The organism is Sorangium sp. So ce296, from assembly GCF_051529605.1.
Taxonomy (GTDB): domain Bacteria; phylum Myxococcota_A; class Polyangia; order Polyangiales; family Polyangiaceae; genus Sorangium; species Sorangium cellulosum_D.
In genome coordinates, this window is sequence record NZ_CP150325.1 from 5,993,101 (window position 1) to 6,050,771 (window position 57,671).

Here is a 57,671-nt window from a genome sequence, read left to right on the forward strand (position 1 = left end):
GGCGCCGGAGCTCGATTTCGATTACCTGGAGTGCATCACCGGGGTCGACTACCCCGATCTCAAGAAGATCGTGGTCGTCTATCACATCTATTCGTACGCGAAGAAGCACCGGGTCGTCCTCAAGGCGTTCCTCGACCGAGAGAGCCCGGCGATGCCGACGCTCGTCGACGTGTGGTCGGCCGCGAACTGGCAGGAGCGCGAGTGCTTCGACCTGCTCGGCGTGCGCTTCGAGGGGCACCCGGACCTCCGGCGCCTGCTCCTGCCCGACGACTGGGAGGGGCACCCGCTCCGCAAGGACTGGCAGGAGAAGGCCGAGTACCACGGCATCCCGACGCAGCGGCCGAACCCCGTCGAGCTCTTCAAGATCAAGCTGCCGAAGAAGGAGTCGGAGGCGACATGAGCCAGGTCATCTTCAGCGTCGACCGCGGGGGCGCCGGCCCGGGGAGCGACCTCGACGACGAGATGACCCTCAACATGGGGCCTCACCACCCGTCGACCCACGGGGTGCTCCGCTTCGTCATCTCGACGGACGGCGAGATCATCCGCAAGGCGGTGCCGGACGTCGGCTACCTGCACCGGAGCATCGAGAAGATCGGCGAGCGCTGCACCTACAGCGGCTTCATGCCGTATACCGACCGCGTCGATTACGTCGCCGCGATGTTCGCCAACGAGGCCTGGGCGAGCGCCTGCGAGAAGCTGATGGGCATCGAGGTGCCGAAGCGGGCGCAGTACCTGCGCGTCATCTCCTGCGAGCTCAACCGGATCGGCAGCCACATGATCGCGCTCGGCGCGATGGCCATGGACGTCGGCGCGGTCACCCCCTTCCCGTGGGCGCTGCGCGAGCGCGAGCACGTCAACGATTTCATCGAGGAGCTGTGCGGCGCGCGGCTCACCTTCAACTACCACCGCATCGGCGGCGTCTCGTTCGACATGCCGACGGGGTGGGCCGACAAGGTGAGGCGGTGGCTCGACCGCTTCGAGCCGATCATGGTCGAGTTCGACCGGCTCATCAGCCTGAACGACATCTTCATCAAGCGGCTCGCCAACGTCGCCGTGGTGACGGCCGAGGAGGCGAAGGACTGGGGGCTCGTCGGCCCCAACCTGCGCGCGTCCGGCGTGCGATGGGATCTCCGCAAGGAAGACGGCTACTCGGTGTACCCGGAGCTCGAGTTCGACGTGCCGGTGGGCCGCGGGCGCTACGGGACGGTGGGGGACTGCTGGGACCGGTTCTACGTGCGGGTCGAGGAGTGCCGCGAGTCGGCGAAGATCCTCCGCCAGGCGCTCGACAGGATCGACGAGCACCCGGAGGACGACATCCTGGGCAAGCTGCCCAAGAAGATGAGGCCCGACGGCGAGGCCTACGCGCGCATCGAGAGCGCCCGCGGCGACATGGGGTGTTACGTGATCGGGCGGGGCGCGGAGGAGGCGTACCGGGCGCGGTTCCGGACCGGGAGCTTCACCGCCATGGCGATGATCGAGGCCAAGAGCCCGGGGCTATTCTTGGCCGATCTCGTGGCGCTCATCGCCAGCTTCGACGTCGTGGCGCCCGAGATCGACCGGTAGCGGGCGAGCGGGGAGCCTCAGGGCTCCTCGCCGCCGGTGTCCGAGCCGAACAGCTCCGGACACTTCTCGTCGACGGCCTCGCACTCCGGAGGCAGCTTGAGGGACTCGAGGTCCGACTCGCACGTGAGCGCCTTGATCATCTCGAACTGGCTGTCCGTGCAGGCCTTGAACTCGGCGACCGTGGCGGCGCACCCCGCGAAGTCCTCCGCGGTGCACGACTCCTCTTCCGCAGGCTCGTCGGGCTCGGCGATGCACTGTTCCTTGGCGGCCTCGCAGTCGAGGCCGGAATCGGGCGTGGCGGCGGCGATCAGGCCGACGAGCTCGCACGCGTCCTCCTTCGTGACCTCCGCGGCCGACGCGGCGACCGCGTCGCACACCGCCTGCGCCTCCTCGTCCGTCAGGTCGCCGAGCTGCTTGTCGTCGAGGTCGCCCCCGGTCTCGCCGCCGTTGCCGCCGGTGCCGTCCGTGCCGCCGTTGCCGCCGTCGCCGCCGGTGCCGCTGGTGCTGCTGGTGCCGCCGGGGCCCGACGTGCCCTCCTCGCCATCATCGCCGCACGCAACGAGCGCGAGCCCCACCATCAGCATCCCAAGAACCTTCATCCGTGTCATCGAGCGCTCCATCATCGAGAATGTTCACCTGAGAGTCCGCGCGGCGCTGGAGGACGGCTCCGTCGAAGGAAGCGAACGGGCTGAATCGTCGACCCGGCAGGCGCGCGGCGCGTGAACATACTACGACCCCGATCGAATTTTCCTTCCCCGTCGGAAAAAAAAGACAGCGCCCTCCGGCGCCGGCATCGCCGCGCGCGGCCGAGGCGCTGTCCGTCTCCGCGCCGCGCGTCCCGGCGTCCGTCACGTCGCGCGCGCGCGTCTCCGCGGGCGTGAGGGAGCCCCCGGCGGCGCCGCCGGTTCCAAGCTGCGACCCGCGTCCCGCTGCGCGACCACGCGCTTCGGCGCCACGCGGCGGAAGGCCCCCACGAGCAGCTCCTCCAGGAGCGCCGGGTCGACGCGACGGAGCTCCACCCGCGTCCAGCCCTGGTGTCCCCACGGCGTCACCGAGAAGACGTCGGGCTGCGCCCGCACCAGGCTGTCCTGCTCCTCCAGCGACAGCTTCAGGACCGCCTGCTCCTGCGCCACCCAGTGGGTCGCGAAGATCTTCCCCCGCACGCGGAACGACGGCTTGCCGAAGTGATCCTGCTCCTCGGCCTCGGGCAGGGACAGCGCGAGCGTTCGAAGTTCGTCGGAAGAGACCACGGCGATGCACCTCGGCAAGGGGGGATGGGTCGCGCTCGTGAAGGTACCTCAGGCCCGCGCCGCCTCGAAGATCCGGTAGAAGCTCGGCGTCTCGCGCACGCCCTTCACGGAGAGCCCGGCGGCCTCGAGCAGCGCGCGGTACTCGGCCTCGGTGCGCTCGCGCCCGCCCGTGTTCACGAGCATGTTGATGTCGCTGAACGTGAGGACCCACTCGAGCGCCGCGTTCCCGCGCTGGGCGGGGGCGGGCGGCTCCACGACGAGCAGGCGCGCCGCGCCGTCCATCGCCTCGCGGCACTTGCCCAGGATCGTCAGGCTCCGGGCGTCGTCCCAGTCGTGGATCACGCTCTTGAGCACGTAGACGTCGGCGGCCGGCGGCGCCGCGTCGAAGCAGCTCCCCGCGACGAAGGAGGCGCGGGCGGCCACGCCGCGCGACGCGAACAGCTGGAGCGCTCCCTCGCGCGCGTGCTCGAGATCGAAGACGACCCCCTCCACGACGGGGTGGGCCTCCAGGATGGCGCAGAGCAGCGCGCCGTAGCCGCCGCCCACGTCGACCACCCGGCGCGCGCCGCGCAGATCCGCGGCCCCGACGATGCCGGGCGCGACCCCGCGGGTGAGCTCCACCATCGCCTGGTGGAAGATCGCGGCGGCGGCCGGGTCGCGCCCCATCTCGTCGAAGTGCTCGGTCCCGGACGGCGCCGCCGCGCCTCCGTCGCCCCACGCCATCCGGCCGGTGCGGACGCAGTCGGTCAAGCGGCCCCAGGCCGTCCACACGCCCGCCCCGCCCATGAGCCGGGACCACGCGCGCCGCGAGCTCGGGGAGCTCGTCTCGAGGCATCGCCCCATCTCGGTGAGCTCGAAGCGGTCCCCGCGGGGGGCGAGCAGCTCGAGCGTGACGAGGGCCCGGAGCAGGCGCTCCGTCGCGTCGGGGTGCGTGCCGAGCCGCGCCGCGACCGCGCCGCTCGGGAGCGGCCCGTCGGCGAGGACGTCGGCGACGCCGAGCTCCGCGGCCGCGTGGATGACCTGCGGCACCCAGAGGCTCATGATCATCTGGTTGAGGCGGACGGCAGGGGGCAGATTCGTGGGAGACGCGCTCGACATGGTGTTCGCTCCTTCGGGGCCTACCTTGGGGAGCGCGACGCCGGGGGTATTGTAAAGATTTTACCTTGCCCCCTGCCGGGTCGCCGACCGCGAATTTGCCGTGCCGAACCGTCGCGAGCCATCGCCGTCGCCGGGAGCTCGGGGGGTGACGACGGATCGCACATCTCCGAAGCCATGGATATGCGTGCGCAGGACGGATCCCGGCCGGTAAGCCCTGCACCTCGGCGGCGGCGTTCCTCGATGTACAGACTCGCCATGATCTGGACGGTAAGGAAATAGTCTGAACAAGGCCGCTCCGCTCGTCCGCCTGGCTCCTTCCTGATACGCTATCCTCGTGTTTCCTGCGCCTCTACCGATCGACGTCTTCATCTCGCATGCAGCCGCGAACGAGAAGCAGAAGGACGTGCTCAGAAAGCACCTGTCGGCCCTGAAGCGCGAAGGGAAAGTCCGCACCTGGCATACCGGGCGCGTCGGGGTCGGCAGCGATCGGGAGGCCGAGCTCGCGGCTCGCCTCGACGCGGCTCACCTCATCGTCCTTCTCGTCAGCGTTGATTACCTCGCCGCCGACGCGCAGTGGCGAGAGATGGAACGGGCGCTCGGGCGCCACAACGCCGGGCGGGCGCGGGTCATCCCCATCCTCCTCGACGCGTGCGACTGGGAGGGGACGCCGTTCTCCGCCCTGGCGCCGCTGCCCCCCAACCGTGTGCCCGTGATGTCGTGGAAGCGCGAGAGCGAGGCGTGGACCTCCGTGACGCTCGCGATCCGGGCCGCCATCGCCGACTGCGCGCACAGGAGCGCTGCGCCGACCCTCATGGACACGAGCGAGCCGGCTCACGCGGCACGCACGGAGAGGACACTCGACACGTCCCCCGGCGCTGCGACCCTGCCCGCAGCTGGGAAAGGCAGCGCCCCGCCCGCACGACAGCGAGGCAGCTCCAGGGCCTCTACGGCGGCTCGCGCGCTGATTGCCATCCTCGCGCTCGGCCCGGTCGCGGCGATCGCGCTCTTCATCGCGCGATTCACCACGGCAGGTCAGCCGGCAGGCGCGGCGGCGGCGGACGCGGGGCCGGCAGACGCGGGACCGACGGCGCGACCGCAGATCCCGCCGCCGAGGACCGTGACCGTCGGCGAGCCGGAGCCGCGGCCGCCGCGCAGGCCCTAGCGACACGGCGTGCGCGGCGAGGGATCACGGGCTCATGCCGGAGAGCTCGATCAGCGTGGCGCGGGCCTTGGTCGGGGTCGTCCCGGTGAACTGCTTCACGTCCCGCGCGAGGTGCGCCTGGTCGTAGTAGCCGAACCGCTGCGCGAGCTCCGCCCACGTCCCCGAGGCGCCCGCCTTGAGGTGCTGCACCAGGCGCTCGAAGCGCACGAGGCGGGCGAGGAGCTTGGGGGGGACGCCGACGTGCTCGCGGAACAGGTCGATCACGTGCTTCTGGCTGTAGCCGAGCTCGCGCGCGAGCGCCCGCATGTCGACCGCGCCCCCGCGCTCCTCGATCCGCCGGAGCGCCCACGGCACCACGCCGAGCGCGTGCCGCGCCTCGTCGACGCGCTCGCCGAGCGCGCGCTCGATCAGGTCGAAGCGCGCGTCCCAGGTGGGGAGCTCCTCGAGGCGCTCGGCCAGGTGGGCGTGCTTTTTCGGCAGGAGATCGCGCGCGGAGATCACGCGCCCGGTGAGCTCCGCCATCGGTACGCCGAAGAGGAGCCGCGCCCCGATGGGGGTGAGGTTCACCTGGATCCCGCGCTGGAGGCCGTCGTGCTCGGTGACCGTGAAGCTGTCGTCGAGCCCCGCGACGAAGCCGCCCGGGTACGACGCGTGGCGGCGATCGCTCCCGGCGTCGAACACGCGCAGCGGCGGCCCGAACTCGATGATGACGACCACCTGCGGCATCGGGAACTCGGCCCGCCGCAGCGGCCCAGGCGCCTCCTCCGTGTAACCGCAGTAGTCGCGGAGGTAGGGGCGGAGGCGCGGCGCCGGGGGCCGGGTCGCCATCTCCCAGCGGCTCTCACCGGACGTGCCGCGCGCGATCCGCGCGCGCTGAGCCAGCGCTTGCATCGAGGGGCAAGGCTACCCCTCGGCGCGGGCGCGATCCAGCCGCGGCGCCCGGGCGCCTCAGTGGACCGTCTTACAGCACCTGAACCCGAGGTGGTAATTCACGTGCCAGGCGTTCTCCATCGGCTCCACGTGCCAGCGCGGGCTGAAGGAGCAGTGATCGGGATACGTCTCCTGCCCCTTCGGCCGGGGGGCGTCGTGCGCGCGGGCGACCTCGACGTAGAACCAGGCGCTCCCCTTGAGCTGGCTGTACAGCTTGCCGTCGTCCCGGTCGCGGCGGGTCATGATCTCGGCCACGTTGCCGTGCTGATCGAAGACCCCGAACCGCGAGCGGCACGCCGGGTAGGCGCCCGCCGGCTCGGTGTCGGTCGCGCACGTCTCGTAGGCCGAGCGCGCCGTGTCGGCGTCGCAGGGCTTGCCGTCGATGTCGCGGTGCCGCGTCTGCGTGTGGCAGACGGCGAGGTCGAGCTCGTCGCCGTAGGCGTACGTCCGCGGCGCGCCGCCCTCCGGGTCGCCGCGGCACGCGAGGCTCCACTCGTCCTCGGTGCAGAGGCGCTTGCCCTGGAGGCTGCACACCGACGCCGCCTGCGTCGGGCCCGCCCACACCATCGGCAGCTCGCACGGCTTGTTGGGGAACTCGAAGATGTCGATGCAGAACTCGGCCGGCCTCGCCTTCCCCCGCACGGTCTTGAAGACGGGCACCATGTTCTCGTGGCCGCCGCAGCGGGCGCGCTGCTCCTCCGTCTGGAGGACCACGCCGCGCAGCCCCTCGAGGCACTGCTCCTTCGAGCGCGTGTGCCGCGCGAGCGCCCTGTTGCCCTGGTTGATGCGCGACGGCCCGCCGCCGCCGAAGTTCTTCTCCAGGAAGAGCTCGGGGTTCCTGAACTTGCGCTCCCGCGGCGTGAGCTCCTTCAGCGAGAAGAGCCGCACCAGGTCCTCGCGCGCCTCGTAGTGGATCGCCATCGGATCCCCGGCCGGCGGCGGCGCCTCGCCCCCGGCCGGCGGCGGCGCGCCGGCAGACCCAGCCGCCGGCGGCGGGGCCGCGTCGCCCGGGCCGGAGGCCGCCGCGGGCGCCGCGGGGCTGGCCGCCGGCGCGGCGGCGTCGCCGGGGCCGCGATCGGGCTCGCCGCGGGAGCAGGCGGCCGCGGCCGCGGTGAGCGCCGCGAGCGCGACGCGCGAAGGTCGGGAGGGCCGTGACACGTGGAGCGAGGTCAGAGGGTCGCCGCGATGATCTCGGAGAGGCTCGCCTCGTCGACGATGCCGGTCAGGTAGGCGGCGACGTTCCCCTGCCGGTCGATCACCACGAGGCTCGGCAGCTTGTCCACCCCGTACCGGACCGACGCCTCCTTGGCGTCGTCGATGAGGATCGGGTACGAGAGGCCCTTCTTGAGGGCGTATTGGCTGGCCACGTGGGGCGGATCGTCCACGTTGACGCCGAGCACCACGAGCCCCTTCTTCTCGTACCGGCGCGCGATCCGGTCGAGGATCGGCGCCTGGACCGCGCAGGGGCCGCACCAGGTGGCCCAGAAGTCGAGGATCACCGGCTGGCCCTTGAGCTCGGCGAGCTGCATGCGCGCGCCGGGCTCGCCGTTGGCCGCGACCGGCAGCGTCACGTCCGGGGCCACCGCGCCGACCATGCCCCCGACCCCAGGCGCGAGCCGCGGCAGGATCGCAAGGCCGAAGAGCGCGCTCAGGGCGATGAGCACCGCGACTGCAGGGTAGAGAATCTTACCGGAATTGGACTCGGGTTCGGCCATACGGGGCCCTGGGCTTCATAGCAAATCTTTGGGCCTACGTCCGAGCGGCTCTGGTACGGTCCGGCGCCTCGACCGGCCAGGCGCTGCGCCGCCTGGCCCGGGGTCGGGGGCGCAGCGCGGCTCGCCGCGCGACGCCGCCGCCGCCGCCGGTGGGGGTCGGGGGCGCAGCGCGGTTCGCCGCGCGCTGCCACCGCCGTCCGGGTCACGTCGTCGCCCGCGCGCTGGAGGAACCATGCTGGATCGTCCGAATCTTTCACGAGAAAATCCCGCGGGGCCCCGCGGGCGGCGCCCGCCGCCCGGGCTCCCCCCGGCCAAGCGGGCGGCCAAGTGGCCCCCCGATGACAACGACCTGCCCGGAGCCCCGCCGGCGCCCGCCGGCGGCGGCTTCGCGGACGACGGCAACTTCAAGCGCGGCCGGTTCAGCCCGGTGTCGATCGTGGTCGGCCTCCTCCTCGCGCTCGGCGCCGCGGGCGCCATCTGGTTCGGCGTCAAGCAGGACAGCCAGAAGATGACGGTCGACGCCATCTCGAAGGAGAAGAAGAACATCTTCGTCCTGCCGAAGAAGGACCAGCTGCCCCTCTGGCGGAAGTGGGCCGCCTCGAACGCCGAGCCGTCGCTCCAGCAGGAGGCGCTCATGCAGCTCGCGTGGGCCGGCGACCCCGAGGGCGTCACGCACGCGACGACCGCGCTCTCGCTCCAGGACCACCGCGTGAAGGGCGTCGCCGCGCAGGTGCTCGCCTACTACGGCTCGCCCAAGGCCGACGGCGCCAAGCCCGCGCTGCTCGAGGCGCTCAAGGTCGCGGACGAGAGCGACCGGCCCCAGATCGTCTGGGCCCTCGTCGAGCTCAAGGAGCCGGCCGCGTTCAAGGACGCGATGGACCAGTACCGCAAGGGGTTCCTCTCGAAGGTCGAGCGGCTCGGCGGCGGCATCGCCTTCGATCCCGAGAAGCTCGCCGGCCTCGTGTCGCTCGACGAGCTCGCGAAGCTCGCGACCGACGAGAGCGCGTCGGTGCGGCAGCTCGTCGCGACGGTCCTGTCGCGCAACGCCGAGCCCAAGTGGACGAGCGCGCTGATCACGCTCGTGAAGGACAAGGACGTCGAGGTCGCGCGCGAGGCCGCGAACGGCCTCGGGCGCATCGGCGACGAGACGGCGCGCGCCCCGCTCCTCGAGGCGCTCTCGAACGCCGACAAGGACAGCCGCCAGCGCTTCCTCGAGGCGCTGCGCGACGGCATCGGCGGCGAGGGGCTCGTCCTCGCCCTCGACAGCGTGAAGTCGGACCCCGAGGAGACGACCTGGTTCCAGACGAAGCAGATCATGGAGATGCTGCGCGAGCTCGCCGATCCGCGCGCGGCCGACCCGCTCGTGAAGTGGATCGAGGCGAAGAAGCCGCCGCTGCACTGGCAGGGCGAGGCGGGGACGCGGCTCGCCGAGGTCGGCGACATCCGCGGCGCCAAGTACATCGGCGAGCGGATGCTGGCCGACCCGCTCAAGCTCTACAAGCTCGAGAAGTTCTGGGAGGCGGACGAGGGCGGGCACCTGTCGCGCACCGACCTGCCGCGCGTCGTCGGCGCCCGCATGCTCGCCGACCTCGCCACGATCCACGCGGACAAGGCCGCCGAGCTCAAGGCCGCGGCCGAGTCGCCGGTCATCCTGTGGCTCAAGGATCGCCCGCAGCCGCACGCGAACGGCCTGCGCTTCCTCGCCACGATCCGCTCCGAGAAGATCCTGAAGGACATGCGCGACTGGGCCTTCCCGACGGACCCGCTCCCGAAGGAGGGGCAGCAGCCGCCGTTCCCGGCGGCGTTCGAGACCGCGCAGAGCGCGCTCCGGTACATCGGGCGCATGAAGGACGAGCCCTCCTTCCCGCGGCTGCTCGAGCAGTTCAAGCGGAAGAAGGACCCGAAGATGGACATCACCCAGGACGGGCTCCAGGGCGCGGGGCTCGCGATGATGGGCATGGCGCTCCGCGCGGTCGCCTACGGCGCGGCGCAGGGGCTCGCCGAGTGGGGCGACCCGCGCGCGGTGGAGCCGCTGACGAAGCTCATCGAGGACGAGACGTGGCACGAGGAGGCCCGCCAGGCCGCGTGCGAGGCGCTCGCCTGGTGCGCCGACGACAAGACGATGGTCGAGGTGGCGAAGAAGGCGAAGGATTTCGCGAGCAAGAAGGAGCCGCGCAAGCAGCTCATCGGCGCCTGTTACGCGTCCGCGCTCGCGCTCCGGCCGGTGCCCAGCGCCGCCGGCGAGCTCGTCCCGCTGCTCACGGCCGACGTCGAGCCCGGGGTGCGCATGGCCGTCGCGCGCGCCATCGGCATCGGCGGCTTCGACGAGGCGGCGCAGAACCAGCTCTTCGAGAAGCTCAAGGACGTCGAGGTCCGGAACGCGGCGGCGCTCGCGCTCATCCTCGGCGGCACGAGCGACACCGCGGCGCGGACGGTCGCGATGTACGCCGACTTCGACAAGGGCGCGCTCGACGACCTCAAGGACCACTACTACCGCGCGTTCGGCTACTGGTCGGACGAGGACTTCAAGCGCGGCAACCTGTACCGGTACGTCGCGAACGCCGAGGCGGTCACGCGGGTGAAGGTCGCGGACGCGCCGCAGGAGTGGGCGCGGCAGCGGCTCCAGGCCCAGTTCGACAACCTGAAGTACGACAACGGCCCGCACTCCGAGACGCGCGTCGTCCTGCGCTACCGGCTCTACCAGGCAGCCAAGAGCGGCGACGGCGAGCAGAAGAAGGGCGCGATCGACACGCTCAAGTTCATGAAGGAGAAGGGCGCGCTCATGGCGCTGCGGCACGAGCCGGGCGACACCGGCGCGCTCGCGAAGCGCGCCTTCCACGAGCTCATGAACCCGAAGGCCACCGTGGCCGAGGACCTGAGCGCGCTCGCCCCGGCCAAGGGCGGGGGCGCCGACGTGCAGTAGCGGCGCGCGCCTGCGCGATCGGGCGAGGGGCCCGGGAGCTCTCGAGGGAGGCCGTCCTCCCCCGGGGATCCCGGGCTTCCTGTTTTTGTCGAGGCTGCGCGGACGAGCCCGCGCCCGGCGCGTCGGGGGGCCTGGCGACGGGCGGCGGGCGCGTGTCGGGCTGGACAAAGCGCGCGTTTCGGAAGAGTGTTCGCGCCGAGGTGCACTGTGGCTACCTGGCGTGATGAGCTCAACGAGGCCGTGAAATCGAAGGCGGAGCGCGAGTCGGAAGAGCTCGCGCGGCACAAGAAGCGGGTCGCCGAGGCGCTCGCGGCCGCGGAGTCGGCCGTGTCGCAGGGGGCCGAGTCGCTGAAGTTCGCGCACGAGAGGCTGCAGGACAAGGGGCAGCCGGTCGTGCTCTCGCAGGAGCAGGACAAGCACCGGCTCGCGCTCGGCGAGTTCAGCCTGGCGCTGGAGCTCCTGCGGGAGTCGGCGATCGTCCGGGTGACCTTCGGCGACGGCAAGCCGCGCGAGTTCGACTTCGCGAAGGACAGGCACATCGCGCCCGCCGACGTGGAGGAGTACATCGGGCGCCGCGCGCTCGAGCTGGTCCGCGCGGCGCAGAAGGCCGCGCCGTGGTGACCGCCGGGCGCGCCGGGGCGCGCGCGCCCCGCGCGGCGGGGCTCCGCCCGGGGCTCGTCGCGGGGCTGCTCGCCGCGCTCGGGGCGTGCGCGCCTCCGGCCGCGCCGCCCCGCGAGGCGGCCGCGCCGCCGGCCTCGGCGCCGGCCGCCGCCGCGGCGCCCGCCGCGCCGGCCTCGATCGATCTCGACCCCGCCGCGGAGGCGCGGATCAAGGCGGACGTCGCGTACCTCGCGTCGCCCGAGCTCGCGGGGCGCGCCACCGGCGAGCCGGGCGCCGAGCTCGCGGCCGACTTCATCGCGCGCCGCTTCGCTGAGCTCAAGCTCGCGCCGCTGGGCGGGCAGGGGGGCGACGCGAAGGCGTACCGGCAGGCGTTCGAGGCGCGGGTCGGCGCCGACGTGGCGCCGGCGGCGCTCGTGGTGCAGCGCGCGGGCCGGAAGCAGAGCGTCGAGGCCGGCAAGCTGGTCACGGCCGACGGGAGCGCGAGCGGCGCGGCCTCGGGGGCCGCGGTGCTCGTGGGCCACGGCGTGACCGCGGCGGCGCTCTCCTGGGACGACTACGGCGGCCGCGACATCGAGGGGAAGATCGCGGTCGTGCTCGACGGCGTGCCCACGCTGGGCGGCGGCGCGGAGGCGGCGCCGCAGGCGGGGGCGGCGAAGGCAGACCCGCATGGCGGCGCGGCGAAGGGAGACCCGCACGGCGGCGCGGCGAAGGCAGACCCGCACGGCGGCGCGGCCGCAGGCCCGCATGGCGGCGCCGCGAAGGCAGACCCGCATGGCGGCGCGGCGGCAGGCCCGCATGGCGGCGCGGCGCACGCAGATCCCCACGGCGGCGCGGCGCACGCGGACCCGCACGGCGCAGCGCACGCGGATCCGCATCACGCGCCGGCGTCGCGGCCGGCCGACGCGCTCCGCGACTTCGGCAGCGTCCGCTACAAGCTCCGCACCGCCCGCGAGCACAAGGCCGCCGGCGTGATCCTCGTCGCGGCGGGCGACGAGCTCCCGCGCGTGTCGGACGACGCGGCGAGCATGGGCATCCCGGCCGTGGTGATCACGCGCTCCGCGGCCCGGGCGCTGTTCCCGACGGCGGGGCTTCCGCCGCCCGCGAAGCCCGAGGCCGCGAAGCAGGCCGCCGCGAAGCCCGCGGCCGCGAAGCAGGCGCCGGCGAAGGCCCCTGGGCCGAAGCCGCTCGACGGCGTCACCGTCGAGATCACGACCAAGGTCACCCCGCGGATGGCGCCGGCGTCCAACGTGATCGGCCTGCTCCCGGCGCGGGACGGCTCCCCGCACGCCGGCGAGTACGTCGTCGTCGGGGCGCACTTCGATCACCTCGGCCACGGCGGCAACTCGTACTCGCGCGCGCCCGGCGTGCACGCGGTGCACCCGGGCGCCGACGACAACGCCTCCGGGACCGCGATGCTCCTGGAGGTCGCGCGGCGGTTCGCCTCGCTCCCCGCGCGGCCGGACCGCAACCTGCTGTTCATCGCGTTCGGCGCCGAGGAGCTCGGCACCCTCGGCTCGCGCCACTTCGTCGATCACCCGCCGGCGCCGCTCGCGGGGACGAAGTCCGTCGTGGCGATGATCAACGCGGACATGGTCGGCCGGATGCGGGAGGACAAGCTCCTCGTCGACGGCCTCGGCACCTCGCCCGACTGGAAGCCGATCGTGGACGACGCCGCCCGCGGGCTCGGCCTCGCGCTCCAGTTCGGCGTCGAGGGGTTCGGCGCGAGCGATCACACGTCGTTCACCGCGTCGCGCGTCCCGGTCGCCTTCCTGTTCACGGGCGTCCACGAGGACTACCACCGGCCGAGCGACACGGCGGACAAGATCAACGCCGCGGGCGTCTCGCGCTGCGCGGTGCTCGCGGCGCGGATGGCGCTCGCCCTCGCGCAGCGCGACGCGCGGATGGCGTTCACCGACCCGCCGGCCGACCCTCACCGCAGCATGCGCCGCGGCTTCCGCGCGTCGCTCGGCACGATGCCGGACTACGCGTACCAGGGGCCCGGCGTGAAGCTCACGGGCGTGCGGCCCGACGCGCCGGCCACGCGCGCCGGGATGCAGGCGGGGGACGTGATCGTGCGCATCGGCGCCCACGCGATCACCAACATCCACGACTTCATGTTCGCGCTCGGCGAGCTCGAGCCGGGCCGCGAGGTCGTGATCGAGGTGGAGCGCGGCGGCACCCGGGTGCCGCTCAAGGTCATCCCCGCCCCCGGCCGATGAGCCGGCGCCGCCGCTGCATCGCGCCGCCGGCCGCTCCGCGCCGGCGGCGCAGGGCCCTCTGCCGGCGCTGCGCGGGGGGCCTCGTCCTGCTGTGCGGCCTCGCGGCGGCGCTCCTCGGCTGCGATCGCCGCGAGCCCGCGGCGACCGACGCCGCGGCCCCCGCTGCGCCCGCGAGCGCCGGTGCAACGGCGGACGCCGAGCCAGCGCCACCCGACGGCGCCGCGGCGGAGCTGCCCGACGCCGCGGGGCTGCCCGACGCCGCCGCGGCCCTCGACGGCGCGACCGCGTCGCCGTCGCCCGACGGCGGCGTGTCGGACGCCGGGCTGCCCGGCAGCTCCGCGGGGTGTCCGGACGACATGGTCCTCGTCGACGGCGACTACTGCCCCCTTGTCGAGCAGATCTGCCTGAAGCACCACAAGGAGTACGAGAAGGACCAGGCGCGGCGGGAGAGCCCGTACGGCGGCGTGGAGGGCTCGACCAGCGTCAGCGAGCGCTGCCTCGAGTACAGGCAGCCGACCGCGTGCCTCTCGAAGAAGCGCGCGCCGATGCGTTACTGCGTCGACCGGTACGAGTGGCCCAACAGGAAGGGCGAGCTCCCTGCGCTGCTCGTCTCGTGGCGCGAGGCCGTCAAGGCGTGCGAGGGCGTCGGCAAGCGCCTCTGCACCGAGGACGAGTTCAACTTCGCCTGCGAGGGCGAGGAGATGCTCCCGTACACGTACGGGTTCGTGCGGGACGCGACGAAGTGCAACATCGACCGGCCGTTCCGCCAGCGCGAGCTGACGCTCTACCGCTACGAGCGGTGCATGCGGCACCCCGAGTGCAAGGCGGAGCTCGAGCGGCTCGATCAGCGCGTCCCGGCCGGCTCGATGCCGGCGTGCGTGTCGCCGTTCGGCGTCTACGACCTCAACGGCAACATCAACGAGTGGGTCGTGCGGCCGGGCCGCAAGTCCCCGGATCGGAGCGGGCTCAAGGGCGGCTGGTGGGGCCCGATGCGCGGCCGATGCCGCCCGACGGTGGGGTTCCACAAGGAAGAGGATTACGGCTACGAGCAGGGGTTTCGTTGCTGCAAGGACGCTGCGCCGCGGTGAGCGCACGGTGGCGCCGTCATTTTGGCGGGCGCGTGGCCGCCGACCGGGGGTACGCTCGCCTCCAGCGGGCCCGCGACGCGGCGCTCGCCGGCGAAGGGCCTGCGGTTGCTCCTCCGGGGGCCGGGGCTCAGATCTCAGCGGCGGGTCGGCACCGGCCCGCTGCTCACGCGGGGAAAGCCCCGCATCTGCGGGAGACCTTGATGAAGCGATCCATGTGGTTCACCAGCGTGCGCTCGGCCGCGGCGGTCGTCCTTGCTCTCGGAGGCCTCGGGCTCCTGTCCTCCGCGTGCCGGGGCAGCGAGGCCGAGGATCCCTCGAGCCAGCAGTACAACGCCTACAACCAGCAGCCTGGGTACCAGCAGCCCGGGCAGTACCAGCAGCCTGGGTACCAGCAGCCTGGGCAGTACCAGCAGCCGGGGCAGTACCAGCAGCCTGGGTATCAGCAGCCGGGGCAGTACCAGCAGCCGGGGACGACCGCTCCGGCGACGACGGCGCAGCCGAGCCCGCTCGCGCTCCCGTGTACGAACGACATGGTCTGCGGCACGCACAAGTGCAACACGGCGGTGGGCAAGTGCGCCTTCCCGTGCGCCGCGAACACCGACTGCGCGGCGGGCTTCTCGTGCATGGGCGCCGGCTCGGCGACGGCGATCTGCGTGCCCGGCGGGCAGTAGGGGGCGCGTGGTCCTGCGCTGATCTGCGCCTTTCTTTGGTCGCGTGCCCTGGTTTTGTGAGGGTGGCGCCTTCTCCGGCGCCGCCAAGGCGATCGGCGCGTGCCGGGGCAGCCGATCATGGCCTGGGGGTTGGTTCGTCCAGTCCTCGGGGGCAGCTGAGCTGCCTGCCGCGACCGGATCCGGTCTGCCGGGATAGTCGAGCTTGAGCTGAGGGACCGGATCCGGTCCCGGCGGGATAGCTGAGCATGGCCCGGGGAACCGGATCCGGTTTCTCAGGGGCAGCTGAGCATGGCCCGGGGAACCGGATCCGGTTTCTCAGGGGCAGCTGAGCATGGCCCGGGGAACCGGATCCGGTTTCTCAGGGGCAGCTGAGCATGGCCCGGGGAACCGGATCCGGTCGCCCGGGGCAGCTGAGCATGCCCGAGGAACCGGATCCGGTTTCTCAGGGGCAGCCGAGCATGGCCTGGGGACCGGATCCGGTCTCAGCGGGGCAGCTGCGCTGCCTGCCTCCCGGCCCGCAGCACCGCGCGGAGCCGGGTGGCGTCATCCCGCAAGCGATTGCGCACTTCCGCAATGGAGCACGTCCCGGGCGACGCCGCCTCGCCGCCTTCGAGGCGGTGTCGGCTGCCTCACGCCGCGCGGCGTGGTCGCCACGCATTCTGGCCCCGCCCTTGCCATAGGCGCGCGTCACGCGGCCGACGGCCCGTTCGGGGCGGCCCGGGGACGACGAGGCGAGACGCTCGACCGCGGAGCGGACGGGGTGCGGCGCGGGTGTGCCTCACGCCGCCGGACGCCAGCGAGAAACCTTAAGAACAGGCATATCTCATGAGCATTCACAGGAGACGGCGCACACGTGCGCCTTCGGCCACGCACGATTTCGCGACGTCGCGCCGTGCCACGGCCCGGCGAAAGCATCACTTTTCGCTCGCGGGGGTATGCCTCGCCGCTTGCGTGCTCGCCGTTGCGGCGTGCTCGGACTCGCCGCGCGAGCCAAGGCTCTCTCCCGGGCCAAGGCTCTCCCTCTTGAATGGAGACCTCGACATCGAAGGGCCCGTCCACCCCGAGGACGACCTGCTCGGCACGATCTGCCCGGGCTACGACGCCACAGAGCTCCCTGTCGACCTGCCGCGCTCCGAGACGGTCGCAGCAGGCGCGATCGGCGGGACCTTCTCGGCCTCGAGCACTGGCGAGGCGACGTACACGATGCCGCTCGCCGTTCCTCCGGGTCGCGCCGGCATGCAGCCGGAGCTCGCGGTGAGCTACGACAGCTCGGGCGGAGAGGGCGTGCTCGGCATGGGGTTCTCCGTGACGGGGCTGTCCGCGGTGACGCGATGCCCGCGCACGATCGCGCAGGACGGCGAGATCCGGGCCATTCATTACGATCAAGACGATGCGCTCTGCCTCGACGGGAAGCGTTTGGTCGAGGTGGGTAGGGCGGGGGATCTCGTGGAGTACCGCACGTTCCCCGATACCTTCACCAAGGTGATCGCCAGCTATGAAGGCTGGGATTGGGAAAAGGGCCCGATGTACCTGCGCGCGTACACGAGGTCAGGGCGGATCATCGAGTACGGGAACGAGCCGAGCGGCCGGGTCATGGCCAAACTCGGTGTCGTCCGCGCGTGGTGGGTGACGCGCGTGAGCGACCGCTACGGAAACACGATGGACACGCGGTACAAGAGCGCGGAGCACCCGACGGAGAAGTACACCGTCGAGCACGCGCCGCTGCGGATCGATTACACCGGTCATCCATCGTCCCCGGCGACGCGCGCCGTCGAGTTCGTGTACGGCGAGCCGCAGTGGGGGGGCCGCGTGCTCTACTCGCGTGGGATGGAGCTCCGGAGCTCGTGGCGCCTCGACGAGATCCGGATGCTCGGGCCGGGCGACGCGCTCGTCCGGAATTACCGCTTCTTGTTCGACGACGCGCCCGCGACAGGGCGGCGGCTGCTCCAGCAGGTCGAGGAGTGCGCGTCGGACGGCGTGTGCAAGCCGCCGACGCGCTTCGGGTGGCACCACGGCACGAAGGGGTTCACCTGGCTGGCGACGCCGCTCGACGTCCCCACCTCCGATCGCGGCAGCAGCATGCTGATGGACGCGACGGGTGACGGGCTCGACGACATCGTGATGTCCGACGACGAGCTCGCGATGTACGAGGACGTCGAGGTGCCGTTGACCACCTGGTTCCTCGCTCCGAACCGGCTGTCGGAGGGGGTCTCGACCGCCTTCAACGTGGACAGGCTGGTGGCCGAGGTCACTCACCTGGATCCGGACACGCCCTTCCAGCCCGAGGTCGGCACGCCGATCGACTACAATCAAGATGGGCTCACCGACATCTTCATGCACGACCTGCAGGGTCGATGGCCGAACTGGCACGTCCTCCTCGCGGAGCGCGAGGGCAACTTCACGCGCCTCGACACCGAGGTCGCTCGCATGTACCCGCTGGCGTCGCCGTGGACGCCGGGCAGCACGCGTTCGGCGCGCGCCGCAACTCCTGCATCTCGTACGACGAAGAGCGCATCTTCCCGTACGCGCGCTCGAACGCGGAGGGGCACGTCACGCGGATGAAGTTCGATCCCGGCCTCGGCGTCAGGACGGCGCTGGTCGATCCGAACCACCTCGTCACGCGCTGGGCGATCGACGGCTTCGGGCGGGTCACGAAGGAGATCCGGCCGGGCGAGGAGGACGAGGTGATCACCACGTTCACGCGAACGAAGGACGGCGGCGCGTCCGGCACCGAGTGGAACGTGAAGGTGCGAACGCAGGAGACCGGCGGTCGCGATGACACTGTCGAGCTCGACAGCCTCGGGCGTCCGGTCCGGTGGTGGACGCATCGCCCCGACGTGGGCGCCGGCGCCGACGAGCGCGTCATGCAGGAGATCGTCTTCGATGCGCTGGGCGAGCGCGTGGCGCGGCGATCGCTGCCCGCCGGCGAGGACGCGCCGCGCGATGCGCTGCGCTACGACGACTATGCCTACGACGGCATGGGCCGCATCAAGACGCACCGGACGCCGTGGGGCACCACGACGAGGTACACGTACCTGAGCACGACTGTCGAGGTGAACGGTCCACGCGGCGTGACGACCACGATCAAGAACGACGCGCTCGGCCGGCCGGTGTCGATCACCGACGCGATGCTGGGGGAGACGCTTTATAGCTACGGACCGTTCGGCGGGCTGTGGACGGTGACCGATCCGGGCGGCGCGGTGACGACGACCGAGCGCGATGCTTACGGCCGCGTGCGAAAGCTCACGGATCCCGACCGCGGCGAGACGATCACGCACTACAGCGGGTTCGGGCTGCCGACGTACGCGAAGGACGCGCTGGGGCGGGAGCGCTGGTTCGAGTACGATCGCCTGGGCCGCATGACGGCGCGCATCGACAAGGAGGAGGGCAGCGATAGCACCTACCGCACCACGTGGACGTGGGACCTCGGGGCGACGGGGAAGGGCAAGATCGCCGAGGTCGAGAGCCCCGAGCATCACAAGACGACCTACTCCTATGACCCGCTCGGGCGGCTCGAGACGAAGCGGCTGACGTTCGAGGGCGAGACGTTCACGACGACCTTCGGCTATACGCCCTCGAACCAGCTCAACCTCATCTCGTACCCCGCGGGCGACGGCGGGGAGCCGTTCTCGGTCCTCTACGAGCTCGATCCGCACGGCCACGTCCTCGAGGCGCGGAACGCCGAGACCGGCGATCCGTACTGGGCGCTGAAGGAGACGGACCGGGCCGGGCGGATCCGGACCGAGGAGTTTGGCAACGGCGTCGTCACCGAGCGCTCGTACCACGCGACGAAGAACCGCCTGGAGAGCCTGCGCACGACGAAGGGCGCCGTGGAGCTCCAGAACCTGGCGTACACGTACGACGACAGGCTCAACCTCGAGACCAGGAAGGACCTACGCCAGACGAAGACGGAGTACTTCTTCTACGACAAGCTCGATCGCCTGAGGTGCTCGCAGTTCCGCGATCTGCCCCGCTGCCTGTTCGTGGACACGTACGCGCCGAATGGCAACATCGACTCCAAGGTGGGCATCGGCACGTACGAGTACGACCCCGACCAGCCGCACGCGGTGGTCCAGGCGGGGGACAGGTTCTACGGCTATGACGCCGTCGGCAACCAGATCTCGAGGCCCGGCGCGACGGTCTCGTACACGCCGTTCGACAAGCCGGAGACGTTCACGCTCGACGGTGGCGCGACGATCGAGCTCGACTACGACGGCGATCAGAACCGCATCCGGAAGACGACGCCGGACGAGGTGACCCTCTACGTGGGCGACCTGTACGAGCGGGTCACCCGGCTCGCTCCGGGCGCTGGCGAGCCGAGCGTCGAGCACCGGTACTCCGTGCTGGTGAACGGGCGGCAGGTGGCGCTCGTGACGCGCGCCGCGGGGGCGCCGGGCACGACGCTGTACCTGCATCGCGACAACCTGGGCTCGATCGACGTGATCACGGACACCACCGGCGGCGTGCACGAGCGGCGCAGCTACCAGGCGTGGGGCAAGCGCCGCTGGCCGAGCTGGGAGAGCGGGGCTCCGGGCTGGTTCGGCAGCTCCCCTGTCCGGCAGGGGTTCACGGGGCACGAGGGCGACGGCGAGCTCGGGCTCATCAACATGCGGGGACGGATGTACGATCCCGTGATCGGGCGCTTCTTGACGCCGGATCCGCTCGTTGCGAATCCGCTGTCCGGGCAGAGCCTCAATCCGTACAGCTACGTCCTCAACAACCCGCTGGCGTACGTGGATCCGAGCGGTTTTCGAGCAGAGCCGGAGGCGCCGCCCGTCCATGCGGTCCGCTGGGAGGTGGACGTGGCGCGGAATACCGTCCATCTCTTCGGTCCGAAGAGCGCGAGCCAGCGAGAGAAAGAGCCGCGCGAGAAAAGAGCGCGCGAGGAAGAGCCGCGCGGGGCCGCGGAGGTCGGCGTCGTCGCGCCTCCCGTCGACGTGAACGTGTACGGAACGAGCTCGGGGTACGTGCCCGAACCGGCGGCATCCACGCCGGATCAAAGCACGGTCGGCAGCGCGGTGGGCGAGGGCCTGCTCGGCGTCGGGGAAGGCCTCGGCGAGCTCACCGTCGAGCTCGGACGGTCGCTGGTGCTCAGCGCGCTGACGTTCGGCGGCTACGGCGCCTACGAGTTCGGGACTGCGATGTGGGACGGGTACAAGGAGGACGGCGTGGTCGGGGCGCTGAACGCCGTGAACCCCCTGTACCACGCGCTGAGGGCGGGAACGGACACGGTCCTCGCCGCCGTGGAAGGCGACTACCGCGCCGCGGGCGCGGCGGGGACGAAGGCGGTCGTGCTCACCCTGGGCGCGGCGGTCGGGCTCGGCGAGGGGCTCACGGCGGTGAGCGGAAGAGCCTTGGCGACGAGGGCGGCAGCGGGAGAAGGTTGGCTCGTCAGCAAGGGGGTCTTCAGGAACAGACACGGGCAGCTGACGAACGGCCGTTACATTCTTGACGAGCCGGGGATGGCTCCTCATACGGCAGGCAGCCTTGCCGACGGCAGGAGCCAGTTCTTATACGGAGTGAACGAGAAGCAACTCGTCCTTGATGCTGCGGCTTACGCCGACGAGGCAAACCTGTGGACGGCAGGCAATGGAAGAAAGGCAAGAGTTGTTTTCGACGACTTCATCGGCGTGCATTATAAAACAGGCCAGAGAACCAACGTCCTGAACATCTACCGCACCGACACGGGTTTCGTTCACGGTGCGCCGGGGAGTCCTTTGTGAAACAGGATCTCAGTGATGTATTCCGGCACAGCCGCGCGCCGTCGACGACTTGGACGCACGAGAAGGTCCAGGATGTCCTTCAGGCGTTGGCGGCACACTCTCCAGGCTCCTGGGTGGACTGGGAGCCTTTCGACGAGCAGTGGGGGCGGGTGCTCGACGCTGACAATCAGGTCTTGGGATTTGTTTGTGCGCGTGTCCCGATAGGCGCAGCCCGGGACGACGTCCCGCTATCGGAGCTGCCGAGCGCCGTGGCGTGGATTCGATTCAAGTCCGCGGACGATCATGATTACCGAATTGTTCCGGAACTTCTTGAGGAGGTTTTCGGACGTGAAATCTCGCGAAACGTCAACTACGAAGACCTGTCGATGAACGATCTGTGGTGGGCAACCGTGTCCTGACCGGAATGGGTCTCATCCACGATGCGCGGGGGCGTCCTCGATGAAGCAGGATCTCAGCGATGTCTTTCGGCACGGGCTCGCGGTATCGGCGGCATGATCGCACGAGAAGGTCCACGATGCCCTTCAGGCGTTGGCGGCGCACTCTCCAGTCTGCAGCTTGGATTGGGAGCCTGGCGACGAGGATTGGGGTTGGGCCCTCGTCGCCGACATGGAAATCGTGGGATTTGTCTGTGCGCGTATCCCGATAGGTGTAGTGCGGGACGACGTTCCGCGTTCGGAGCTGCCGAGCGACGTCACGTGGATTCGTTTCAAGTCCACGAGAGAGCGCAACTATCAGGTTGCGCCAGAGCTTCTCGAGAAGGTGTTTGGGCGCGAGGTCTCGGGGAGCATCGACTACGGGGCCCTGTCGCTGGACGAGCTGTGGTGGGCGACGGTGATCTGACATCCACCGCACCAAGTCCGACAGTATCCACGGTGCGTCGGGGAGTCCCTCATGAAGATCGTCGCTGTCCCCCGTCTGAGCCGAGCGCCGACCGGCGATCGCGCGCCCCGGCCTCGTCAGGGCCTAATGGCCAGCAGCGCCGGCGTCTGACCAGGCGCCGCGGCGGCGATCGCGTCGATCAGCGCGCGCGGCTCGGCGGGCCCCGTGGCGCCCGTCTTGCGGAGCGCCTCGACCCGGCTGAGCGTCCACACGAGCGCGGCCGCCGCCGGCGTGGGCAAGCGGCTCAGCGCCGCGATCGGCGCCGGCGTGAGGGTGTTTCCGAGCTCGCGCACCACGCGGAGCCCCTCCTCCAGGGCGCGCGCCACGTCCATCGCTTCGGTCCAGGACACGCCCGCCTGGCGCGCGTGCGCGGTGACGACGGCGACCATCACCGGCGCGACGAGCGCCGCATGCGTGCGCAGCCAGCTCTCCATGTCGGGCTCCACGACGGCGGGGATGCCCGCGTCCGTGAAGACCTTCGCCCAGGCCGCGTCCGTCACCGGGGTGACCATGCCTCGGGTGACGATCCTCGACGTCAGCTTGCCGTCATCGAGGGTCGCCAGGATCGCGGGGAACCCGAAGGCGACGCGCGCCGCGCCCACGGCGTCGCGGAGGCGGCCGAGCGGCTCGAAGGTGTTGAACATGAACATCACCGTCTTCGCCGCGCTCGCGGACAGCGCGGGGAGCACCTCGTCCACCTGATGCGCGAGCACCGTCACGAGCACGAGGTCCCACGCCGTCGCCTCGTCGAGCGCGGCGCTCACGCCGACCGCGGCGCGCTCCCCCGCGGCGGTCACGATGGCCTCGTCCCGCCGCAGCTGCGCGAGCCGCGCCCCACGAGCGACCACCGTCACCTCGTGCCCCGCCCGTGCGAGCTGGAACGCGAACGTGCTTCCGATCCTACCAGCGCCCACAATGGCAATCTTCATGATCCACCTCAGAAGTAAGTGCCGAGGCTCTCCCTCGTGAAATTCGACAGCTCGGCGGTGCGCCCCGCCTCGATCTTCTCCACCCAGGCGGGGTCGCTCAGCAAGGAGCGCCCGACGGCGACCAGATCGAAATCCCCGCGCTCGAGGCGGCGCACGAGCTCACCGAGCCCCCGGGGCACGGAGGCTTCGCCCGCAAGATTCCCGAAGAGATCGCCCGACAGACCCACGGAGCCCACCGTGATGGTGGGCTTGCCGGTGATCTTCTTCGCCCACCCCGCGGTGTTCAGGTCGGAGCCGGCGAACTCGGGCTCCCAGTAACGCCGCTGGGACATGTGGAAGATATCGACGCCGGCGTCCGCGAGCGGCGAGAGCCATTGCTCCATCTCCTGCGGTGTCTTCGCCATCTTGTGATCGTAGGCGCCGACCTTCCACTGCGAGAGGCGGAGGATCACCACCATCTCCGGCCCGACGGCCTCGCGAACGGCCTTGAGGACCTCCACGGCGAAGCGCGTCCTCTCGCCGAGGGTCTTTCCGCCGTACTCGTCGGTGCGCTGGTTCGTCGCCTCGTAGAAGAACTGATCGATGAGGTACCCGTGGGCGCCGTGCAGCTCGACGGCGTCGAAGCCGAGGCGCTTCGCGTCCCCCGCCGCCCTGCCGAACGCCCGCACGGTGGCCTGCACGTCCTCGCGGGACATGTTCGCCGGACCCTCCAGATCCGCGGGCTGCTCGTAGCCGTTCGGATCTCGCGTCGTGAGCCCGACGTGCCACAGCTGGGGAGCCATCTTCCCCCCTTCGCTGTGCACGGCGTCGATGACCTTCTTCCAGCCGTCCAGCGCCCGATCCCCGTAGAAGTGCGGGACGTCGCGCAGGTGGAGCTTGCCCGGCCGCTCCACGACCGTCCCCTCCGACAGGATCAGCCCGACGCCGCCGGCCGCGCGCCGCGCGTAGTACGCGACGTTCGGCTCGCCGGGCGCGTTCCCCGGCGATTTCTGGCGCGTCATGGGCGCCATGACGAGCCGGTTCTTGAGCGTCAGCCCCTTCAGCTGAAATGGCTTGAAGAGCGCGCTGACGTCCTCGTGCTTGTTCGGATCCCGATCCGTCATCTCTCCGTCCTTCCTCCGGTCCCCCGCCCCCGCCGCCGCGCGCCTGGAGCTGCGCCCCGGCACCTCGGCGGCGGCCGCGCCTGCGATCGCGACGCTCCTCGGCGCCGCGGCCGGCGTGCTTCGGGTAACAAACCAACTGGATGGTTGAAAACCTAGGGAGCGGCTCCGGCCCTGTCAACGGGGGGGCGACGTCGCCGCTGCGCGCGCCGCTCGCTTGCCGCTACACTGCCCTCGTGAACGGCGGTCCCGCGCCCTTGCACCGCGCCCCGGCGTGGGCACCCTGAAGGATCGACTCATGCCCTACGATTCGGCGGCGACAAAGAAGAGGCTCCTCGACGCCGCGCTCGACGAGTTCGCCGAGCGAGGCCTGGCCGGCGCGCGCGTGGACCGCATCGCCGACAAGGCGTCGGCGAACAAGCAGGCCATCTACGCTTACTTCGGCTCGAAGGAGGACCTGTTCCGCAGCGTGCTCGAGGAGCGGTGCAAGAGCGTGTTCGACGCCGTGCCCTTCGACCCGACGGACCTCCCGGCCTTCGTCGCCGGCGTCTTCGACCACCTGGTCGAGAACCCGAAGAGCGTGCGGATGATGATGTGGAGGCAGCTGGAGCTCCCCGACGAGGCGGAGCACGAGGCGGCGGCCGCCAAGGTGTGCGCGCTCGGCGCGGCCCACGAGCTCGGGGTGGCCTCGAAGCAGTGCGCCGAGGACCTGTTCGTCCTCCTCCTCGGGCTGCCGATGGCGTGGTTCACGTTCGCCTCGAGCCAGCCGGCGGCGCGGGGAGCGGCGGCGCAGCAGCGGCTGCTCGCCTTCAGGCGCTCGATGGTCGCGGCGGCGGAGGCGATCGTGAAGACGATGGCGGAGAAGAAGCGGTAGCCCGCTGCGGGCCGGGGGGGAGGCTCAGGCGGTGACGCCCGGCTGGATGCCGTTCATCGCCATCATCTTCTGCCGCTCGGCCTCCTTGTTGAGGCCGCGGTAGCGCTCGTCGAGCTTCGCGATGTCGAGCTTCAGGATCCGGCCGTACAGCTCGAGGGCGATGCCGACGATCGACGGGTGGCACGCGGACTTCACCCGCTCATCGTAATAGGGATACGCCGCCACGTGGAAGCGGCGCAGGTTGTAGAACGGGATGCCCGGGAACTTGTGGTGCTCGTTGTGGTACGTGACGTTGTTCCAGAGGAAATTGGTGAAGTGCGCGCTGGTCCCGTACGTGCGCGAGCTGTACGCGTCCTCCCCCGGGAGCATCTCGTAGTGCTCGATCATCGAGGTCACGCTGGCGAGGATCGCGCCGAAGATGAACGGCAGGGCATAGAAGAAGAAGAACACCTGCCGCGGCATGACCCAGAAGAAGAAGGCCATGAGCCCCCAGAAGCCGAGGATCTCCAGGTTCATCTTGACGCGCTGGAGCGCCGACAGCCGCTTCACGTAGCGCGCCATGCAGCCGAGGAAGTACAGCGGGTAGGCGAACGTGTAGACCGCGAGGAGCAGGAGCTTCGCGAGGACGGGGTTCCGCGTGTAGTCCGTGACGACGAAGTTGTCGACGTCAGGGTACGTGTTCGCGATCTTGTGATGATGAAGGTGGTAGTTCGTGTACAGCGTCACGCTCATCCCGGTCGGCGCCCAGCAGACCAGGGCGATGAGGTACGAGACGAGCTTCGATCGCGAGCAGCTGCCGTGGACGGCGTCGTGCGCGACCGCGCCGAGGCCGCGGACGAGGTTGGCAATCGCGAACGAGACGACGATCCCGATCGGGATGGCGAGCGGGTGGTGCTGCGTCGCGTACAGCACCCACGTGAGCGCGGCCCAGATGCCGAAATGAAGCGGAATCTTGAGCAGGTAAATCGGGTTGCGCTTGTAGGCAGCCTGCAGCAGCTCCCGCGGTACCGTGTCCATGCCGGCCATACTGATCTCCGTGTTTCTCGCGCGTGCGCGGCCCGGAACTTCGCAAAAAACAGGCGAGAAAACAAGAGCACGCCCGCTTTTTACCCCCGCTCGCCCCCGCGGCGCGAATGCCGTTACGCAGGACGCCGGGAACCGGGGGTCGCGCCGCTTGAGGGGCGCGCCCACTGCCGCTAAGACGCGGCGATGGGGACTCGCATCGAAAAGGACAGCTTCGGGCCGATCGAGGTGCAGGCCGACCGCTACTGGGGGGCGCAGACGCAGCGATCCCTGGAGAACTTCCGGATCGGCGGCGAGCGCTTCCCGCGGGAGATGATCGCCGCGCTCGCCACGGTCAAGAAGGCCGCGGCGCTCGTCAACCGCGACCTCGGGCTCCTGCCAGCGGACAAATGCGGGCTCATCGTCGCGGCGGCCGACGAGGTGATCGCGGGCAAGCTCGACGACCACTTCCCGCTCGTCGTCTGGCAGACGGGCAGCGGCACCCAGACCAACATGAACGTGAACGAGGTCATCGGGAACCGAGCGATCGAGCTCAGCGGCGGCGTCCTGGGCTCGAAGTCGCCGATCCACCCGAACGACGACGTGAACCGGTCGCAGAGCTCGAACGACGTGTTCCCGACGGCCATGCACGTCGTCGCCGCGCTCCAGATCGAGCGCCGCCTGCTCCCGGAGGTCCGGCGGCTCCGCGACACCCTGGCGCAGAAGAGCGCGGCGTTCGCGGACATCGTCAAGATCGGCCGCACGCACCTCCAGGACGCGACGCCGCTGACGCTCGGGCAGGAGTTCTCCGGCTACGTCGCGCAGCTCGACGCCGGCGTCGCCGCGATCGAGCGGGCGGCGCCGCCGCTCTACGAGCTCGCGCTCGGGGGCACGGCGGTCGGGACGGGGCTGAACGCCCACCCGGAGTTCCCGGCGCGCGTCGCGGCGAAGATCGCCGAGCTCACCGGGGCGCCGTTCGTCACCGCGCCGAACAAGTTCCAGGCGCTCGCGTCGCACGACGCGCTGGTGGCGGCGCACGGCGCGCTGAAGACGCTCGCCTGCAGCCTGATCAAGATCGCGAACGACGTCCGCTGGCTCGCGAGCGGGCCGCGGTGCGGCATCGGCGAGATCACCCTCCCCGAGAACGAGCCGGGCAGCTCGATCATGCCGGGCAAGGTGAACCCGACCCAGGCCGAGGCGATGACGATGCTCTGCGCGCAGGTGCTCGGCAACGACGTCGCGGTCGGCGTCGGCGGGGCGAGCGGCAACTTCGAGCTCAACGTGTACAAGCCGCTCATCATCCACAACGTGCTGCAGTCGATCCGGCTGCTCGCCGACGGCTGCGCGTCGTTCGACGAGCACTGCGCGCGCGGAATCGCGCCGAACCGCGAGCGGATCGCCCGCAACGTCCGCGAGAGCCTGATGCTGGTGACCGCGTTGAACCCGCACGTGGGCTACGACAACGCCGCGAAGATCGCCAAGAAGGCGCACGCGGACGGGACCACGCTGCGCGAGGCGGCGCTCGCGCTCGGGCTCCTCGACGCGCGGACGTTCGACGAGGTCGTGAGGCCGGAGCGCATGATCGGTCCGTCCGCGGACAAGGAGTGATCGCGGCGCGGGGCGATCGCTCGCGGCGGAAGAGCGCGCGCGCCTCGCGCCGACGCGCCGCCCGCGCGTTGACACCTCGTCGCGTCCTGCGATAGACGAACAGCGCCTGCCAGCGGCGCCCGCTGCAGCTTCGCAGCGATTCCCACCCTCGCCGCCGGCCGACAGGGGATGCCGATGACAGCTTGCGCATGGACGCGCCGCGGCGCGGCTCCTCGGTGGTGCAGGGCGACGCGGCGCTCGGGCGCCGCCTTCGTGGCCGCGGCGGCGCTCTGGTGTGCGCCGGCGGGCGCGCAGCCCAGCCGGCCGCTGCCGGTCCAGCCTCCGGCCGCCGACCCGCTCCCCGTGCCCCTGCCCGCGGCGCCGCCCGCCGCCGCGCCGCCCGCCGGCGCCACCTCCGTCGTGCCCCCCGGCGAGCCCGCGCCCGCCCCGCCGTCGGCCGCCCCCGCGACGCCGCCCGCCGCCACGCCGCCCGCCGCCGCGCCGCCCGCCGCCGCGGCGCTGCCGCCCGCCGGCGCCGCCTTGCCGCCCGCCGGCGACGCCTTGCCGCCCCCCGCGGGCGCGGCGCTGCCGCCCGCGGGCGCCGCGGCCGCCACGCCGGGCGCGGCGGCCGCGCCGTCGCCCGCCGGCTCCGACGCCGCGCCGCCGTCCGAGGGCGCCGCGGGGCCGCCGTTCCAGCTCAGCATCGGCCGGCTCCTGCTCTCGCCGCTCGTGCTCGTGCAGGCGCAGGCCGTGCCGTACGTCGGCGACGACGCCTACCTCCAGGCGGGCGACGTCGCCGAAGGGCAGGGGTTCCGCGTCCGGCGCGCCCGCGTCGGCTTCGCGGGCACGCTCGCCGGGTACGTGCCGTTCGCGGTCTCGGGCGAGCTCGCCGCGGGCGCGGACGGCGCGCCGCGGCTCTCCGAGGCGTGGATCGGCTACGCCCACTTCCCGTTCGCGCACCTCTATTTCGGCGCGCACGACGTGCCGTTCAGCCGCTCGGCGATGACGGGCGCCGGCGAGGGCGCGCTCCTCGAGCGGCCGTTCGCCGTGCGCGCCATGGCGCCCTTCCGCCAGGTCGGCCTCCACGTCGAGGGGCACTTCCGGGACAGGACGTTCAGCTACTTCGCCGGCATCTTCAACGGCTTCCAGCGCTCGGATCAGCTCTTCGCCGGCTACGTCGAGAACGCCGCGATCGCCGGCAACCGCTTCGACCACGTCGCCTACGTCGCGCGCCTCGCCACCGAGCCGCTCGGCCCCCTCCCGCGCTCGCTGCAGGACCTCGCCGTCTCGCGCCCCCGCCTCGGCGCGGGCGCGAGCTACTTCTTCAGCGACGGCGGGACGCGCGACATCCACGGCATCGGCGCCGACGTCCTGTTCCAGGCGGCCGGCGCGCACGCGCTCGCCGAGCTCCTCTGGAACCAGAGCGACCCCGAGCGCGCCCCGACGCAGCCGCTCGGCCAGCTCGCCCCGGTCACCTCGCTCGGCCTCGTCGGCGAGGTGGGCTATCTCGTGAAGCGCATCAAGCTCGGCGTGACCGCGCGCTTCGAGTGGCTCGATCCCAACCTCGATCTCGACGACGAGACCGACAGCTGGGCGCTCACCGCCGGCGCGAGCTACCACTTCATCGACAACGTGCTCAAGGCGCAGGCCGACTTCACCCACCGGCAGGAGATCCACGGCGTCGCGCTCGACAACGACGCCGTGGCGCTAGGGCTCCAGCTCAACCTGTAGCGGCCCGCCATGCGAACCCGCCGCTCCGTCCCCGTTCTGCTCGCGCCGCGCTCCGCCGTCGGCCTCGCCGGCCTGATCGGCCTGGTCGGCCTGGTCGGTTGCGACGCGCCGAACCTCCTGCGCGCCAAGCCGATCGAGAACCGGTTCGAGCTCGTCGGCGGGCCGGTGGCGATGGCCGATGTCGGCGATTTCCTTCTGGAAAACGACGAGATCCGGGTCGCGATCCTCGGGGCGCGCCACTCGCCGGGGCCGGGCGTCTACGGCGGCTCGCTGGTCGATGCCGACCTGCGCCGCCCCGATCCGCGCTTCGCGAGCGCGTCGGGGCGCGATCGCTTCGCCGAGTCGTTCCCGGTGGCCAACCTGCTCGTGCCGGATCCGGGCGCCACAGAGGTCTTCGTGGCGAAGGACGGCTCCGACGGGCAGGAGGCGATCGTCCGCGTCGAGGGCGACGGCGGGTTCCTCTTCCACGCGCTCGGCGTGCTGAAGACCCAGGAGGACCTGCTCGGCCTCCTGTTCGACGGCCTGAAGCCGGAGATGCGCTTCCGCACCGACTACATCCTCCGCCCGGGCGAGCGGTTCGTCACGATCCGCACGACGCTGCTGCTGCCGGACAGGGCGGTGGGGTGCCCGAGCGTCGGCGCCTGCGCGCTCGAGTGCGAGGACGGCCTCGCGGCGGGCGAGGACGGCTGCCCCACGTGCGCCTGCGGCGAGCCGCTCTCGCTCGACAACTACGCGGGGCCGTCGGACATCTTCCGGGGCATCCTCGGCGACGTCCGCGGCGAGGATCCCGAGCGGAAGGGCGGCATCGTCGCCGGCGATTTCGTCTTCTTCGGCAACCAGAACGACATCTTCGGCCCCGGCATCGGGTTCGACGAGGAGAAGGCGGTGTTCGACGCCCTCTTCTCCGGCCGGGACACGTTCCAGCGGCCGCTCAGCTTCGACTTCGTGGCCGCGGCGGGCGGCGACGTCAGCTACGGCTACTTCACCAAGGCGCGCCCGGGCGACCCGCCCTCCACGGTCAACGTCCCCGTGTTCACGAGCGCGGCCACCGCCTTCCTGAGCGCCGGCAAGAGCTGCCTCGCCGCGGGCGACGACGACGAGGCGTGCGACCACAAGCGGTCGTTCACCTACGAGCGCTACTTCGCCGTGGGCGAGGGCGACATCGCGAGCGTCGCCGAGGTGGTGTACGGCGCCCGCGGCGCGCCGACGGGCGCTGTCGAGGGCGCGGTCCTCTGGCGGTCGACCGGCGAGCCCGTGCCGAACGCGCGCGTCCACGTCTTCCGCGACCCCGACCCGGCCGCGCGCTTCGAGAGCGTCGACGCGCTCGTCGAGGCGAGCCTCGCGCGCTCGGGCGACGTGGGGCTCGTCAGCTCCATCGACGCCGACCTCGGGCTCGATCCGGTGGAGGACGGCGATTTCCGCGCGCGGCTCGAGCCCGGCGGCTACCTGCTCGTCGCGGAGAGCCCGGGCGGCGCGGCGGTGTCCGCGCCGATCCGCGTGGCGCTCGGCGCCGGGGCCACGGTGTCGGTCGCGGCGGAGCTGCCGAGCCCCGCGCGGGTCGCGTACCGGGTCGTCGACGAGGGCGGCCGGCTCTCGCCGGCCAAGCTGACGTTCGTCGCGCTCGACGCCGCGGGGCGGCCGCGCGAGGGCGACGGGACGCGGCGGGTCTACCTCGGCCACGGCCGGCTCGGCAGCGGCGTCCGGCAGATCGAGCGCTCGGCGACGGGCGAGGGCTCGGTCGAGATCGAGCCGGGCCGCTACCGCGTGCTCGTCACGCGCGGGCCCGAGTTCGGCCGGTTCGAGGTCCCCGATCTCGAGGTGCGCGCCGGGGAGATGCGGCGGATCGAGGCGGTCGTGCCGCGCGAGGTCGACTCGACGGGCTGGATGTCGATCGACATGCACCTGCACCAGCGCCCGAGCTTCGACAGCGGCATGCCGCTCGAGGAGCGGGTGACCTCGGCGGTCGTCGAGGGGCTCGAGGTCGCGGTGGCGACCGATCACGACGTGCACACCGATCTCGAGCCGGCGGTGCGGCAGCTGGGGCTCGAGCCGCTCTTGAAGACGGCGGTCGGCGCCGAGGTATCGACGCTCGAGCTCGGCCATTTCATCGGCTTCCCGCTCCGCTACGACGAGCTCGCGGTGCCGGATCACGGCGTCTTCGACTGGGTCTGCCGCCCGGGCAGCGACGTGATCGACGGCGTCCGCGGCGCGGCGGCGGACGGCGAGGACGCGCTCGTGATCGTGGCGCACCCGCGCGACGGGTTCATCGGGTACATCGACCAGCTCGGCGTGGACCCGTTCACGCTGGACCGGACGATCCCCACGCTCGAGGCGAGCAACCCGCTGTTCCAGGCGGGCAGCTGCGATTTCGACGCGATGGAGGTCTTCAACGCGAAGCGGTTCGACCTGCTCCGGACGCCGACCGTGCAGGAGGTGGTCGATTTCAACCGCTGCCTGTCCCGGATCGACGCCGCGCGGGACGAGGCGTCGCTCGGCGCGGCGTGCGGCGGGATCCCCGTGGAGCTGCCGGCGTGCCTGCCCGGCGAGCGGTACGCGGTGTGCCAGCAGCGCGCCCGCTCGGCGCTCGCCTGGCAGGTCACGAAGCGGATCCTGACGAGGACGCCCGAGGAGCAGGACGCGATCTGGCGGTTCGACCGGACCGCGGCCGAGGGGGAGGCGCTCTGCCTGGTCGGCGAGGGGGGCGCGGTCCCGGAGGAGGACGCGGATCGGCCGTGCACGTTCCATGCGGGCCAGGTCGACGATCTGTTCCGCTACCTCGACCACGGCTTCTCGCCGACGCAGCTCGGGAGCAGCGACAGCCACGGCGCGTCGCCGGAGCCGGGGTTTCCGCGCACCTATTTCCGCTCGCCGACCGACCAGCCCGCGGCGATCGATCTGGGCGGGGTCACCGGCGCGCTGCGCGCGGGCAGCGCGTTCGCGACGTACGGTCCGTTCGTCCGCGCGGGCGTGGGCGGCGCGACGTACGGCGGGGTGGCGCGGATCGAGGGCGACACGGTGCCGCTCGATCTGCGGATCGAGACGGCGAGCTGGTTCGGCGTGGATCGCGTCGAGGTGTACGTGAGCGGCCGGCTGGTCCGGGTGCTCGAGCCCTCGGCGGGGCCGTCGGCGATCGTGGACGTCGACGAGCGGCTCGAGCTGCCGGCGCCGGCGTCGGACGGCTGGGTGGTGGTGGTGGCGATGGGGTTGCGCGACGAGAACCTCCTCACGCCGGTCGCGCTGCCGGTCGCGTTCGGAGAGCTCCAGCTGCCGCGGGTGGCGAGCCTCGCGTTCACGCAGGTCGAGGCGCTCTCGCGGTTCTTCACGGCGTCTCCGCCGGTCCCCGACTGGTACCCGGTGGCGCCGTACGCGGTCACGAACCCCATCTTCCTGGACCGCGACGGCAACGGCGTTTACGACGCCCCGCTCGGCCCGCCTCCGTTCTGCGCGAGGCCCTGCGATCCGAGCGTGATCGACCCATCGCAGTGCCCGAAAGGGCAGGAGTGCCTGCTGGAGGAGCGGGTGTGCGGGATCTTCGTGCTGGGCCGCTGCGAGGACAAGCAGGCGTCGCAGCGTGACTAGCGTCCGGGCGGGGGCGCCCGTCCGCGCGCTCCGCATCGGGCGGGGGGGCGATGCGGAGCGCGCCGCACGCTCAGTGGACCTGTCCGGTGCCGGACGGCGCGAGCGCGTGGGCCACGGCGCTCTGCAGCGTCGAGCGGGTGACGATGCCGCGGAGATCGATCCCGCCCTGCACGAGCGCGCGGGCGATCTCCGGCTGCATCCCCGTCAAGATCGCCCGCGCGCCGAGCAGACGCAGCGCCGAGGCGGTGCGGATCAGCGTGTCGGCGACCCCGGCGTCGACGTGCTTCAGGCCGGTGATGTCGATGATGACGACGGACGGGTTGTGGCGCTGGACGCCGGCGAGGGTCGCCTCCAGCACCTGGGCGGCGCGCGCCGCGTCCATCGTCCCGATGAGCGGCATGACCAGGACGCGATCGGTGATGGGGATGATGGGCGTCGCCATCTCCGAGAGGCGCAGGCGCTGCACCTCGATGATCTCCTCCTGGAGGGCCGCCCGGGCCCGCTCGGCGCGCTCGCGCTCGAGGAGCTCTTCGAGCAGCCGCTCATTGGCCTGGTTCAGCTCGTCCGCCTTCTGTGACAGGCGTTCGTTGACCGAGGAGAGCTCCTCGGTGCGCCGCTGCACCTCGCTCTCGAGCCGGTCGCTCATGGCGCGATGTCCCTCGGAGATCTCCTGCAGGCGGCTGTAGAGCAGCGCGTTCTCGAGCGCCGCTGCGATCTGCGCGCCCAGCAGGCGGAGCAGCTCGGTTTGCTCCGGCGTGAAGGCGCCGCTCGCGAGCGCGTTCTCCACGTACAGCACGCCCGTGAGCCGGTTCTGGTGGATGAGCGGAAGGCCCATCACCGATTTCGGCCGACGCGCGGCGAGGTAAGGATCCGCCGCGAAGCGAGGGGTCGCGGCGGTGTCGTCGAGGATGACGAGCTCTCGCGTGCGCGCCACGTAGTGTACGACGCTGACCGGAAGATCCGAGGACTCCTCGAGCGGACGCCGGAGCTCCACCTCGATCGATTCAGGGTCGATCGTGATGGCCGCCTCGATGACCAGCCGGTCCTCGCGCGCGAGCACCAGGAAGCCGCGCTGGCCGCCGGCGCTCGAGAGGACGGCGCGCATCACGCGATCGAGCGCCTTGCCGAGCACGAGCTCGCTGGAGATCGCGTGCGTCGCCTGCAGCACCGCCGCGACGTCGACGAGCTTGTTGAGGAGCGGGTGGTTCACCGAAATGGTGCTCGATCTGGAGATGGCCTGATCGCGCTCCGCGGGCGCTCTGTCCGCGGGGAGCGCGTCGAGCCCGTGCTGCCGGATCAGCGCCGCGGTCTTTCGCTCGGCCCCCCACTGCCGGTAGGCGTGCATCGCCGCGTTCAGGTAGAGCGCCGCGATGCGCCGCCGGCCCTTGCGGGCGTAGTACAGCCCGGCCAGCTCCGACGCGAGCGCCTCGTACTGGATGAACTCGCTCTGACGGGCGGCGTCGATGGCGTCGTCGTAGAGCTCCATCGCCTCGGCGTCGCGGCCGGAGGCGCGCGCCATCTCGCCGAGCACCAGGAGGTGCTTCGCGCGGAAGTTGTCAGGGCACTGGGTCGCCCAGAGCTCGAGCTTCTTGAGCGACGCGGAGAGCGCCTCGGCGTGCCGCTCGCGCTCACGCGGGTCGCGCTCGCCGAGCGCGACGAGCGTGAGCGCGAGATAGAAGTGGTATGTCGCCTCGATCGGCATCGCCATGACGGCCCCGAGGACCGGGCGCGCCGCCTCCGCGGCAGCGAGCGCCGCATCGGGCCGGCCGTGGGAATAGAGCAGGATGAGCCGGATGATATGATAAAAGGCGATACCGCACCCGAAGCTCGCCCGGGTGAGGGCGGCCAGGTACTCCTCCTCGGGGAAGCCCTCCTCGCTCAGCGAGACGTCGTCCGCGGTGAGCCCCTTCAGATTGCGCAGGAATTGCTGCTCCAGCCGGATGGTCTCGAGGACGGCGCGGTTGCCTGTCTTTCGCGCGAACGAAGCGAAGCGCTCGGCGACGCGATGGACCTCCTCCAGCGGGTCGCCCTTCTCGTACACCTGCCAGACGGTCTCGAAGGCCAGGTAGCTCGCGTACACCAGGTCGCCGGCCTCGAGGCAGGCGAGGAACGCCCTCTCCAGGATGGGCAGGTCGTTCCGGATGTGCTGGACCCAGACGTTGATGTGATCGCCGTGGAGGTGCAGCAGCGTACCGCGCAGCGAGACGTCCCCGAGCTTCTCGTTCAGCCGGATCGACATCTCCGAGAAGCGGAATCCCGAGGGGATATCGCCGAACGCCGAGACCAGCATCAGCCCGTACACGCTGTACGCGAAGCACGACGCCTCGGTGTTGCCGTGCCGCAGCGACAGGTTGAGCATCTTCAGCGCGATGAGCGGGAACACGCCCGGCCGCCCGATGTACGCGCAGGGGGCGCAGTCGGCGAGCAGGTTGATGGTCGCGCGGATGTGCTCATCGGCGAGCAGCGGCGCGTGTAGGATGTCCTCGATGCTCCTGCCCGCCATGCTCTCGGGGATCTGCGCGATCTCGGCCGAGACGGCGGCGCCGATCTCCTCGCTCGCCCCGGGGATCTCGACGCCGAACAGGCGCAGCGCCTCCTGTCCCACCGTGACGCCCTCGTCGTAGCGGCCGGCCACCTGATAGAGCTTCATCCGCAGGCTCTGCACCCGCGCCCGATCGAGGTTGGACCGCGCCGTGTCGAGCAGGCGCTGGAACAGCGCCTCTGCCTCGGCGAAGCGGCCGCACAGGTACTCGCACTCGGCGGCCTCCAGCGTGAGCGCCCAGCGCAGCGCGCGATCCCCGGAGGCGTCGTCGTCTCCGATCGCGCTCCGTCCGGCGCTGAGGTACTCCGCCGCGGCCCCATAGGCGGTCGCGCTCTTGGCCTTCCTCCCGGCGCGCAGGTTCAGGCGCCCGAGCAGCTCGCGCTCGCCGGGATCGGAGACGAGGGGGGCGCCGTAGTTCAGGTGGTTCACGATATCGAAGAGCTGCTCTTCCGGCGCCTCGCCGCGCTGACTGGCCAGCATCAGGCGGCCGACGCGCAGGTGGGCAGCGCGCTTGTGCTCGTCCGCGATGAAGGCATACGCCGCCTGCTGGACGCGATCGTGCAAGAACTGGTAGGAGACGGCCAGCGACGCCTCGCTCGCGGGCTCGCCCTGCGATGGCTCTCCCGGCTGGACGAGCCGGTAGTCTGCGTCGATGGGGAGCAGGACCCCTTCCTGCATGGCCTCCCACAGGTCCTGCGCCACCTGCGCGGCGGTCTGCTCGGAGATCGTCGCGAGCGTGCGCAGGTCGAACCTGTGCCCGATGCACGCCGCGAGCTTCAGGGCGCGCTGGGTGGGCGGCGAGAGCCTCTGCAGCTTCGCGATCATGAAATCGACGACGTTGTCCGTCACGGCGCGCGACTCGATGGCCGCGAGGCTCCAGGTCCATCTGCCGGTCTCCGGCTCGCAGCGGAGGAGCCCGTCGTCGCTCAACATCCGCAGAAATTGCCCGATGAAGAACGGGTTGCCCTGCGTCTTCCCGTGAATGAGCTCGGCGAGCTGCGCGACGTCCTGCGCCGCGCGGCCCAGGGCGTCCGAGACGAGCGCCGTCACGTCCTCCGGCGAGAGCGGCGCGAGCGGGATGTCCGTCACCGCCGCGTCCGCAGCGCGGACGGCGTCGAGGGTGATGATGAGCGGGTGCGCCGGGCTCACCTCGTTATCGCGGTACGCCCCGACGACCAGGAGGTGGCTCGTGTCGGGGTCGGTGAGCAGGAGACGCAGCAGCCGGAGCGACGCCGGATCCGCCCATTGCAGGTCGTCGAGGAACAGGACCAGCGGGTGTGACGGGGCGGCGAGCACGCCGAGGAGGCTCCGGAAAACCATGTCGAAGCGGTTCTGCGACTCGGAGGGGCCGAGCGCCGCGACCGGGGGCGCGTCGCCGATGATGAGCGCGAGCTCGGGGATGAGCTCGGTCAGGACCCCGGCGCTCGCGCCGAGCGCCGCGCCGAGCTCTGCTCTCCAGCGGGACAGCGCCTCTGTCCGCTCGGAGAGGATCTGCTGCACGAGGCCCCTGAACGCCTGGACGATCGAGGCGCAGGGCACGCCGCGGTTCAGCTGGTCGAATTTCCCGTGCGCGAAGTGCCCCCCGACCCTGGCGATCGCTTTGTAGGTCTCGTGGACCAGCGCGCTCTTGCCGACGCCGGAGTATCCGGCGACGAGCACGAGCTCCGCCGCGCCGCCCCGGACCCGCTCGAAGGCGGCGAGGAGCCGGTGCCGCTCCGCGTCCCGGCCGTAGATTTTCTGCGGGACGCGCAGCTCGTAGCTGCGATCGCTCCGCCCGATCGAGAAGGGATGGACCCGGCCCGTCTGCTCGAGGGAGCGCAGGCACTCCGCGAGGTCGGCCTTGACGCCGTACGCGCTCTGGTACCGGTCCTCGGGGGTCTTGGCGAGGAGCTTCATGACGATCTCGGACACCGGCTGAGGCACGTCCCCGCGGCGCTCGTGCGGCGGCACGGGCGGCCGCGCGATGTGGCTGTAGAGGAGGTCCATGGGATCGGCGTCCGAGAACGGCAGCGCGCCGGTCAGCATCTCGTACAGGGTGACGCCGAACGAGTAGAGATCCGCGCGGTAGTCGATGCCCCTGTTCATGCGTCCGGTCTGCTCGGGCGATATGTACGCGAGCGTCCCTTGCAGGGTGGAGACCGAGGTCGGCTGCTGGAATTCCTGCTGGAGCCGCGACGCGGCGCCGAAATCGATGAGCGTGGCGCGGCGTAGGTCCGAGCCGATGATGATATTCCTGGGATTGATGTCCTTGTGCGTGATGTGACAGCGGTGCACCGCGCCGAGGGCGTCGGCGATGGCGACCGAGAGCGCCAGCGCCGTGCGCAGATCCAGCCGGCGATCGTGGAGGAGCGCCCTCAGGGTCGTGCCCTCGACCGCCTCCGTGACGAGGGCGAGGCCGCCGCGGGTCCTCTCGAGCGAGCACACCCGCACCACGGCGTCGAGGTCCAGATCGCGGAGCAGACCGAACTCGTGCCGCAACAGGGCGAGATCGCGGACGCTCGGGTGCTCGCCCTTCAGCGTCTTGATGACGACCGGCCGCTGATCCGCGGTGCGGCGGCCGCGGTACACATGGGTCTTGCTGCCTTCGTGGATCAGCTGCTCGACAACAACTCCTGGCAAATCGATCGACGCTGTGGTGCCCATATGTGCATGTGCTCGAGTTCGTGATGGCCCTGACACTCTGTTTTGTCTGGTCGATCGCGAGCCGAGAGCATGAATATAGAACAATCTTCGTCGGGATCGCGCGAAGAACGCACGTGATGAAGACTCGACGTGTGCCGGGTCACGCTCTCGCGTCCGGCGCATTTTGTGCGCAGGGCAGGTCCTCTTCTTGCGCCGTTGCGCCGTTGCACCGTTGCGCCGTTGCGCCGTTGCGTTAAAATCTCTCCTCTCTCTCGCTCGCTCCACCGGGAGGCGCGAGGCGGCGCAACGCCTGATCGAGCCCGTCCAGGCCTGAAAGGTCGAGCCCGAACTCCCCCTCGAGCACCTCGCGCAGCGCGCCCGCGCTCGCGAGCGTGCGCTGCTCGACGCCTCCGTCGCGGCGCCGGTACGTGAGCTCGCGATCGAACAGCGTGACGCGCCCTTCGGCGGTCGGCCGCGCCACGACCAGGCTCCGCACGAAGAGCGACGCGGGGTTCGTCGAGACCCACCAGTTGAACAGGTCGTAGTCGGCGGGGAGCTGCTCGGTGAGATCGAACCAGTACAGCGCGCGCCAGGCCTCACCCGACTTCACCTCGAGCGCCTGACCGCCGTCCTCTCCGCGCAACCGGAAGGTCTCGAGCGGCGTCTCCTGCTCGACGTCGTGCACCAGCCTGAGCGGCGCGACCGGCGCGAGCGCCCCGAACCCGACGTCGGCGAGGTACGTCCCCTCCGCCAGCTCGACGCGGAGCAGCATGTGGCTGCGCGGCCTGGTCTCGCCCTCGGGCACGTTCCACCGCACGCGCGCCGCGAGCCCGCGCACCTCGAACCCGAGCGCGCGCAGCGCGTGCGCGAGCAGCCCGTTCTGCTCGTAGCAGTACCCGCCGCGGCGGCCGCGCACGAGCTTGCGCTCGAGCGCCGCGGGGGAGAGGTCGACGCGCCGCCCCGACCACGGGTCGAGGTTCTCGAACGGGATCGCGCGCGGATGCAGGGCGTGGACGGCGCGCAGCGTATCGAGCGTCGGCGCGCGGGGGCCGTCGTAGCCGATGCGCGCGAGGTAGGCGTCGAGCAGGGAAGGATCGTTCATGCGATCATCCTGCTACGTGGACGATCTGGCCGGTAGAGGCCTCCATTTGAACGTATCGTCCACCACGTGGTACGATTGTCCGGCCGATGGACGAATGGGACGACCTCGCGCTGTTCGTGCGCATCGCGGAGCACGGCGGGCTGTCGGCGGCGGGGCGCGCGCTCGGCGTGCCCAAGTCCAGCCTGAGCCGGCGCCTCCAGCTCCTCGAGGAGCGGCTCGGGGTGCGGCTCGTCCAGCGCACCTCGCGCAAGTTCATCATCACCGACGTGGGCGAAGAGGTGCTCGAGCACGCGCGCGCGATGCGCGTCGCGGCGGACGCCGTCGAGAGCGTGGCGCGCCGTCGCGTCGCGGAGCCCAGCGGGATGATCCGGCTCACCTGCTCGATCGGCATGAGCAAGCACCTCGTCGCGCCGCTCCTGCCGCGCTTCATGGTGCGTCACCCGAAGGTGGACGTGTTCCTTCACGCGACGAATCGCCTCGTGGATCTGGTCGAGGAGCGCTTCGACCTCGCGCTCCGCGGCTATGGCGGCCCGCTGCCCGACACCGGGCTCGTGCAGCGGCTGCTCTCGCCGACGCCGTGGGTGCTCATGGCCGCGCCGCGCTACCTCGACGCGCGCGGCGCGCCCGCGACGCCGGACGAGCTCCGCGCGCATCCCGGGCTGCTGCTCGGCGGGCCGAGCTCACGCGCTGTCTGGCGGTTGCGCTCCCGCGAGGCGACCGAGGAGATCCCGTTCGTGCCGCGCCTGCGCACCGACGACTCCGTGACGCTCCTCGGCGCGGCCGTGGCGGGCCTCGGCATCGCCGCGCTGCCCGAGTACTCGTGCCGTGACGAGCGCGCGCGCGGGGAGCTGCGGCGCGTGCTGCCCGAGTGGCAGGTCGGCGATCACCGCGTGACGATGCTGATGCCCTCGCGCCGCGGCGAGCTCCCGGCGGTGCGCGCGCTCGCGGACTTCTTCGCGGTCGAGGTCCCGCGGCTCGTGCGGCGCGGAACCCCCCGCGACGGCGCGAGCGCCGAGCCCGCCCGCCGGCGAGCCCGGGCCCGAGCGCCCTCGGACGCGAGAGGAGAGGGCGGATGACGCCGCAGCTCCCCGGGCTCGCCCCGATCGCCGCGGCGGCGCCGCTGCCTCGGCCCGGGGCTGCCTACCAGGCGCTGCTCACCGCGTGAGCAATGCCGCTTTGCAAGGTGCCCTTCGTCACGAGGCCGCTCAGATCGATGCCCAGGTGAACGAGCGTCTGGGCCACTTCGGCGCGAATCCCGGTGAGCACCACCTGCGCCCCGAGGAGCCGAACCGACCTCGCCGCCCGGAGGACGGCGTCCGCCGTGTGGCTATCGACCTCGCGGACGCCCGTGATGTCGATGATGGCCACGCTCGCGCCGGTCCTCTCGACCCCTTGCAGCAGCGCGTCGATCACCCGCTGCGCGCGCTCGTGATCGATGCCGCCGATGAGCGGCATGACCATGACCTTGTCCGTGATCGGAATGCACGGCGCGGACAGCTCGTCCAGCCGCGCCGCCTGCATGCGGATGATCTCTTCCCTGAGCCGCGCCGCCGCTTCCGCCTCTGCTGCTTGCCTGCGGGAGGTGACGTCCACGGTCACGCCGCGCACGCCCACGACCGCGCCGGCCTCGTCCTTGATAGGGACCATGCCGATCTCCACGTGGATGGTGCGCCCGTCCTTGGTGATCCATCGAACGGAGCAGACGCCCCCGCCGGCAGCCAGCATCGCGCCGGTCTCGGCCAGGGCCCGCGGCTTGTCGTCGGGGTGGGTGATGGTCAGCCAGAACTCGCTGGTCGAATACCAGTCGGCCGCGCTGTATCCGGTCAGCACCTTGACGTAGTCGCTGACGAATTGAGCGCTCGGCGTCGCAGCGCCGTCGCCGAACCGCGTCTCCCACACGAGCGCCGGCACGTTCGCCAGGATGCTGTCGAGCCTCTGGCTCAGCGCTTGCGCCTGCTCGAGGACGCGGGTCTTCTCGGCGTCCAGCGCCGCGAGCTCGGCGAGCCGGACCTCGAGCTGGCCCGCCTGCTTCTCGATGATCTCCTCGCGCTGCGTGACGAACCATAGCCCGATTTGAAACGTGGCATGGGACAGCAGCTCCTCCAGCGCGCGCGTCGCGGACGGCGGGATGTCGCGTTCGTTGTCCAACCTCGCGAAGAGCGCCTTGCGCAGCGACGTGATCAACAGGCGCAGATCGTGCCAGCCGACCTGCACGGGCTGAGGGACATCGAGGAGCTCCGTCACGGCCCTCCGGGTCTGCTCGGTCGCGCCGCGCTCGACGTCGGCCGCGAGGGCGGCCAGGAGCCTGGCGACGAGCCGCCGTGCGGCCGGGGCACCCATGCTGGCGAACGCCCCCCCGCGCCGCTTCACGAGCTGATCACAGAGCTCCGCCGAGAGCTCGTCGGACGCCCGTTCGATGTGCTCGCTCACCGATGTCGTCATCAGGTTGGCCATTTCACCATGTGATGTGAAACGTGCACAACGGCGCGCCTCTGTCCATGCAGCCGTCCGTGCCGTGCTCGAGCAGCGCTCTCTGGCCGAATTTCTTGAAGCACCCTTGGACGACGCCGCGGCACGCCGCACATGGAAACAACGGGGTTGCGTAGTGGATGATCGCGCTGTGCTCGTCCTCGAAGGTGGTGGCGATGTACCCGATGCCGGGTCCTCGGACGTTCATGCGGTATGCCGTGTCGAGGCTGGCCAAAGCGTCCTTCGGGCCCTTGATCTCCGGAGGGAGCCTCGCCGATTCCATGATCTTCATCCCGACCGCATGGAGGACCACGTCGCCGACCTGCTCGCCGACGGCCATGAAGATGGATCGAGCCGTCTCCAGCGGGTACCAAGCATCCTCGTCGATTCCATCCAGGCCATGAGCCTTGAGGATCCGGTCGATGAGCGTTTGTGACCGCTCGAGGCCGCGGATGAAGGAGTGCAGCGCAGCACCAGAGTATTGCCCATCGAGCTCCGACACGGATCACCTCCCAAGACACGTGGATGGTGCTGCAATCCTGCAGCGATGACAAGCCGATTCGGGGTCGTCGTCGCGCCCAGCCGGTCGGCGGGCACACGAGGCGCCGAGGGACGCGTGCAGCCCAGAGGCTGTAGAGCGACGACAACCTCTTCTACGGGCAGGATTGTCGCGCGGGTTACTCTTCAGGGGTGCTGTGACGATGGGCGGAGGGCCGCCGCTCTCGGCAGCAGCGAGGCGGCCTCTTCGTCGTGGCACGACTTCCAACCAGGCTCGTCAGCGAACGGCGGCTCCGGAGCTCAGCGCCGGCGAGCTGGAAAGGGCGACCGGCTTTTGCCCTCTCGTCCGTGCCTCTGGGGTTCAAGCTCTTCCGTCACCGGGCCAGCGCCGCTGGGCGGCGCGGGGCTAGGGGGGCTGCACGACCGCGAGGACCCCTCTCGGCTGCGACCCGAGGTCCAGCGTCGGGTCGACGAGATCGCGGTACGGCCCTCCGTTCAGCGACGCGACGACCCTGGCCGTGACGATCGGCCTCACCCCGAAGTCCTCCCGCCAGCGGTCGGCCACGTGGTGCGCGAAGTCGACGATCATGTCGGGCCGCGTGCTCATCTCCCCGAGCTGGCGATCGGTGAGCCACGCCTCGAGGTCGAGCGACTCGCGCACGCCGGTCCTCGGATCCAGCACGCGGATGTCGAGCTCGCTCACGTTCTTGTCGCGCAGCTTCATCCGCCACGAGAACCGGTGTCCGGCCTCGTTCCAGGCGACGTCGCCCGGATAGGCCCAGTGGCGGAGCGGCACCGCCAGGTGGACCAGGAGGTACCCGTGGAGCAGCGCGAGCGGCAGGCCGCGCCGCCGCCCCGCCGCGGGCGAGGGGACCTCGGCGCCGTCGCCCGGGCGGTCCGCGCGCCGGAACCGGAAGAGGAGCGGCAGGCGCCGCCTCGGCCACGAGGGATCGGCGAAGAGCGCGAGCGAGGCGATCATCGCGTAGGGGAAGATCCCGATCTTGAAGAGGAGCGCGTTGGAGAGGTTGAAGACCACGGCGAGCGCCGCGCCGATCGGGAAGGTTCGTCGAGAGAAGAGCAGAAAGCCCATCGAGAGGTCGATGAGCAGCCCTGCCCACGAGAGCGCGAGCCCCGCGGCCGGCGCGGCGAGGAGCGGCCCGACGAGGGGCGCGCCGCGGCGCTCGGCGAGCCACATCGTGAGCGGCTGCCCCGCTAGCCAGTCGCCGTTCAGCTTCGCGACGCCGCCGTAGAAGTAGACGATCGCGATCTGGGCCTTGAGGGCGAACAGGTAGAGGCGCGGCGCCGTCTCGGCGGGCGCGCCGGCCGGCGAGGCGCGGCGCGCGCGGAGGCGATCGAGCGAGAGGGCGCGGTGCGCCGGGGCGACGGCGAGCAGCAGGCCGAGGAGGCAGAGGAGATAGAGGTGGTTGAGGTACTGGGCCTTGTCGAGGAGGAAGACATACGTGAGCGCGGCGCAGAGGAGCGCGGCGCTCACCCGGTAAAAGAGCCCGGCGGCGCAGAGGAGCGAGAGGACGAAGACGGCGGCGAAGTGCCAGTACATCCCCGTCCCGCCCCAGGGGCGGATGAAGGGGACGAAGCTGAAGTAGAAGCCGGGCTCGATGTAATAGCGGTAGATCCGATCGTGGAGGACGTACCGGACGACCTCCCACGCGATCAGGCCGCCATAGGCGACGCGGAAGACGGCGAGCGAGGCGGCGTCGACCTCGGTTGAGAGGTAGGCCGCCCAGCGCCGCGCGAGGGCCCTAGTGGCGGTGGTGGGGGTGGTGGTGGTGCTTGTGCTTGTGCTTGTGCTTGCCGTGCACGTGGATGTGGACCGGTCGCCCGTCGTCATCGTCGTCGTCGTCGTCATCGTGGACCACCACCACGCCCGGGGCCGCATTGACCTTCACGCCCACGTTCCACGTCGTCGCCACGATCACGTTCAGGGCCGGCGCGGCCGGGCCGACCACGACGTGCACGCCGGGGCGGTAGCCGACGAGCACCACGTCGGCGTGGGTCGGGTGCGCCACGACGACGGTGAGCTTCACGGGGTTCACCTTGGCGGCGACGGTGCCGACGACGTAGAGGCCGCCCGGGCCGGGGGTCAGCACGACGACCTCGGAGCTCGAGCCCACGAAGCCGAGCTTGATCTTGCGGTCGCCGACAGGGATGGGCTTGAGGTTCGCGTCGAGGACGTACACCCGCACCTGACCGGAGGCCTTGTCCGCGACCACCTCGATCGTGTCGTCGCCGACCACCTGGATGATCCCGCCGTTCGGGCCCGTCTTGCCCGCGGGGATGGGCCTCTTCTCGGCCTTTCGCGCGCCCTCGACGATGACCCTCGTGCCCCCTGCGGGCACGTGGAGCGTGCCAATCCACGGCTTCCCGGCGACGACGATGTCGTACCTCACCGGAGTGAGGTCGGCCTCGAGCTTGGGCCCGGCCGCGACGAGGAGCCCTGTCTTCGCGTCGAGCGCGAGCGGGATCTTCTCCTCGCCGCTCGGCCCTTTCCAGGTGAGCGTGCCGCTCACGTCCTTGTCGATGGGCTTGCCGTCGGGCCCCTTCACGATCGCGCGCACGGCGCCGTCGGGCGCGATCTCCCAGCCGACCGAGCCGCCGTCGTGCTCCTCGGTGAGCGGCTCTTCGAGCGCGACCGGGGCCGCCTCGACCGACTCCTCGGTTACGCTGGCCTCGGCGGTGCTCTTGCAGCCGGCCGCGAGGGAGCTGCCGGCGATCAGGGCGGTCAGGGCGACCGCGGAAACGACGCGCGTGGCGTACATCAAAGCCTCCAAGCGGAGGAGGTTATCGCAAAGAGCGCTGCCGCGTCTCCGTGAACGCTCTCACGCCGCGGCGATCAGGGGGCAGGGGCGACGACATCGGAGGCGCGGTGACCACCTCTCCCGCGCTCCTCGGTCGCGCGGGACTCTGCGGTGAGATCGTGCGCGTCGGAGGGGCCTTTGGCGGTGGTGGCCCAATTGCCCCCGGAGTGATTCCCATGAAGGCGGGAAGGCAGGAAGATCATTGATCTTTTCTTCCCGCCTTCCCGCCTTCATGTTCGAATCTGGCCACCACCCCTTTGGCGGTGCGACACACGGAATCACGATCGCTGTGGACGCTCGTGGCGGTTCGCCCGTCGCGATCGCGAGGGGTGCGGATGTGCTGGGCGGCTCGCCCGTCGCGATCGCGAGGGGTGCGGACGCCCCTGGCGGCCCGCCTCCTCCGGCGCGCCGCGGCCGTACGCGCGCCGCCGGGCTTCCCCCCAGTGGCTCTTCGGGCTAGCGTCCGCGGCGAGCTCGCCCAGCCATGTCCCAGCGCGTCTATGTCGGCCTCGTCGGCTACGGCCTCGCCGGCGCCGTCTTTCACGCCCCGCTGATCCGGGCCATCCCGCGGCTGCGCCTCGCCGCCATCGCGACCCGACGGGAGGGCCAGGTCATGACCGACCACTCTGGCGTCGCCGTGCATCCGACGCCCGAGGTGCTGATCGCCGAGCCCGGGATCGACCTCGTGGTCATCGCCTCGCCCAACGAGACCCATGTCCCGCTCGCGCGCGCGGCGCTCGAGGCGGGCAAGCACGTGGTCGTCGACAAGCCGTTCACGATCACGAGCGCCGAGGCGGACGAGCTCATCGCCCTGGCCGCCCGTCGCGGCCGGCTCCTCTCGGTGTTCCAGAACCGCCGCTGGGACGCGGATTTCCGCACGGTGCGCCACTGCATCGAGCAGGGTCTGCTCGGCGAGGTGGCCTCGTACGAGGCGCACTTCGACCGGTTCCGCCCCGCCATCAAGCAAGGCTGGCGGGAGGAGGCGGCCCCGGGCTCGGGCATCCTGTACGACCTCGGCGCGCACCTGATCGATCAGGCCCTGGTGCTCTTCGGCCCGCCGCGCGCCGTCACCGCCGACCTCCTGGCGCAGCGGCCCGAGGCGCGCACCGTCGACTATTTCCACCTCACGCTCGACTACGGCAGGCGCCGGGTGATCGTGCGCTCCTCGACGCTGGCGTGCGAGCCCGGCGCGCGCTTCGCGGTCCACGGCGACGGCGGGAGCTTCCTCAAGTACGGCATCGACGGCCAGGAGGATGCCCTCAAGGCGGGCAAGCGCCCCGGCGCGCCGGAGTGGGGCCGGGAGGACCCGCGCTGGTTCGGCACGCTGGTCACGGCGACCGGCGAGCGTCGCGCGATCGAGAGCCTGCCCGGCGCCTACGAGGCCTATTACGAAGGGATCGCGGACGCGATCCTCGACGGCGCCCCGCCGCCGGTGCGCGCCGAGGAGGCGCGCGACGTGATCCGCATCATCGAGGCCGCGATGCAGAGCTCGTCCGAGCGCCGGACGATCCCGCTAGAGTGAGCGGCCGCGACCGGATCAACATCAAATAAGTATTAGCGTAGGCCCCCGGCGAGGGGGCTCGTGGCGCGGGGTGGGGGTGGGGGATGGGCCGATGTTTGAGGCGTGGACATGGCTCATCCGGCTTGCCGGATGAGCCATGTCCACGCCGAGTTCGGCGGGGCCCCCACCCCCACCCCGCGCCACGAGCCCCCTCGCCGGGGGCCGGCCGTCAGCGCGCTGCCGCGAGCGCCGCCTGCATCGCGACGCCCATCTCGGCCGGCGTGGCGGCCACCTTGGCCCCCGCCGCCTCGAGCGCCGCGATCTTCTCGGCCGCGGTGCCCTCGCCGCCCGCGATGATCGCGCCGGCGTGGCCCATGCGCTTGCCCGGAGGCGCCGCGCGGCCGGCGATGAACGCGGCCACCGGCTTCTTCATGTTCTTCTTGATCCACGCCGCGGCCCGCTGCTCCGCCGTGCCGCCGATCTCGCCGATCAGCACGACCCCGTGCGTCTCGGGATCCTGGTTGAAGAGCTCGAGCACGTCGATGAAGTCCATGCCGCCGACCGGATCGCCGCCGATGCCCACGCAGCTCGACTGGCCGATGCCGAGCGCGCTCAGCTGGCCGACCGCCTCGTAGGTCAGCGTCCCCGAGCGGGAGAGCACGCCGATGTGCCCCTTCTTGTGGATGTGGCCCGGCATGATCCCGATCTTGCACTCGCCCGGCGTGATCACCCCCGGACAGTTCGGCCCGATGAGGCGCGCCGGCTTCCCCTCGAGGAAGCGACGCACCCGCACCATGTCGAGCACCGGCACGCCGTCGGTGATGCAGATGACGAGCTTGCAGCCCGCGTCCACGGCCTCGGTGATCGCGTCCGCGGCGCCGACCGGCGGCACGAAGATGCACGAGACGTCGGCGCCCTCGTTGCGCACGGCCTGCTCGACCGTGTCGAAGATCGGCACCTTGTCCTCGAAGCGCTGGCCGCCGCGACCGGGCGTCACGCCGGCGACGACCTTGGTCCCGTACTCGATGCAGGCGCGGGCGTGCTGCGACCCGTAGGCGCCCGTGATGCCCTGGAAGACGACCCGCGTGTCCTTGTTGACGAGGATGCTCATCGCTTGATTACTCTACCTTCAACGTGGACAGGAGCTCGGCAATCGCCGGTCGCTCGCTGCTCAACTGGGTTCGGGGCTCGGTGCTCGCGGGCGCCCTAGGCGCCGCTCTGGGCCTTGCCGCGCGTGGCGGCGACGATCTTCTGCGCGCCGTCGGCCATGGAGCTCGCCGACTGGATGGTCAGGCCGCTCTCGTCGAGCAGCTTGCGGCCGGCCTCGACGTTGGTCCCCTCGAGGCGGACCACGAGAGGCACCTTGAGCCCGAGCTCCTTCGCCGCGGCGATGACCCCGGCCGCGACGACGTCGCAGCGCATGATGCCGCCGAAGATGTTCACGAAGATGCCGCGGACCCGCTCGCTCTTGAGGATGATCTGGAACGCGGTCTTGACCTGCTCCTGCGAGGCGCCGCCGCCGACGTCGAGGAAGTTCGCCGGCCTGCCGCCGTAATGGAGGATGATATCCATCGTCGCCATCGCGAGCCCGGCGCCGTTCACGAGGCAGCCGATGTCGCCGTCGAGCGACACGTAGGACAGCCCGGACCGCTTCGCCTGGAGCTCGACCGGGTCCTCCTCGTCGACGTCGCGCATCGCGTTCCACTCGGGGTGCCGGAACTCGGCGTTGTCGTCGAAGCTCACCTTCGCGTCGAGCGCGAAGACGTCCCCCGCGCCGGTCACGACGAGCGGGTTGATCTCGAGCAGCGAGCAGTCCTCCGCGGTGAAGCACGCGTAGAGCGACGCCACGAGCTTGAGGAACTGGCGCTGCGTCTCCTTCGCGGTGAGCCCGAGCGCGATCGCGAGCTGCCGCCCCTGGTACGGGGCGAGGCCGAGCACCGGATCGACGAAGAGCTTGAAGATCTTCTCCGGCGTGCTGTGGGCCACCTCCTCGATGTCCATGCCGCCTTCGGTCGAGGCGATCACCGCGATGCGGCGGCGCTCGCGATCGACCAGCATCGCGAAGTAGAGCTCGCGCGCGATGTCGAGGCCCTGCTCGATGTAGAGCCGGCGGACCTTCTGCCCCTCGGGGCCCGTCTGCTTGGTGACGAGCTGCATGCCGAGGATCTTCTCGGCGAGGGCGGTCGCTTCGGCGCTGCCGCCCTTCGCGACCTTCACGCCGCCGCCCTTGCCGCGGCCGCCCGCGTGGATCTGCGCCTTCACGACGACGACCGGGTTGCCCGTCTGCGCGATCAGCCGGTCGGCGATCGGCGCCACCTCGCTCGCCTGGAAAGCGGGCTCCCCTTTCGGTACCGGCACCCCGTAGCGGGCGAAGAGCTGCTTGCCTTGATACTCGTGGATTTTCATGAGAGGGGCCGCAACCCTATCACAAGGGCGAGCCCCGCAAGGCGCGAAAAACAGGGTCGCCCGCGTCGGTCGCGTGTTGCGTGGTTACATGGTGACGTGGTTGCGCGCTCGCTCCGTTTCGAGTGTTTCGCGCCGGCCGCCGCATCGATGGAAAAGTGCGACGCGCGCGGCGCTCGACGCCGTCTGCCTCCGTCGCTGTCAGGCGCGCGGTGACGGGCGCAGACGGCGCGCTGACGGCGCGCTGACGGCGACGGCGTCAAGCGCCGCAGCGCCGCTGCCGTCGTCTCGTCACTTGGCGGCGTACGGGGGCGGCTCGGGCCGGCGGAGGGCCACGAGGGCGAACAGGCCGGGCAGGATGTCGTCCTCGACCTTGGAGGCCTTGCCTTCGAGGCTGATCTTCAGCTCGTCGAACGGCGTGAAGGTGAGCCCGGCGCTCGCGGAGACGCTCGGCTGGGGCGCGAACAGGAACGCAGAGAGCGCGCCCTCGTGCTCGTGGAGAGCCTGGACTCGGAAGAGCGGATGGATTGGCAACGTCGGAAGGACATTGGCGATGACCTCGCCGCCCACCCACGGCTTGAGCTCGATCGCGCCGGCCTCGTCCGCCACGCCGACGAGCCCGACGCTGCCGTCGAGCGACACCGACAGCGCCTCGGCCGGGTAGAGCTCCAGGGCGACGACCGCCGAGTAGAAATCGATCGTCGGATAGAACGCCACGCCCGACCAGGTCGACCAGAGCGCCTGCATCGTGGTCAGGCCGGCGCCGAACGTCGGCGCGTCGACGTCGAGGTCGAAGCCGCCGAAGACGTTGATCTCGTATCCCTCGCCGAGGACGAGCCCGGGCTCGACGCCGAGCATCCGGCCGGGGACCGTGCTGATCATCGTCGAGAAGGTCGGGAAGTAGTTGGTCCAGCTGTCCCAGTCCTCGATGCCAATCGCGTGCGAGACGATGCCCAGCCGGAGGTGGTAGTCCTCGCGGCCGATCTGGAGCATCGCCCACTCGGGCGGGCCGATCTTGAGCTCCGGCGCGGGCAGCGACCACGCGGGGTAGACGAACGCCGGCAGGCCGAACGCCGGCAGGCCGAGCGGCGCCGAGGCGGCCTGCACGTCGAGATCGAGCCGGAAATACAGCGACTCGGTCGCGAGCCGCAGCCCGACCTCGGCCTGGGCGACGGCGTCGAGGCGGAGGGCCCCCGGGGGATCGCGGTGCACGCCGGCGACGATGCTGGTCCCCCCGCCCACCCACGCGTCGATGTCGGCCGGGAGCGCGGCGAATAGCGGTAGCAGCTGGGCCTCCTCTCTCTCGTGTCTCGGGTGGGCGGCGGGCTCATCCTCGTCCGCGAGCGGCGGCGGCGGGCGCGCCCGCCGCGGTCACCGCGCCGCGCCGGCCGTCGCGGCCCGCAGGCGCTCGACCAGCGGGCGCACGGCGTCGCTCCGCAGCTTGTACGACGCGCGGTTCGCGATGAGAAGGGTGCTCACCTCGGTGACCGTCTCGAGCACCTCGAGGCGATTTTCGCGCAGGGTGGCGCCCGTCTCGACGATATCGACGATCAGGTGGGAGAGGCCGACGAGCGGCGCGAGCTCCACGGAGCCGTGGACGGGGATGATCTCGGCCACCACGCCCTTGCTCGCGAAGTGATCCCCGGCGATCCGCGGGTACTTCGTGGCGACGCGCGGCAGGTCGGGGATCGGCGTCCCCTCCGGCCCGGCCACGACGAGGCGGCAGCGGCCGATCCCGAGATCGAGCGGCGTGTAGAGATCGTGGCGGCGCTCGAGGAGCGTGTCGCGGCCGGAGACCCCGAGGTCGGCGGCGCCGTACTCGACGTAGGTCGGCACGTCGTCGGGCTTCAGGAACACGTACCGGAAGGCGCCGTCCGCCGTGGGCCGGACCAGGCGGCGATCGCTCTCCTGGAGCGGCGTGCTGTCGAGGCCGGCGCGCTGCACGAGCGGGATCAAATCCTTCAGGATCCGCCCCTTGGGCACGGCGATGGTGAGCGGCTTGGTCATCCGGCCCGCCCCTCGACCCGCACCGTGTCGGCGCCGAGCTGCGCGAGCTTGCGCTCCATGAACTCGTAGCCGCGATCCAGGTGGTAGACGCGCAGCACCTCGGTCTCGCCCTCGGTCGCCACGAGCCCGGCGATGACGAGCGAGGCGCTCGCGCGCAGATCCGTCGCCATCACGGTCGCGCCCGACAGCGGCGCGCCGCCGTGGACGTGCGCCGTGTGGCCGTCCACGTCGATGTGCGCCCCCATGCGCGCGAGCTCGGGCACGTGCATGAAGCGGTTCTCGAAGATGGTCTCGACGATGCGCGACGTGCCCTGCGCGAGGCACATCAGGACCATGAACTGCGCCTGCATGTCGGTCGGGAAGCCGGGGTGCGGCGCGGTCGTGACGTCGACGGCGCGCAGCGGCCGGCCGTCGCGGCGGACGCGCACGCAGTCGCCCTCGCGGCCCACCTCGACGCCCGCCTGGCGGAGCTTGGCCGCGACCGCCTCGAGGTCCTCGAGCGGCGCGTTCTCGATCAGCACGTCGCCGCCGGCGGCGGCCGCCGCGACCATGTACGTGCCGGCCTCGATCCGATCCGAGATGATCGCGTGGTCGAACGGCTCGAGCTCGTCGGCGCCCTCGATGTGGATGACGTCCGTGCCGGCGCCGCTCACGCGCGCGCCCATCTTGTTGAGCACCCGGCCGAGCTCCTCGACCTCGGGCTCGCGGGCGCAGTTCACCAGCGTGGTGCGGCCCTTCGCGAGCGCGGCGGCCATCATCAGGTTCTCGGTGCCGGTCACCGTCGGCAGATCGAACACGACCTCGGCGCCGCGCAGCCGCTTGCACTCCGCGACGATGTAGCCGCGCGACAGCCGGATCGTCGCGCCGAGCGCCTCGAGCCCCTTGAGGTGCTGGTCGACCGGGCGCGTGCCGATCTGGCAGCCGCCGGGGAGCGACACCTTGGCGCGGCCGAAGCGCGCGAGCAGCGGGCCGAGGACCATCACGCTCGCGCGCATCTGCTTGACGAGCTCGTACGGGGCCTCGGGCCGCACGTTGTCGCCGGCGCCGACCTTGACGAGCGGGGCCGCGACCTCGACGTTGCGGCCGAGGAACCGCAGCAGCGCGGAGGTCGTGTCGATGTCGCGGAGCGCGGGCACGTTGCGGAGCAGGCTCTCGCCGTCCGAGAGCAGCGTCGCGCAGAGGATCGGCAGCGCCGCGTTCTTCGCGCCGCTGATGCGGATCTTGCCGGAGAGCGGCTTGCCGCCCCGGATCCGGATGGAGTCCATGCCCCCGCTATCGCACAACCCGCGGCGGAACGCGATGTTTCGGGGGACGCCGCCCGCCGCGCTGGCGCGCCGCCCACGCGCGGCGGGCGACTCGGGCCCCACTTTCCCCGGCGCTGGTCTAGTCTCCTCCGGCCATGCGACCGAGCGCCATCGCCCTGTCCTCGCTGCTCGCCGTCTCCGTGGCCTCGGCCGCCGCCGCCCAGCCGTCGGCGGACCTCCGCGGGTTCCGCGCCTCGATCGACCCCGGGTCCGGCGTCTACTCGGAGCCCGCCGCCACCCCGGACACGGGCGAGTGGAGCGCGAGCCTCTGGGCCTCCTACGCCTACCGCCCCATCGTCCTCCGCCATCCGTCCTCGAGCGAGGCCCGCTTCGACGTCCTCCGCCACCAGGTCAGCGCGGACTTCGCGGCCGGCGTCGGCGTCGCGCGGCGCCTGCTCGTGGGGCTCACGCTGCCGGTGGTCCTCTACCAGTCCGGGGACGAGCCCACGTCCGACGCCACGCGGGTGCTCGGCGACACGTGGGTCCCGGCGCAGGCGCTCGGCGATCTCGGCCTCGTCGGCAAGCTCACGCTGGTGCAGCCCACCGCCGGCGAGCTCGGGGGGTTCGCGCTCGCGCTGCACGAGCGCTTCACGCTGCCGACGGGCGACGAGGCGTCGTTCGTGGGCGAGGGGAGCGTCACGAACGAGCTCAGGCTCCTCGCCGAGTACCGCCTGATCGCGTTCGGCGCGCACCTCGCGGCCGGGCTCAAGCTGCGCGCCGACGAGGCCCGCTTCGGGTGCCGGGCGACGCCGGCCACCGCCGCGGGGGACCCGTGCCCCACGGTGTTCGGCCACGAGCTCCCCTTCGGCCTGGGCCTCTCGTTCCGGCCGCAGATCCTGGGCATCGACCCGGAGGGGCGCGCCACGTTCTTCCTGGAGGCGTACGGGCACCTGCCGCTCTCGCCGATCGCGCCGTTCGAGAACCAGGAGACGGCCGCGCTGGAGCTCGCCCTCTCGGCGCGCTACGCGCTCGGCGACGTCTCGTTCCTGGGCGGCGTCGGCACCGCGCTCGTCGGCGGCGTCGGCACCTCGCCGCTGCGCGCCGTCCTCTCGGTCGCGTGGACCCCGCGCGTCCACGACGCCGACGGCGACGGCGTGGACGACAAGGCCGACCAGTGCGGCGAGCTCGCGGAGGATCGCGACGGCTTCCAGGACGAGGACGGCTGCCCCGAGGGGGACAACGACGAGGACGGCGTCTTCGACGACGAGGATCGCTGCCCGACGCAGAAGGAAGACGAGGACGGCGTCGAGGACGAGGACGGCTGCCCCGACCCGTGACGGCGCCGCTACGGCGCGCGGGGGCGCGCTGCACTAAGCTTGGGGTCTCCGCATGAGCGACGACGGTTTCACGAAGCACGGCGGCGGCCGCCACGAGGGGCCCGCCCGCACCTCGCCGTACCCCCTGAGCCGGCTCTCCGCGCCGCACGAGCTCGTCGACGTGGCGCGCGAGATCCAGCAGGCCGACGCGCTGCTCGGCGCGGTCACCGGCGGCAAGCTCGCGCAGATCGCCCGGCAGATCCGGTCGCTGCAGGAGCAGGCGCGGCAGGTCCTCGAGGCGGCGCAGCGCGACAGCGAGCTCCACCGGGCGGCGTGCAACTTCAAGAAGCGGCCCGGCCACGTCTACCACCTCTACCGGCGCGGCGACGGCGTCCGCTACCTCTCGATGCTCTCGCCCGAGGAGTGGGGCGGCGCGCCGCCGCACGCGTTCGAGGGCTCGTACCGGCTCGAGCTCGACATGTCGTGGACGCCGGCCGACGAGGCCGACGCGCACGACGCCGAGGCCGGCGCGCTCGCGAAGCTGCTCGGCCCCGGCGGGTGACGCGGCGCCCGCGCGCTCACGCGCCGATGCGGAGCAGCACCTTCCCGAACGACGCGTTGCTGGCCATGTAAATGTGCGCCGCGGCGGCATCGTCGATCGAGAAGACCCGGTCGACGACGGGCCGCACGGCGCGGCGCGCGAGCCACGGGGAGATGTTCCGCTCGAGCGCCTGGGCCGCCGCGATCTTCTCCTCGAGCGGGCGCGAGCGGAGCACGGTGCCGATGAGCTCGACGCGCTTGCGCAGGAGCTCGCGCAGGTCGAGCTCCGCGGACGCGCCGGCCGTCAGCCCGACGAGCGCGATGCGCGCCCGGGGCGCGCACGCCTTGAGGTCCTCGGCGACGTAAGCGCCGCCGACGAGGTCGAGCACCACGTCGACGCCCGCGCCGCGCGTCGCCTTCAGCACCTCGTCGGCGAACTTCCCGCCCGGCGCCGCGACCCCGGCGTCGAGCCCGAGCTCCCGGCAGCGGTCCAGCTTGTCCTGCGTGCGCGACGTCCCCACGACGAAGCACCCGAGCGCGCGGGCGATCTGGAGGCCGGCCGTGCCCACGCCGCTGCCGGCCGCGTGCACGAGCACGCGCTCGCCGGGGGCGAGCCGCGCGCGCGTGACGAGCGCGTCGTAGGCGGTGACGAACGCCTCGGGGACCGCCGCCGCCTCCTCGTCGGAGAGGCCTTCCGGCACCGGCGCGACCTCGCGCTCGTGGGCGACGATCCGCTCGGCGTAGGCGCCGCCCGGGACCAGGCCGAAGACGCGATCGCCGGGCGCGAAGCGGCGCGCGCCCTTGCCCGCGGCCTCGACGACGCCGGCGTACTCGAGCCCCGGCACGTCGGGCGGCGCGCCGGGCGGCGCCGGGTACATGCCGAGCCGCTGCAGCAGATCGGCGCGGTTCACGCCGGCGAAGCGGACGGCGACGCGCACGTGCCCCTCGGGCACGTCGGGCGCGTCCACCTCGCGCACCTCGAGGACCTCGGGACCGCCCGGCTCGCGGATGACGACGGCTCGCATGATCGCCGCTCAGTCTTCCATGGGCGGCGGGAGCACGCTCTTCCGGTAGAAGTACTCCACCTTCTCCGAGTCCGGATCGACCGGCTCGCCCGCCGGCTCGGTCGGCGCGCCGCCGCCGATCGCCGCCTCGATCTGCACCTGCTCGAGCGCGTCCATCATCGAGGCCGCGCTCGGGAAGCGCTCGTCGCGGTCGAGCGCGAGCGCGCGCATCGTCGCGACGTCGAGCGAGTGCGGCACCTCCGGCCGCAGCATGCGCGGGCGGATCGGCTTGACGCGCTGGATCTCGGCGAGCAGCGCCGCCGGCGTCGGCGCCTTGAACGGCAGCTGCCCGGTGAGCATCACGTAGAGCAGCATGCCCACCGAGTAGAGGTCCGCGCGCGCGTCGAGGTCGCGGACGCCCTGGGCCTGCTCCGGCGCCATGAAGGCGGGCGTGCCGGCCACCGAGTGGCTCCCCGCGGCGCCCGTCGAGACCAGGATCGACGCCGCGGGCCCGGTGCTGAACGCCTCGGCGACGCCGAAGTCGAGCACCTTCACGGTGAGCGGGCCGCGCTCGCCGCCGACGAGGCAGATGTTGTCCGGCTTGAGATCGCGGTGGAGGATGCCCTCGTTGTGCGTGACGACGAGCGCGCTCAGGACCTGGACCGCCACGTCCAGCACGACGGGGATGGGCATCGGGCGCTCGCGCCCGAGCCGCTCGGTGATCGTCTCGCCCTCGAGCCGCTCCATCACGAGGTAGGGCGTGCCGTCCTCGAGCACGCCGAGATCGTAGACCTCGACGATGTTCGGGTGGCCGAAGCGGCCGGCGACGGCCGCCTCGTTGTGGAAGCGGGCGATCGCCGTCTTGCTCTGCGCGTACTGGGCGCGGAGCGTCTTGATCGCGACCCGGCGCCGCAGGCCGATGTGGATCGCGTCGTAGACCATCCCCATCCCGCCCTTGGCGATGACGCCGAGGATGCGGTAGCGATCGTGCAGCAGCCGGCCGACGAGCGGGGCCTCCTTCGTCGGCCGGGGCTGATCTGGATCGATGTCGGGCGGCAGCGGGCCGTCCACCGGCCAGAGCGACTCGCCCCTGCTCGTCGGCGGCACCCGCGTCGAGGAGGGCGGGGCGACGCTCGGCGTGAGCGCCGTGCCGTGCACCGGGCACCTCTCGGTGTCCGACGGGTGTGGCAACCCGCACGCCTGGCATCGGATGAAGTGCTGCGGCGGCATCGGGGACCCGGTCAGAGTACGGGTACATCCGCCCATGCAGCAAGCTCGTTCAGGGACCCAGCGTCCCGGCCGGGGGCGCCCGCCCACAGCGTGTGGTCGGGTAGCCAACGAATGTCATCTTCAGCAGCTGGGTTGGATCGGCTCGCAGCTTACGGTAGGCTGAGCTCAAACGTGCCGCAGCCGGTCCGGAAGCCAAGCCGACGAGCGCGGGCGGTACCGCAGCGAAGGCAGGTCCCAGAATTTGCGCCAGAACGGACACCAGGACGTAAGCCAGGACGTAAGCCAGAACGTAAGCAGCACGTAAGTCGCGCATAGGTCGAACGTCAGCCGAACGTAGGGCGGCGCGGGACGGGCACGGGGTACGCTTTCCCCGAGTGCCAGCAGTGGGGGCCAGCGGGATGGGAAGGGGAAAGAGACAGAGGCCATGAGCACGGCGGAGAAGCTTTCGGACGGTGCCTCGGCCAGCGGAGAGTCCGACCCGCTGCTGGGAAAGGTCTTGAATCAGAAGTTCAAGATCCACTCCCTGCTCGCGACGGGCGGCATGGGCGTCATCTATCGCGGAGAGCAGATCGCCCTCGAGCGCCAGGTCGCGATCAAGGTCCTGACGCCGACGAACTCATCCAATCAAATCGACCCCAACTTTCATAAGCGCTTCTTCCTCGAGGCGAGCATCCTCGCCCGGCTCCAGCACCCGAACATCGTCACGGTCTTCGACTACGGCCGAGTCGAGAACATGGAGCCCGAGCGGTACTTCATGGCCATGGAGTTCCTCGAGGGCGAGACGCTCTTCCGGCGGCTGCGCAAGGCCGGCCGCCTGTCGGCGCCCGACGCGATGGGCGTCGCCCGGCAGATCGCGCGCGGGCTCCGCGAGGCGCACAAGCACGGGGTGGTGCACCGCGACCTGAAGCCGTCGAACGTCATGCTCGTCCCCGGCGAGGACACCGGGGAGCTCGTCAAGATCCTCGACTTCGGCCTCGTCAAGGTGCTCGCCGACGACTCGGAGGAGCTCACGCAGCAGGGCTCGTTCCTCGGCTCGCCGCGCTTCATGTCGCCCGAGCAGATCTCGCACGGCAAGGTCGATCTCCGGACGGACGTCTACTCGCTCGGCGTCATCGTGTATCAGATGCTCTGCGGGAAGGTCCCGTTCGAGGCGCAGAACTCGGTCCAGATCCTGATCGCCCACCTGCAGCAGCCCGTCCCGCGGATGCGCGAGCGCAACCCCGAGGCCGACGTGCCCGAGCCGCTCGAGGCGTTCGTGCTGCGCTGCCTGTCGAAGGATCCGGAGGGCCGCCCGGCCAACATGGAGGCCTTCATCCGCGGCCTCGCCGAGTGCGCGCAGGCGATGGGCCTGTCCCCGGCGTTCGGCTCGACGGGCCTCGTCACCATGGACTCCACCGGCACCGGCAGGATGCCGACGCCGATGCCGCCCGTGCGCGTGATGACCGCGATCCCCGCGAGCCCGTCGCCGCCGTCGTCGTCCGGCGGCGCGGCCTCGCAGGTGGACGACGCGTCGCTCGGCGCCGCCTCGCGCCCGGCCGACGCGGCGCCGCAGGGCCGCAAGGGCCTCGTGCTCGTCGCCGTCGGCGTCCTCGCCGTCGCGGGCATCGGGGTCGCGATGTCGCAGATGCGCCCGAGCGAGCCGCCGCCGGCCCCGGCCCAGCCGGAGAAGCCGCAGGTCGCCCCGGCCCCGCCGCCGGCCGACGTCGGGACGTTCGTGCTGATGGTCGAGTCCA

The 57,671-nt window shown here is 71.5% G+C and carries 43 protein-coding genes (2 of these 43 only partly in view); 21 read left to right on the forward strand and 22 right to left on the reverse strand.

From position 1 onward, the window contains the following. Together WME98_RS22315 and WME98_RS22320 are read left to right on the forward strand one after the other, a co-directional pair. A protein-coding gene (locus WME98_RS22315; protein ID WP_437953107.1) for an NADH-quinone oxidoreductase subunit C crosses the window boundary here: on the forward strand, nucleotides 1–400 show its 3' portion. It extends 149 nt beyond the left edge of the window; only the last 400 of its 549 coding nucleotides appear in the window; its start codon lies beyond the left edge, outside the window; its stop codon occupies nucleotides 398–400. After that, nucleotides 397–1,563, forward strand: coding sequence for an NADH-quinone oxidoreductase subunit D (locus WME98_RS22320; RefSeq protein WP_437953108.1), 1,167 nt, complete (start codon nucleotides 397–399; stop codon nucleotides 1,561–1,563). Before WME98_RS22315 ends, WME98_RS22320 begins: the two co-directional genes overlap by 4 nt. Nucleotides 1,564–1,580: 17 nt before the next feature. Here WME98_RS22320 and WME98_RS22325 read toward each other — a convergent pair whose 3' ends face one another. The 3 genes from WME98_RS22325 to WME98_RS22335 all read right to left on the reverse strand — a co-directional run bounded on the left by WME98_RS22325 (nucleotide 1,581) and on the right by WME98_RS22335 (nucleotide 3,911). After that, nucleotides 1,581–2,171, reverse strand: coding sequence for a hypothetical protein (locus WME98_RS22325; RefSeq protein ID WP_437953109.1), 591 nt, complete (start codon nucleotides 2,169–2,171; stop codon nucleotides 1,581–1,583). Nucleotides 2,172–2,411: 240 nt separating this feature from the next. Beyond that, on the reverse strand, nucleotides 2,412–2,813 hold the full coding sequence (locus WME98_RS22330) for an MmcQ/YjbR family DNA-binding protein (RefSeq protein ID WP_437953110.1): 402 nt from the start codon (nucleotides 2,811–2,813) through the stop codon (nucleotides 2,412–2,414). Between the two features lie 48 nt (nucleotides 2,814–2,861). Next, a complete protein-coding gene (locus WME98_RS22335) occupies nucleotides 2,862–3,911 on the reverse strand; it encodes a methyltransferase (RefSeq protein WP_437953111.1) in 1,050 nt (349 codons plus the stop codon). Between the two features lie 334 nt (nucleotides 3,912–4,245). Here WME98_RS22335 and WME98_RS22340 point away from each other — a divergent pair, with 334 nt between their 5' ends. Continuing rightward, nucleotides 4,246–5,073, forward strand: a complete 828-nt coding sequence (locus WME98_RS22340; protein WP_437953112.1) for a toll/interleukin-1 receptor domain-containing protein — start codon at nucleotides 4,246–4,248, stop codon at nucleotides 5,071–5,073. Between the two features lie 24 nt (nucleotides 5,074–5,097). Here the strand turns inward: WME98_RS22340 and WME98_RS22345 are convergent, their stop codons facing one another. The 3 genes from WME98_RS22345 to WME98_RS22355 are packed head-to-tail and all read right to left on the reverse strand — an operon-like array spanning nucleotide 5,098 to nucleotide 7,667. Beyond that, nucleotides 5,098–5,964, reverse strand: a complete 867-nt coding sequence (locus tag WME98_RS22345) for a helix-turn-helix domain-containing protein (protein ID WP_437953113.1) — start codon at nucleotides 5,962–5,964, stop codon at nucleotides 5,098–5,100. Nucleotides 5,965–6,021: 57 nt separating this feature from the next. Next, nucleotides 6,022–7,161 (reverse strand): SUMF1/EgtB/PvdO family nonheme iron enzyme, encoded by a 1,140-nt coding sequence (locus WME98_RS22350; RefSeq protein ID WP_437953114.1) that lies wholly within the window; start codon nucleotides 7,159–7,161, stop codon nucleotides 6,022–6,024. A gap of 11 nt (nucleotides 7,162–7,172) precedes the next feature. Beyond that, nucleotides 7,173–7,667 (reverse strand): TlpA family protein disulfide reductase, encoded by a 495-nt coding sequence (locus WME98_RS22355; RefSeq protein WP_437953115.1) that lies wholly within the window; start codon nucleotides 7,665–7,667, stop codon nucleotides 7,173–7,175. A 283-nt stretch (nucleotides 7,668–7,950) separates the two neighbouring features. Between WME98_RS22355 and WME98_RS22360 the strand changes: the two genes are divergently transcribed. The 9 genes from WME98_RS22360 to WME98_RS22400 all read left to right on the forward strand — a co-directional run bounded on the left by WME98_RS22360 (nucleotide 7,951) and on the right by WME98_RS22400 (nucleotide 21,803). Beyond that, nucleotides 7,951–10,641, forward strand: coding sequence for a HEAT repeat domain-containing protein (locus WME98_RS22360; RefSeq protein WP_437953116.1), 2,691 nt, complete (start codon nucleotides 7,951–7,953; stop codon nucleotides 10,639–10,641). Between the two features lie 240 nt (nucleotides 10,642–10,881). After that, a complete protein-coding gene (locus tag WME98_RS22365) occupies nucleotides 10,882–11,262 on the forward strand; it encodes a hypothetical protein (protein ID WP_020742126.1) in 381 nt (126 codons plus the stop codon). Next, nucleotides 11,256–13,481, forward strand: coding sequence for a M20/M25/M40 family metallo-hydrolase (locus WME98_RS22370; RefSeq protein WP_437953117.1), 2,226 nt, complete (start codon nucleotides 11,256–11,258; stop codon nucleotides 13,479–13,481). Before WME98_RS22365 ends, WME98_RS22370 begins: the two co-directional genes overlap by 7 nt. Then, entirely contained in the window at nucleotides 13,478–14,569 is a 1,092-nt protein-coding gene (locus WME98_RS22375) for a formylglycine-generating enzyme family protein (RefSeq protein ID WP_437953118.1), read from the forward strand. The genes WME98_RS22370 and WME98_RS22375 overlap by 4 nt, the downstream gene beginning before the upstream one ends. A 200-nt stretch (nucleotides 14,570–14,769) precedes the next feature. Then, nucleotides 14,770–15,240, forward strand: a complete 471-nt coding sequence (locus tag WME98_RS22380) for a hypothetical protein (protein ID WP_437953119.1) — start codon at nucleotides 14,770–14,772, stop codon at nucleotides 15,238–15,240. A 1,023-nt stretch (nucleotides 15,241–16,263) separates the two neighbouring features. Further along, on the forward strand, nucleotides 16,264–17,802 hold the full coding sequence (locus tag WME98_RS22385; protein WP_437953120.1) for a SpvB/TcaC N-terminal domain-containing protein: 1,539 nt from the start codon (nucleotides 16,264–16,266) through the stop codon (nucleotides 17,800–17,802). Beyond that, nucleotides 17,688–20,963, forward strand: coding sequence for an RHS repeat-associated core domain-containing protein (locus tag WME98_RS22390; RefSeq protein WP_437953121.1), 3,276 nt, complete (start codon nucleotides 17,688–17,690; stop codon nucleotides 20,961–20,963). Before WME98_RS22385 ends, WME98_RS22390 begins: the two co-directional genes overlap by 115 nt. Continuing rightward, nucleotides 20,960–21,361 carry a hypothetical protein gene (locus tag WME98_RS22395; RefSeq protein WP_437953122.1) on the forward strand — a complete coding sequence of 134 codons (402 nt, stop codon included), beginning with the start codon at nucleotides 20,960–20,962 and terminating at the stop codon, nucleotides 21,359–21,361. The genes WME98_RS22390 and WME98_RS22395 overlap by 4 nt, the downstream gene beginning before the upstream one ends. A 157-nt stretch (nucleotides 21,362–21,518) precedes the next feature. Next, a complete protein-coding gene (locus WME98_RS22400; protein ID WP_437953123.1) occupies nucleotides 21,519–21,803 on the forward strand; it encodes a hypothetical protein in 285 nt (94 codons plus the stop codon). 116 nt (nucleotides 21,804–21,919) lie between these two features. Here WME98_RS22400 and WME98_RS22405 read toward each other — a convergent pair whose 3' ends face one another. Next, a complete protein-coding gene (locus WME98_RS22405) occupies nucleotides 21,920–22,771 on the reverse strand; it encodes a ketopantoate reductase family protein (RefSeq protein WP_437953124.1) in 852 nt (283 codons plus the stop codon). A gap of 8 nt (nucleotides 22,772–22,779) precedes the next feature. Continuing rightward, on the reverse strand, nucleotides 22,780–23,874 hold the full coding sequence (locus WME98_RS22410; protein ID WP_437953125.1) for an NADH:flavin oxidoreductase: 1,095 nt from the start codon (nucleotides 23,872–23,874) through the stop codon (nucleotides 22,780–22,782). Nucleotides 23,875–24,169: 295 nt separating this feature from the next. Between WME98_RS22410 and WME98_RS22415 the strand changes: the two genes are divergently transcribed. Beyond that, a complete protein-coding gene (locus WME98_RS22415) occupies nucleotides 24,170–24,745 on the forward strand; it encodes a TetR family transcriptional regulator (RefSeq protein WP_437953126.1) in 576 nt (191 codons plus the stop codon). A gap of 24 nt (nucleotides 24,746–24,769) precedes the next feature. On the opposite strand, the gene WME98_RS22420 is transcribed toward WME98_RS22415, so the two are convergent. Beyond that, nucleotides 24,770–25,762, reverse strand: a complete 993-nt coding sequence (locus WME98_RS22420) for a fatty acid desaturase family protein (protein WP_236644344.1) — start codon at nucleotides 25,760–25,762, stop codon at nucleotides 24,770–24,772. A gap of 192 nt (nucleotides 25,763–25,954) precedes the next feature. Between WME98_RS22420 and fumC the strand changes: the two genes are divergently transcribed. From fumC to WME98_RS22435, 3 genes are all read left to right on the forward strand, one after another. Continuing rightward, nucleotides 25,955–27,355 (forward strand): class II fumarate hydratase, encoded by a 1,401-nt coding sequence (gene fumC, locus WME98_RS22425; RefSeq protein ID WP_061623002.1) that lies wholly within the window; start codon nucleotides 25,955–25,957, stop codon nucleotides 27,353–27,355. A 174-nt stretch (nucleotides 27,356–27,529) separates the two neighbouring features. After that, nucleotides 27,530–29,065, forward strand: a complete 1,536-nt coding sequence (locus WME98_RS22430; RefSeq protein WP_437953127.1) for a porin — start codon at nucleotides 27,530–27,532, stop codon at nucleotides 29,063–29,065. Nucleotides 29,066–29,074: 9 nt separating this feature from the next. Continuing rightward, complete coding sequence (locus WME98_RS22435; protein ID WP_437953128.1) at nucleotides 29,075–32,644, forward strand: PHP domain-containing protein; 3,570 nt, start codon at nucleotides 29,075–29,077, stop codon at nucleotides 32,642–32,644. A gap of 70 nt (nucleotides 32,645–32,714) precedes the next feature. Here WME98_RS22435 and WME98_RS22440 read toward each other — a convergent pair whose 3' ends face one another. Together WME98_RS22440 and WME98_RS22445 are read right to left on the reverse strand one after the other, a co-directional pair. Next, nucleotides 32,715–37,829 (reverse strand): AAA family ATPase, encoded by a 5,115-nt coding sequence (locus WME98_RS22440; RefSeq protein ID WP_437953129.1) that lies wholly within the window; start codon nucleotides 37,827–37,829, stop codon nucleotides 32,715–32,717. 232 nt (nucleotides 37,830–38,061) lie between these two features. Next, nucleotides 38,062–38,910: an arylamine N-acetyltransferase family protein gene (locus tag WME98_RS22445; protein ID WP_437953130.1), complete on the reverse strand. Its 849-nt coding sequence runs from the start codon at nucleotides 38,908–38,910 to the stop codon at nucleotides 38,062–38,064. Between the two features lie 86 nt (nucleotides 38,911–38,996). Between WME98_RS22445 and WME98_RS22450 the strand changes: the two genes are divergently transcribed. Beyond that, nucleotides 38,997–39,986 carry a LysR substrate-binding domain-containing protein gene (locus WME98_RS22450; RefSeq protein ID WP_437953131.1) on the forward strand — a complete coding sequence of 330 codons (990 nt, stop codon included), beginning with the start codon at nucleotides 38,997–38,999 and terminating at the stop codon, nucleotides 39,984–39,986. Nucleotides 39,987–40,050: 64 nt separating this feature from the next. Here WME98_RS22450 and WME98_RS22455 read toward each other — a convergent pair whose 3' ends face one another. The 4 genes from WME98_RS22455 to WME98_RS22470 all read right to left on the reverse strand — a co-directional run bounded on the left by WME98_RS22455 (nucleotide 40,051) and on the right by WME98_RS22470 (nucleotide 44,654). Then, the gene (locus tag WME98_RS22455; protein WP_437953132.1) at nucleotides 40,051–41,352 is read right to left on the reverse strand and encodes a PAS domain-containing protein; all 1,302 of its coding nucleotides are present in this window, start codon (nucleotides 41,350–41,352) and stop codon (nucleotides 40,051–40,053) included. Nucleotides 41,353–41,365: 13 nt separating this feature from the next. Next, on the reverse strand, nucleotides 41,366–41,881 hold the full coding sequence (locus tag WME98_RS22460) for a hypothetical protein (RefSeq protein WP_437953133.1): 516 nt from the start codon (nucleotides 41,879–41,881) through the stop codon (nucleotides 41,366–41,368). A gap of 402 nt (nucleotides 41,882–42,283) precedes the next feature. Next, nucleotides 42,284–43,744, reverse strand: coding sequence for an HTTM domain-containing protein (locus WME98_RS22465; protein WP_437953134.1), 1,461 nt, complete (start codon nucleotides 43,742–43,744; stop codon nucleotides 42,284–42,286). Beyond that, nucleotides 43,638–44,654 (reverse strand): hypothetical protein, encoded by a 1,017-nt coding sequence (locus WME98_RS22470; protein WP_437953135.1) that lies wholly within the window; start codon nucleotides 44,652–44,654, stop codon nucleotides 43,638–43,640. The genes WME98_RS22465 and WME98_RS22470 overlap by 107 nt, the downstream gene beginning before the upstream one ends. A gap of 523 nt (nucleotides 44,655–45,177) precedes the next feature. On the opposite strand from WME98_RS22470, the gene WME98_RS22475 reads away from it, so the two are divergent. After that, entirely contained in the window at nucleotides 45,178–46,215 is a 1,038-nt protein-coding gene (locus WME98_RS22475; protein ID WP_437953136.1) for an oxidoreductase, read from the forward strand. Nucleotides 46,216–46,423: 208 nt separating this feature from the next. On the opposite strand, the gene sucD is transcribed toward WME98_RS22475, so the two are convergent. The 5 genes from sucD to murA all read right to left on the reverse strand — a co-directional run bounded on the left by sucD (nucleotide 46,424) and on the right by murA (nucleotide 51,869). Further along, on the reverse strand, nucleotides 46,424–47,305 hold the full coding sequence (sucD, locus tag WME98_RS22480; RefSeq protein ID WP_061626575.1) for a succinate--CoA ligase subunit alpha: 882 nt from the start codon (nucleotides 47,303–47,305) through the stop codon (nucleotides 46,424–46,426). Nucleotides 47,306–47,400: 95 nt separating this feature from the next. Next, entirely contained in the window at nucleotides 47,401–48,600 is a 1,200-nt protein-coding gene (gene sucC, locus WME98_RS22485; protein ID WP_061626576.1) for an ADP-forming succinate--CoA ligase subunit beta, read from the reverse strand. Between the two features lie 288 nt (nucleotides 48,601–48,888). Beyond that, a complete protein-coding gene (locus WME98_RS22490; protein WP_437953137.1) occupies nucleotides 48,889–49,839 on the reverse strand; it encodes a hypothetical protein in 951 nt (316 codons plus the stop codon). Between the two features lie 129 nt (nucleotides 49,840–49,968). Next, nucleotides 49,969–50,604, reverse strand: coding sequence for an ATP phosphoribosyltransferase (hisG, locus tag WME98_RS22495; RefSeq protein ID WP_061626578.1), 636 nt, complete (start codon nucleotides 50,602–50,604; stop codon nucleotides 49,969–49,971). Continuing rightward, nucleotides 50,601–51,869 carry a UDP-N-acetylglucosamine 1-carboxyvinyltransferase gene (gene murA, locus WME98_RS22500; protein ID WP_020742157.1) on the reverse strand — a complete coding sequence of 423 codons (1,269 nt, stop codon included), beginning with the start codon at nucleotides 51,867–51,869 and terminating at the stop codon, nucleotides 50,601–50,603. Before murA ends, hisG begins: the two co-directional genes overlap by 4 nt. Nucleotides 51,870–52,003: 134 nt before the next feature. On the opposite strand from murA, the gene WME98_RS22505 reads away from it, so the two are divergent. Beyond that, nucleotides 52,004–53,185: a hypothetical protein gene (locus WME98_RS22505; protein WP_437953138.1), complete on the forward strand. Its 1,182-nt coding sequence runs from the start codon at nucleotides 52,004–52,006 to the stop codon at nucleotides 53,183–53,185. A gap of 52 nt (nucleotides 53,186–53,237) precedes the next feature. Beyond that, nucleotides 53,238–53,726, forward strand: coding sequence for a DUF2452 domain-containing protein (locus tag WME98_RS22510; protein WP_020742159.1), 489 nt, complete (start codon nucleotides 53,238–53,240; stop codon nucleotides 53,724–53,726). Nucleotides 53,727–53,742: 16 nt separating this feature from the next. Here WME98_RS22510 and WME98_RS22515 read toward each other — a convergent pair whose 3' ends face one another. After that, nucleotides 53,743–54,729, reverse strand: a complete 987-nt coding sequence (locus WME98_RS22515) for an NAD(P)H-quinone oxidoreductase (RefSeq protein WP_061626579.1) — start codon at nucleotides 54,727–54,729, stop codon at nucleotides 53,743–53,745. A 9-nt stretch (nucleotides 54,730–54,738) separates the two neighbouring features. Further along, nucleotides 54,739–55,899, reverse strand: a complete 1,161-nt coding sequence (locus WME98_RS22520) for a serine/threonine-protein kinase (protein WP_437953139.1) — start codon at nucleotides 55,897–55,899, stop codon at nucleotides 54,739–54,741. 463 nt (nucleotides 55,900–56,362) lie between these two features. Here WME98_RS22520 and WME98_RS22525 point away from each other — a divergent pair, with 463 nt between their 5' ends. After that, a protein-coding gene (locus tag WME98_RS22525) for a serine/threonine-protein kinase (RefSeq protein ID WP_437953140.1) crosses the window boundary here: on the forward strand, nucleotides 56,363–57,671 show its 5' portion. Its footprint extends 362 nt past the window's final position; only the first 1,309 of its 1,671 coding nucleotides appear in the window; the start codon lies at nucleotides 56,363–56,365; its stop codon lies beyond the right edge, outside the window.

What these genes read in the sequence shown, in the direction of transcription:
- WME98_RS22320 (WP_437953108.1), top strand. Translation starts at nt 397, where the DNA reads ATGAGCCAGGTCATCTTCAGCGTCGACCGCGGGGGCGCCGGCCCGGGG.
- WME98_RS22325 (WP_437953109.1), bottom strand. Translation starts at nt 2,171, where the DNA reads ATGACACGGATGAAGGTTCTTGGGATGCTGATGGTGGGGCTCGCGCTC.
- WME98_RS22335 (WP_437953111.1), bottom strand. Translation starts at nt 3,911, where the DNA reads ATGTCGAGCGCGTCTCCCACGAATCTGCCCCCTGCCGTCCGCCTCAAC.
- WME98_RS22345 (WP_437953113.1), bottom strand. Translation starts at nt 5,964, where the DNA reads ATGCAAGCGCTGGCTCAGCGCGCGCGGATCGCGCGCGGCACGTCCGGT.
- WME98_RS22360 (WP_437953116.1), top strand. Translation starts at nt 7,951, where the DNA reads ATGCTGGATCGTCCGAATCTTTCACGAGAAAATCCCGCGGGGCCCCGC.
- WME98_RS22375 (WP_437953118.1), top strand. Translation starts at nt 13,478, where the DNA reads ATGAGCCGGCGCCGCCGCTGCATCGCGCCGCCGGCCGCTCCGCGCCGG.
- WME98_RS22380 (WP_437953119.1), top strand. Translation starts at nt 14,770, where the DNA reads ATGAAGCGATCCATGTGGTTCACCAGCGTGCGCTCGGCCGCGGCGGTC.
- WME98_RS22405 (WP_437953124.1), bottom strand. Translation starts at nt 22,771, where the DNA reads ATGAAGATTGCCATTGTGGGCGCTGGTAGGATCGGAAGCACGTTCGCG.
- WME98_RS22410 (WP_437953125.1), bottom strand. Translation starts at nt 23,874, where the DNA reads ATGACGGATCGGGATCCGAACAAGCACGAGGACGTCAGCGCGCTCTTC.
- WME98_RS22415 (WP_437953126.1), top strand. Translation starts at nt 24,170, where the DNA reads ATGCCCTACGATTCGGCGGCGACAAAGAAGAGGCTCCTCGACGCCGCG.
- WME98_RS22420 (WP_236644344.1), bottom strand. Translation starts at nt 25,762, where the DNA reads ATGGACACGGTACCGCGGGAGCTGCTGCAGGCTGCCTACAAGCGCAAC.
- fumC (WP_061623002.1), top strand. Translation starts at nt 25,955, where the DNA reads ATGGGGACTCGCATCGAAAAGGACAGCTTCGGGCCGATCGAGGTGCAG.
- WME98_RS22430 (WP_437953127.1), top strand. Translation starts at nt 27,530, where the DNA reads ATGACAGCTTGCGCATGGACGCGCCGCGGCGCGGCTCCTCGGTGGTGC.
- WME98_RS22435 (WP_437953128.1), top strand. Translation starts at nt 29,075, where the DNA reads ATGCGAACCCGCCGCTCCGTCCCCGTTCTGCTCGCGCCGCGCTCCGCC.
- WME98_RS22440 (WP_437953129.1), bottom strand. Translation starts at nt 37,829, where the DNA reads ATGGGCACCACAGCGTCGATCGATTTGCCAGGAGTTGTTGTCGAGCAG.
- WME98_RS22445 (WP_437953130.1), bottom strand. Translation starts at nt 38,910, where the DNA reads ATGAACGATCCTTCCCTGCTCGACGCCTACCTCGCGCGCATCGGCTAC.
- WME98_RS22450 (WP_437953131.1), top strand. Translation starts at nt 38,997, where the DNA reads ATGGACGAATGGGACGACCTCGCGCTGTTCGTGCGCATCGCGGAGCAC.
- WME98_RS22455 (WP_437953132.1), bottom strand. Translation starts at nt 41,352, where the DNA reads ATGACGACATCGGTGAGCGAGCACATCGAACGGGCGTCCGACGAGCTC.
- WME98_RS22465 (WP_437953134.1), bottom strand. Translation starts at nt 43,744, where the DNA reads ATGACGACGACGACGACGATGACGACGGGCGACCGGTCCACATCCACG.
- WME98_RS22470 (WP_437953135.1), bottom strand. Translation starts at nt 44,654, where the DNA reads ATGTACGCCACGCGCGTCGTTTCCGCGGTCGCCCTGACCGCCCTGATC.
- WME98_RS22475 (WP_437953136.1), top strand. Translation starts at nt 45,178, where the DNA reads ATGTCCCAGCGCGTCTATGTCGGCCTCGTCGGCTACGGCCTCGCCGGC.
- sucD (WP_061626575.1), bottom strand. Translation starts at nt 47,305, where the DNA reads ATGAGCATCCTCGTCAACAAGGACACGCGGGTCGTCTTCCAGGGCATC.
- sucC (WP_061626576.1), bottom strand. Translation starts at nt 48,600, where the DNA reads ATGAAAATCCACGAGTATCAAGGCAAGCAGCTCTTCGCCCGCTACGGG.
- hisG (WP_061626578.1), bottom strand. Translation starts at nt 50,604, where the DNA reads ATGACCAAGCCGCTCACCATCGCCGTGCCCAAGGGGCGGATCCTGAAG.
- murA (WP_020742157.1), bottom strand. Translation starts at nt 51,869, where the DNA reads ATGGACTCCATCCGGATCCGGGGCGGCAAGCCGCTCTCCGGCAAGATC.
- WME98_RS22505 (WP_437953138.1), top strand. Translation starts at nt 52,004, where the DNA reads ATGCGACCGAGCGCCATCGCCCTGTCCTCGCTGCTCGCCGTCTCCGTG.
- WME98_RS22510 (WP_020742159.1), top strand. Translation starts at nt 53,238, where the DNA reads ATGAGCGACGACGGTTTCACGAAGCACGGCGGCGGCCGCCACGAGGGG.
- WME98_RS22515 (WP_061626579.1), bottom strand. Translation starts at nt 54,729, where the DNA reads ATGCGAGCCGTCGTCATCCGCGAGCCGGGCGGTCCCGAGGTCCTCGAG.